This window comes from Pseudomonas sp. LBUM1668, assembly GCF_059695715.1.
Map to the genome: position 1 here is coordinate 57,672 of NZ_CP166787.1, position 55,473 is coordinate 113,144.

Genomic DNA, 55,473 nt, shown 5'->3' on the forward strand with positions numbered 1-55,473 from the left:
CCTCAGCGCCGACGCAGTTGCGGCTGTCGAGGTCGAAGATCGGTTGATAGAGCACTTGCAGTTCGCCACGGCGGATCGCTCCGTGCAGTTCGGCATCCAGTGACTGACGCTGGCGCACCAGCAAAAACATGCAGAACCCCACGACAGCGCCAAGCACCAGGCAGGCCGGGACCATCCACCACCAAATGGCGGGGATGTGCATGCCGGTGCGTGGCGTGATCAGCACCAACTGATATTCCGGGTTGTCGGTGGGCATGCGGTAGATCAAGCGACTCTGGGTCACTTGCAACGCGCCGCTGCTTTTTGGCGGCCAGGGTTCCGTTGGTGGCCATGTTTGCGCAGTGCCGAGCACCGGAATTGCGCGGGAGCCGTGATCCAGCACCACCAGCAGGCTGCTGCCGGGCGAGAGGTCGACCATGTCGGTCAAATGCCCGCGTGATGTGGCCACACGAAAATTGCCGCGGCCCAGCATCAGTGCCGCGCGGTTTTCGTCGGGCTCGGTGGTGGTGTTCAGCCAGTAGCTGTAGGTCGGGCCGATGATGTCCGGCGCGCGGAAAACCGACAGGCCTTCCTCGCGCGGACGGTTGGAGCAGATGCGCGAGGCGTCCATATAAGCCGCTTCATAGACGAAGCGATAGTTGAAGGTGACTTGCCGCAGCGTGGCGATCATTTCGTCGTCGCAACTGCGCAACGGCTGGGCTTCGAGGTCGTCGAGGCTTTCGCGTAATTGACCGAATAATTGCTCGAGCCGGGCGAGAAACCGTTCGCCCTGAGCGTTCATCACCTGGCTTTCGCTTTGTTCGACCTGGCGCATCGCCACGAACATTGCGCCGGCGAACAACAGGCTTGCACTGAGGACAGCCGCGATCATCGCCAAAAAACCTGGGCGATAAAACCAGCTACGCAGCGTCGCTCGGGTAGCAACCATCATGGAATATCCGAAGAATTACCAATGAGTTATAGCTGCTGATTGCAAGTTCGCCCTGACCGTCGGGCGGGCGTCATTATTTTGTCTGATTGAGCACCAGCAGCAGCGCCGCGGTTTGCGCGTCCGGGGTGCCGTCGAACCGCGAAGGGCGGAAGTGCATCTGGAATGCAGCGAGGACGTGGCGCGTCGCGACATCCAGCTCGCCAGTCTGCGGCGTTTCATAACCCAGATGGGCCAATTGCGACTGGAACCAGCTGATGCTCGGCAGTTCGCCGCTGGTGAACAGCGCTTGCTGCCGCGCTACGGCCTGTTCGTTCGGCCACACACCCAGACCTTCGGCGGCGAGACGCTTCCACGGAAACAGTGGCCCTGGATCGAGCTTGCGCAGCGGCGCGATGTCGCTATGACCAATGATGTGCTGCGGGCTGATGCCGTTGCGCTTGCTGATGTCTTTGAGCAGGACGATCAGCGCTTGAATTTGCGCTTCGCTGTAGGGATACCACAGGCGCCCGGTCGGGGTGTCTTTGAAGCCCGGGTTGACGATTTCGATACCGATCGAGCTGGAGTTGAGCCAGGTGCGGCCCTGCCATTGGCTCTCACCGGCGTGCCAGGCGCGCTGGTTTTCGTCCATCAGCTTGTAGACGGTGGCGCGCTGGTCGTCACCGATCAGGTAGTGGCTGCTGACTTCACCGTGGGTCAGCAACTGCAGCGAACGCTCGAGCGACGCCGAGGTGTAATGCACGACCACGAACTGGATGCGGCTGTCGTAGTTGGCAGAAGGATGGCTGGTGTCATAACGCGGACCGCTGGCACAACCGGCCAGAACGAGTAACGACGCGAGGAGGGCAAAAAATTTCATGGTAGAGGGCAATTACGCAAGACAGTAATGCAACAGTGTAACGTACTGCCTTGCGTCGAGACGGTCAGCGGGCAGATTTAAACAAAATGGAACAATTTCTCAGCCCAGCTCAACTCGATTGCGCCCGGCATTTTTCGCCCGGTACAGCGCCTGATCGGCTCTTTTAAGCACCAGATCGCTGTGTTCCCCAGGTTTGAACGATGCCAGGCCCATGGAAATCGTGATCGTCACCCGTTCACCCTTGAAGTGGAAAGGGCACGCTTCGATCGCTGCGCGCAGGGTTTCCAACAGTTTTGCACCGACCGCTGGCGGGGTGGCCGGCATCAGCAGAACGAACTCTTCGCCACCGAAACGCGCGATGAAATCAGAACCGCGCAGGCGTTTGCGCAACACCGTGGCAATGATCTTCAGGACTTTGTCACCGGCCAGGTGGCCGTAGTTGTCGTTGATTCGCTTGAAGTGATCAAGGTCGAGCATTGCCAGGCTCAGCGTGTTGCCGTGCTGCTGCCATTGCTTGATCTCATGCTCGAGACGCTCGCTCCAGGCCGCGCGGTTGGGCAGGCTGGTGAGCGGATCGATAAGGGCCTTCTGGCGTTGCTCTTCAAGGTGTTCGCGGAAACCCTGGGCTTCTTGCTCCATGTGCGCCACGCGCTCGGACAAACCTTTGAGGCGCGCCGCGACTTCCTGCTCCCGGGCATCGCGCTGCTTCTGGTGTTGATCCATGGTCCCGAGCAAGCCTTCGAGATGATTTTCCAGCACCTGCTTGAGGTCATCCAGATCGGCAGCTTCCTGTACACTGGTCTGCAAGCCGTCGACTTGCTCACGGATCTGCGTGTCCATCGCCCGCGCCGCAGAACTGTTGTCGGCATGGCCTTCACTGGCGGCTTGCAAGTTGCTCTGGAACGCTTCGAGGCGTTCGTTGAGTTGCTGCAGATACGCTTCAAATTCGTGCTGGCCGCTGTCGGTAATCGCCAGCATCAACGTCGCCAGATCGTCGAGGATCGGGATCAGTTCGTACCAGTTCAAACCGTGCTTGAGCCGCTCGCGCATGGCTTCGGCTTGTGGCCGGTGACGCTCGGGCAGGGTCAGGTCGTCGAGCAGGCCGATCAACGTGTCCTCGATGTGCTTGGCCACTGAGCTGTAGGACGGCTCCGGAGAATCCGGCAGAGCGAAGAGGATGTCGTGCTCGGACTGCTCCGGATCGATCGCCGCCAGTGCTTGAGCGATGGGCGGGGGCAGCGGCAGGGTGTCGAGGAACAGCGGCTCTTGATCGCCGGGGTGGATCAATTCGTCGGGGTTGAAGGCGACAGGTGAAAAAACTGGCGTGGGAGCAGGTGCTGGAGCGGCTTCGGGCTCGGATTCGATTGCATCTGCTTCAGGCGTAGCTTTGATTACTTCGCTGGTCACCGTTGGCGGCACGAAGGTCGTTATGTGCGGTTCCCGCTGAGGCGCAAGCGCAGATGTTTCGGATATCGCGGTTGGCGCGGCTTCCTGGGTAACGGCAGCGACCACTGCTGGTTCAGTGACTGCGACAGGCTCTGGGGCGAATTCGTGTGCTGGTGCAGCCGCCGGTTGTGCCGTCGGCGCAACTTGAGCTTGCGCCGTCGGTTCTGGCGCCTCCTCGCTATCACGGCTGCCGAACAGCCTTTGCAGCAACCCCGGCCGGCCTGGTTCGGCGGGTGTCTCCACCTGACTCAACGCCTTGCCCTGCAGGCCGCTGAGTTCACCCAGCAGCAGCGGCAGTTCCCGGGCCTGACCGACACGGCCATCCAGTTGTTTGGCAAATTTCTTCAGGGGCTGGGCGACTTCCCGTGGCAGCGGCAACGCTTGCAACTGAGTCACCAGCGCGTTCAGTGCAGTGCTGACCTGATCGATCCGGGTTTCGCGCCGCTGCTCGGAATCGAGCACGGCTTTTTCCAGGCGCGGCAGCAGCGCGGCGAGGCCGGCGTCCATATCGTCAGTACGCACCACGTCGCGCATTTCTTTCATGCATTGATCAACGACGCGGTCGGTGCCCTCAGCGGCCAGCGTGCTGCGCACCAGGCCTCGACGCAGCAGGTCGAGCCTTGCGGCCCAACGGCGTTCGAGTTTGTCCTGTTGTTCGATGCTTTTGAGGTATTTCTCTTTCCAGCGCTGGGCTTCGTCGCTCATTCAAGGGTTCCGCGAGGGGCAGGACTCAACGCGGGCAATGCATCGGCCGTGAGCGAACCCGGCAGACGAATCTCTACCGCGACCGGCAGGTGATCGGAAATAGGTTGTGCCAGCACTTCGACCTTTTCCAGGGTCAGGGTCGGGCTGAGCAAAATATGATCAAGGCAACGCTGAGGACGCCAGCTGGGGAATGTCGCTTCCACCTGCGGGGCCAGCAGGCCGAGATCGCGTAACGGCGACTGTTGTAGCAGATCGCTGGCATGGGTATTCATGTCGCCCATCAATATCTGATGTTTGTAGCCACCGATCAAATCACGAATGTAGGCCAGTTGCAGGCTGCGCGTTCGCGCGCCAAGGGCCAGATGCATCATCACCACCACCAGCGCTTCCGGGCCTTCGCCGAAGCGCAGCAGGATCGCGCCGCGACCTTTCGGGCCGGGCAGCGGATGATCTTCGATCGCCCACGGCTTGAGACGACTGAGCACGCCATTGCTGTGCTGGGCCAGTCGACCGAGGTTGCGATTGAGTTGTTGATACCAATAGGGGAAGGCGCCGAGATGGGCCAGGTGTTCGACTTGATTGACGTAGCCTGAGCGCAGGCTGCCGCCGTCGGCCTCCTGCAACGCGACCAGGTCGAAGTCGCCGAGCAGGTCGCCGATCTTCTGCAGATTGCCTGAGCGCCCGGTGTGCGGCAGCAGGTGCTGCCAGCTGCGGGTCAGGTAATGCCGATAACGCTCGGTGCTGATACCGACCTGGATATTGAAACTGAGCAAGCGCAGACGATGATCCGCTGGCAGGCCCGTGGACGCCAGGTGATGTTCGTTGACCTGCGGATCATGCAGGCCAACGATGCGTTCGGTCTTCCAGCGGCGCATGGCGGTTGCCGCGCTTAGTTGGCAGCAGCCTTGTTGGTGGCTCGCTCTTTGGCAACCAGTTGGTCAGCCAGTTTCAGCGCTTGCTCGGCACCACCGGCGGAGCCAATGTCGAAGCGGTATTTACCGTTGACGATCATGGTTGGCACGCCGGTAATCTCATACTTCTTGGCCAGTTCGCGAGCCTTGACGATCTGACCCTTGATGGCGAAAGAGTCGAAAGTGGCGAGGAACTTGTCCTTGTCCACGCCTTGAGTGGCGAGGAAGTCAGCCATGTCGTTCTTGTCGGTCAGCTTCTTGTGTTGTTTCTGGATCGCTTCAAACACGGCGCTGTGAACCTTGTGTTCGACACCCATTGCTTCCAGCGTCAGGAACATCTGGCCGTGAGCGTCCCATGGGCCGCCGAACATGGCTGGGATACGCACGAAGTTGACGTCGGATGGCAGTTTTTCAACCCACGGATTGATCACTGGCTCAAAGGAGTAGCAGTGCGGGCAGCCGTACCAGAACAGCTCTACCACTTCGATCTTGCCAGGGACGGCAACCGGCACCGGATTGCTCAGCTCTACATAAGGGGCGGCAGGGGCTTCAGCGGCCTGGGCAGTCACGCCGAACAGGCTGGCAGCGACGAGGGCGGCGCTGATGATCAGATTACGCATGCTTTACTCCTGGACAAATTGGGTCGCCTCGCGCGACCTGTTTTCAGACAGGCCTTGGCGGGCATGAGTTCTGTAGTGTAACGGCAGCGGCCACAAAAAAGGGCGGCCAAAGCCACCCTTTTTATACTTGCTGCGACGGATTAATCGAGCGTTAACGTTGCGCGAGATGTCCGTTGCAGTCAGGGCTCTTAATGCAGGCCCTGAATGTAGCTGGAGACCGCGGCGATGTCTTCATCGCTCAGGCGTTTGGCAATGGTCTGCATGGTCATCGTGTCACCATCGTTGGTGCGGCCGCCTTCTTCCTTGCGGAAATCGGTCAGCTGTTTGGCGATGTAGGAAGCGTGCTGGCCACCCAGGTGCGGGAAGCCGGCAGCGGCGTTGCCGGTGCCATTGGGCGAGTGGCAACCGGTGCAGGCTGGCAGGCCCTTGCTCAGGTTGCCACCACGAAACAGGGCTTCACCACGATCGACAAGCTTGGGATCGGCGGCGCCGACGCTGCCTTTCTGGCTGGCGAAGTAGGCAGCCATGTCGGCCATATCCTGATCGCTGAGGTTGGTCAGCAGACCAGTCATTTCCAGAACTACGCGCTTGCCCGACTTGATGTCGTGCAGTTGCTTGGTCAGGTAGCGTTCACCTTGACCGGCCAGCTTTGGAAAGTTTGGCGCCATGCTGTTCCCGTCCGGGCCATGGCAGGCTCCGCATACTGCGGCTTTCGCCTGACCTGCTGCGGCATCACCGGCAGCATGGGCGAAGCCTGAGATTCCCACGGTCAACAGCAGACTCACGATCAATTTGTTCATCAGCTAATCCAACTACGGCTAAGGGTTAAGAGTTATGGACCGGGCTTACTCGCTCATCCAAAGGATGATGGCTTGGTAATCCTCGGCACTGCAGTCCATGCACAAACCACGCGGCGGCATCGCCTTGAAACCCTGGGTCACGTGTTGCACCAGCGTCTCCATACCTTTCGCCAACCTCGGCGTCCAAGCTGCCTGATCGCCTCTTTTGGGCGCCATGGGTAGTTGGCCGGAATGACAGGCACTACAAACACGGTTGTACACGGCTTCCGGATCCTGTGTAGCCTGTGCGCTGTAAAGCGGCATCAAGACTCCGGCAGCCAGCAGCCATTTAAACGACCTTTTCAGGGTTGAGAGCGTTTTGCGTTCTAATGCGCAATCAAGGTCTGTCGCTCCCGTGAACTTCATCCTTCGCTGGGACAAAGCACACACAAAATCTGCGGCATTATATACTGGCGTCACTGAAACGGAAGCGACACCGCGTTCCGCGCCCATTCCCGGCGCCGCCCACATCGGAAATCCCATGCAGCTCAAAAATCCCATCCTCGGCCTGTGCCAACAGTCCACGTTCATGCTCAGTGCCGCCAAAGTCGATCAGTGCCCCGACGACGAAGGCTTTGAAGTGGCTTTCGCCGGTCGTTCCAACGCCGGTAAATCCAGCGCGCTGAACACCCTGACCCACGCCAGCCTGGCGCGTACCTCGAAAACTCCGGGTCGCACACAGCTGTTGAACTTCTTCAAGCTAGACGAAGATCGTCGTCTGGTCGACCTGCCGGGCTACGGTTATGCAAAAGTACCGATCCCGCTGAAGATGCACTGGCAGCGTCACCTTGAGGCTTACCTGGGTGGCCGCGAGAGTTTGAAGGGTCTGATTCTGATGATGGACATCCGTCATCCAATGACCGACTTCGACCTGCTGATGCTCGACTGGGCCGTTGCGGCCGGCATGCCGATGCACATTCTGCTGACCAAAGCCGACAAGCTGACCTACGGCGCTGCGAAGAACACGCTGCTCAAGGTGCAGGCGGAGATCCGTAAGGGTTGGGGTGATCTGGTGACTATCCAGCTGTTCTCGGCGCCAAAACGCATGGGCCTGGAAGAAGCCTACACAGTGTTGGCGGACTGGATGGAATTGGCCGACAAGGGCGCCGAAGCGGCGTCTGAGTAAAAGAATTTCAAAATTGTCTGTGGTGTCTTGCGTAGCACCACAGCCGATTTTTAGGCAAAAAAAGCCCCGGATTTCATTGGGGAGGGAGAAATTCCGGGGTTTAAGGTCCGAACCGCTAGGGCGGGGTTCAGATATCTGCCAACACTTAACACAACATAGGAGCATTGAAGGGCTTCACCAGCCATTCAGTAACTCTGAGTGGCCCGTAGCAAGATTAGTTCAGATTTTTTTTAAAAAGCTTTGGAATAAGCCCAAGAGCAATTCGGACTAAGCACCTTCCAACGGGTTTGCCGCGGCGCGATGCCGCAGCAGAACCGGCTCCAAATGGCTTAGTGCGCCTCATCCCAGTTATTGCCCACACCCACTTCGACCAGCAGCGGCACATCCAGCTTCGCTGCTTCGCTCATGTGCTGACGAATTTCGGCGCTGACCTGATCGACCAGATCCTCGCGAACCTCCAGCACCAGTTCATCGTGCACCTGCAGGATGACTCGCGCGTCCAGCCCGGATGTGGTCAGCCAGTTATCCACCGCCACCATGGCTTTCTTGATGATGTCTGCTGCTGTGCCCTGCATCGGCGCGTTGATCGCCGTGCGTTCAGCGGCAGCGCGTTCCTGCGGCTTGTTGGAGTTGATTTCCGGCAAGTACAGGCGACGGCCGAAGAACGTTTCGACATAGCCCTGATCCGCAGCCTGTGCGCGGGTGCGATCCATGTACTCGCGAACGCCCGGATAACGCGCGAAATAGGTGTCGATGTAGGCTTTGGCCGTTTTAGTGTCGACGCCAATGTCCTTGCCGAGTTTCTGTGCGCCCATGCCATAGATCAGGCCGAAGTTGATCGCCTTGGCGCCACGGCGCTGGTCGGAGGACACTTCGTTGAGCTCGACCTTGAACACTTCCGCAGCGGTGGCGGTGTGCACGTCCAGATTGTTGCGGAAGGCGTTCATCAAGCCTCCGTCCTTGGACAGGTGCGCCATGATCCGCAGTTCGATCTGCGAATAGTCCGCCGCCAGCAGTTTGTAGCCTTTCGGCGCGACGAAGGCCTGACGGATGCGTCGGCCTTCAGCGGTACGCACCGGGATGTTCTGCAGGTTCGGATCGCTGGAGGACAGGCGCCCGGTCGATGCTACGGCCTGATGGTACGAGGTGTGGACGCGCCCGGTGCGCGGGTTGATCTGCTCCGGCAGACGATCGGTGTAGGTGCTTTTCAGCTTGCTCATGGAGCGATGCGCCATCAGCACTTTCGGCAAGCGGTGATCGTCTTCGGCGAGTTTTGCCAGCACTTCCTCGGCAGTAGACGGCTGGCCCTTGGCGGTTTTTTTCAGAACCGGCAGGCCGAGTTTCTCGTAGAGAATCACGCCAAGCTGCTTCGGCGAGCCCAGGTTGAATTCTTCCCCGGCGATCTCGAAGGCTTCGCGCTCCAGCGCGACCATCTTGTTGCCCAGTTCGATGCTCTGGATACCGAGCAGCTCGGCATCGACGAATGCGCCCTGGCGCTCAATGCGCGCCAGCACCGGTACCAATGGAATCTCGATGTCGGTCAGCACGCTGGCCAGGCTTGGAATGGCGCTGAGTTTTTCGAACAGGGTCTGGTGCAGACGCAACGTGATGTCGGCGTCTTCGGCGGCATACGGCCCCGCCTGCTCCAGCGCAATTTGATCGAAGGTCAGTTGCTTGGCGCCCTTGCCGGCGATGTCCTGGAAACTCACCGTGGTGTGGTCCAGGTACTTCTGCGCGAGGCTGTCCATGTCGTGGCGGGTGGCGGTGGAGTTGAGCACGTAGGACTCAAGCATCGTGTCGAAGGCGACGCCGCGCACGGTGATGCCTTCGTTCTGATCGCCGCCGATGGCGCAGTTGGCCAGAATGTTCATGTCGAACTTGGCGTGCTGGCCGACCTTGAGTTTGTTCGGGTCTTCCAGAATCGGCTTGAGCGCACGCAATACGGTGTCGCGATCCAGTTGGTCTGGCACGCCGATGTAGGAGTGGGTCAGCGGGATATACGCCGCTTCGTTGGCCTGCACCGCGAACGACAGACCGACAAGCTGCGCCTGCTGCGCATCGATACCGGTGGTTTCAGTGTCGAAGGCGAACAGTTTGGCGTTCTTGAGTTTTTCCAGCCAGACGTCAAAACGCACCTGATCAAGGATGGTTTCATAAGCAGCTGCAGCCGGAGCGGCCGGGGCCTCGGCCTCTGGCGCGCTGAATAGATCGCCCGCTGGCTCAGGCGCCGCAGCGCTGCTCAGCTCCAGACGTTTGGCGTCGCGATCGAGATCGTTGATCCAGCTCTTGAATTCCAGCAGCGTGTACAGCTCGTAGAGTTTGGCCGGATCTTCGGCGCGCATCTGCAAATCGTCGAGTTCGACGTCCAGCGGCACGTCGATCTTGATGGTCGCCAGTTGATAGGAGAGGAAAGCCATCTCCTTGTGTTCTTCGAGCTTGGCCGGCAGGGTCTTGGCGCCGCGAATCGGCAGGGTCGGCACGATGTCGAGCTGCGCATACAGTTCGGTCAGGCCACCGTTGACGCCGACCAGCAGGCCGGATGCGGTTTTCGGGCCGATGCCGGGAACACCAGGAATGTTGTCGGACGAATCACCCATCAGCGCCAGATAATCGATGATCTGCTCCGGAGCGACGCCGAATTTCTCCTTCACGCCCTCCACGTCCATCGAGCTACCGGACATGGTATTGACCAAGGTAATGTGGCCATCGACCAGTTGCGCCATGTCCTTGTCGCCGGTGGAGATGATCACCGGGCGATCCGCCGCCGCGCTGCTGCGGGCCAGCGTGCCGATCACGTCGTCGGCCTCGACGCCTTCCACGCACAGCAGCGGGAAGCCGAGGGCGATCACGCTCTGGTGCAGGGGCTCGATCTGTACACGCATGTCGTCGGGCATGCTCGGGCGGTTGGCCTTGTATTCGGCGTACATCTCATCGCGAAATGTGCCGCCCTTGGCGTCGAAAACCACGGCGAACGGACTGTCCGGGTACTGCTTGCGCAGACTTTTGAGCATGTTCAGCACGCCCTTGACGGCACCGGTCGGCAGACCTTTGGAGGTGGTCAAAGGAGGCAGGGCGTGGAAAGCGCGGTACAGGTAAGACGAACCGTCCACCAGGACGAGGGGGGCTTGGCTCATGAGCAGAATCAACCTTTTCGGCGGGCCCGGCGCTAGAATAGCGGGACCGTTGACGACAAAGGGACAAGGTTATCATGCGTACGTTAAATCGCTTGCTGCTGGTCGGGTTGATTGCTGCTTCACCATTGGCCGCGATGGCGGCGGATGATGCGCCGACGGGGGACCCCGAAGTAACCATTCGCACGGAAGGCGACAAGACCATTCAGGAGTATCGACAAAACGGTTTCCTGTATGCGATCAAAGTCACGCCGAAGGGCGCACCGCCGTACTTTCTTGTGCGCGCAGACGGGACGGATGCGAACTTCATTCGCTCGGATCAGCCGGATATGCTGATTCCGTCGTGGAAGATTTTCGAATGGAAGTAGTCTCTTAATTTTAATCGGCGCCGCGTTGATGGCGGCGCCCGAACTGAGCAGTTTTTAACCATGTCTGTGTTCACCCCCCTGGCTCGGCCCGAGCTGGAAACCTTTCTCGCCCCTTACGGGCTTGGCCGTCTGCTTGATTTCCAGGGGATTGCCGCCGGCAGCGAAAACACCAATTTCTTCATCAGCCTGGAGCAGGGCGAATTCGTCCTGACCCTGGTCGAGCGCGGCCCGGTGCAGGAGATGCCGTTCTTCATCGACTTGCTCGATGTGCTGCACGAAGCTGATCTGCCGGTGCCGTACGCACTGCGCACCACCGACGGCGTGGCACTGCGTGAACTCAAAGGCAAGCCGGCGTTGCTGCAACCGCGTCTGGCCGGCAAGCACATCAAGGTCGCCAACGCTCAGCATTGCGCGCAGGTCGGCGAGTTGCAGGCGCATCTGCACCTGGCGACCCAGGGTGAGCACATGATCAAGCGCAAGACCGATCGTGGCCTCGACTGGATGCTGGAGGAGGGCACCGCGTTGCTCTCGCACCTGAGCGATGCGCCGCGCGCGCTGCTGCAAAAGGCGCTGGATGAGATCATTGCGCGCAAAGACAAGATTCTCGCGCTGCCTCGGGCGAATATTCACGCCGACCTGTTTCGCGACAACGCGATGTTCGAAGGCACGCACCTGACCGGGCTGATCGACTTCTACAACGCCTGCTCGGGGCCGATGCTCTATGACGTGGCGATTGCGCTGAACGATTGGTGTTCGGACGATGATGGTCTGATCGATGGCCCGCGTGCCCGTGCTTTCCTCGGCGCCTACGCGGCGCTACGGCCGTTTACGGCGGCAGAGGCTGAGTTGTGGCCGACCATGCTGCGGGTGGCATGTGTGCGGTTCTGGCTGTCGCGGTTGATCGCGGCCGAACAGTTTGCCGGGCAGGATGTGTTGATTCACGATCCTCAGGAGTTTGAGCAGCGGTTGGCGCAGCGGCAGGTTGTGAGTATCCATCTGCCTTTCGCCCTTTAAGATCAAAAGATCGCAGCCTTCGGCAGCTCCTACAGTGGGCACTGTGTAGGAGTTGCCGAAGGCTGCGATCTTTTTTATGGGTTTACAACGACTCCAGGCACCCGGCCAAATCGTTGCCCAACTTCTCCAGCACCTGCTCATAGCCCTGAGCCGTCGCCGGGGTGTAACCGCCCAGCGCATCCAGCTCCGCCAGTTTCACCGGCAAACCAGCGACCAGCGTTTCCGCCAGACGCGGGCGCAATGGCGGCTCGCTGAACACGCAGGTCTTGCCCACTTCCTGCAAACGCTTGCGCATCGCAGCGACGTGCTGGGCACCCGGTTGCACCTCGGCCGCCACGCTGAACACGCCGGTATGCTTCAAGCCATAAGCGTCTTCGAAGTAGTCGAACGCTTCGTGAAAGACGAAGTACGGTTTGCCTTCAACACTGGCCAGACGCTTCTTCAAACGCAGATCCAACGCATCAAGACGCTCGTCGAAAGCCTTGGCGTTACTTTGATAGCGCTCGGCATTCGCCGGATCGGCTGCACTCAAGTCAGCGGCCATTTTGTCGGCAATCACCCGCGCGTTCACCGGCGATAACCACAAATGCGCATCGATCGTGCCCGGACGGTGATCGTGGTCATGATCGTCGGCTTCTTCGGCGTGGGAGTGACTGTCTTCAGCGAAATGGCGCAGTTTCATTCCTGGCAGATCCTGCACTGCGACGCTCGGCAGCGTACGACCGTTCAGCACGCGCGGCAGGAATCCTTCCATGCTCGGGCCGATCCAGTAGAGCAGATCCACCGATTGCACCTTCCGTACGTCGGATGGGCGCAGCGCATAGTTGTGCGGCGAGGCACCCGGCGGCAGCAGTACTTCGGGAATCGCCACGCCGTCCTGCACAGCTGCGGCAATCAGCTGCAACGGCTTGATGCTGGTGAGAACTTTTACTTCGGCCTGAGCTGATCCGATCAGAAGAAAACCGGTGACGAATGCGACAAAAACAGAAAAAAGTCGGGACACGATGACCACTCAAGTAGGCGAGAACGGGTAACATAATAACGTCTCTATCAAAACTCGTCGCCGCCCATGCCTATTACACCGATCGCCAGCCGTCCCCACGACCACTCTCATTGCGTGCACAGCGCTTTGTCCGAGGCCGATACTTTGTGTGCACAGAAAGGCTTGCGCCTGACTGCGTTGCGCCGCCGAGTGCTGGAGCTGGTGTGGCAAAGCCATAAACCGCTGGGTGCCTACGACATTCTCGCGGTGCTGAGCGAGCAGGACGGCCGCCGCGCCGCGCCGCCGACCGTGTACCGGGCGCTGGATTTCCTTTTGGAAAACGGCCTGGTGCATCGCATCTCCTCGCTCAACGCCTTTGTCGGCTGCGTGCACCCGGAGCACGCGCATCAGGGCCAGTTCCTGATCTGCCGCGAATGCCACGCGGCCATCGAGCTTGAGCAAAAAGTGATCAGTGACGCGATCATCAACAGCGCCAAGGATGTCGGTTTTATCGTCGAAGCGCAGACCGTCGAAGTGGTCGGCCTGTGCTCCGGTTGCCAGGGGGCTTGATGAGCAATGCGCTGATCCGTCTGGAGCAGGTCGCCGTCACGTTTGGCGGGCAGACCGTGCTGGACAACATCGAGCTGAGCGTCGAGCCAGGGCAGATCGTCACCCTGATCGGCCCCAATGGCGCCGGCAAGACCACGCTGGTGCGCGCCGTGCTCGGATTGTTGAAACCGAACAGCGGCAGCGTCTGGCGCAAGCCGAAACTGCGTGTCGGCTACATGCCGCAAAAGCTCCATGTCGACCCGACCTTGCCACTCTCGGTGCTGCGTTTTCTGCGTTTGGTGCCGGGTGTTGATCGCCCGCGTGCACTGGCGGCTCTGAAAGAAGTCGGCGCCGAGCACGTCATCGACAGCCCGGTGCAGAGCGTATCCGGTGGTGAAATGCAGCGCGTACTGCTCGCCCGAGCCCTGCTGCGCGAACCGGAACTGCTGGTACTCGATGAGCCGGTACAAGGCGTAGATGTCGCTGGCCAGGCCGAGCTGTACAGCCTGATCACCCGACTGCGCGATCGCCACGGCTGCGGCGTGCTGATGGTTTCCCACGATCTGCATCTGGTGATGAGCACCACCGACCAGGTGGTCTGCCTGAACCGTCACGTCTGCTGCTCCGGGCATCCCGAGCAAGTCAGCGGCGATCCGGCGTTCGTCGAGCTGTTCGGCAAGAACGCGCCGAGCCTGGCGATTTATCACCACCATCACGACCACGCCCACGACCTGCACGGTTCAGTGGTCAAGGGCCCGGTTTCGGGCCAACCCCACGTTCATGGAGACAACTGCAAGCATGGCTGATTTTCTGTTGTATGCCCTGCTTGCAGGTCTGGCGCTGGCGATAGTCGCAGGGCCGCTCGGCTCGTTTGTGGTGTGGCGGCGCATGGCGTATTTCGGCGATACCTTGTCCCATGCCGCATTGCTCGGCGTGGCATTGGGCTTTCTGCTGGATGTCAGCCCGACGGTTGCGGTCACGGTCGGCTGCCTGCTGCTGGCGGTGTTGCTGGTCACGTTGCAACAGCGTCAGCCGCTGGCGTCCGACACGCTTTTGGGAATTCTCGCACCGAGCACGCTCTCTCTCGGGCTTGTCGTACTAAGCTTCATGCATGAAGTGCGGATCGACCTGATGGCCTATCTGTTCGGCGACTTGCTGGCGATCAGCCCGACTGATCTTGCGTGGATCCTCGGCGGCAGTGCGGCGGTGCTGGTGTTACTGGTGACGCTGTGGCGGCCGCTGTTGGCGATCACCGTGCACGAGGAACTGGCCAGGGTTGAAGGCCTGCCGGTCGCGGGTTTGCGCATGGCGCTGATGTTGTTGATCGCGGTGGTGATCGCGGTGGCAATGAAAATCGTCGGTGTGTTGCTGATCACTTCGCTGTTGATCATTCCGGCGGCTGCGGCACAGCGTCACGCTCGGTCACCGGAGCAGATGGCGCTGGGTGCGAGCCTGCTGGGCATGCTCGCCGTGTGTGGCGGGCTGGCGTTGTCATGGTTCAAGGACACCCCGGCGGGGCCGTCAATCGTTGTGACGGCGGCCGCACTGTTTCTGCTGAGTTTTGTTCTGCCCCGTCGTGGGGTGTAGACTTGGCCGCTTTTTGCGCAATTAGAGAGTCGCAGGAATGAAGCCGTTCGCCTCCCGTTATCTGCTCCTTGTCGCATTTTCAGTGCTACTGGGCGCCTGCCAAAGCACGCCGCCGGTGGCTGAAGTCCCCGATGCGCGGGCTACGGCCATCGCGCAGCTGGAACAAAGCCTGGCCAGCAGCGAACTGGCCACTGCCGAAACCCAGTTGGCCACTTTGCAGACTGAAACCCCTAACGATCAATCCCTTGAGCAATATCAGCGGCAATTGGCCGAGGCGTATCTGCGTCGCAGCCAGATCGTCTTGCAAAAGGGTGATGTAAACGCTGCGGCAACCGCTTTGAGCCGTGCACGTGTACTGATGCCCAAGGCCCCGGCGCTGACCGGTGGCGTCAACGGCGCCATTACCGAAGCACGCAAGGCTGAGCTTGAAAAAGCCGAAGCGGCGTTGCTAGCAGCCGAAGCCAAGCCGAAAGCCAAGGTGATTGATCCGACAGCCGAAAGCACCACGGTTGCGCTGAACATCACCGATAGCCACAAACTTCGCCGCCAACTGGATGCGATCGCCGCCGATGTGGTGAATTACGAGTGTGCAGTGACCATTCAGGCACCACGCACCAATGACTATCCGTGGTTGGCGAATTTGCTGACCAAGCGTGTGAAGAAATTGAATCCGGATTTTGATCTGAAGATCGAGAAGCAGATTCTGCGCACGGTGCCGGCGCAGATGGTTCTGAGTCCGCGTAAACCGTAAAAAGATCGCAGCTTCCGGCAGCTCCTACAGGGCGAATGTGAACCCATGTAGGAGCTGCCGAACGCTGCGATCTTTTGCTTTTACGCCGGAACGGCTTTCGCCTTAGGCTCCCGCGCCCAAACCCGATGTTGCCCGATCGCGGCAAAGAACGGCTTGGTCAACGCCCCGACATCCTTACCCTCCAGCAACCCGGCATCCGCCTCCAGCTTCAACACGTCCAGCAACTGCTTGGCTTCGCCGTGCAAGGCAATCGCCTTTAGGTGCTTATACGCCTCCAGCACGTAATGCAGCGCCACGCCGTCACCACTCAACGCTTTGACCGACGCCGCGCCACCCGGCACGAACACCGCATCGAAAATCACGGAAGGCATGCCTTCCATCGATGCATCCACCGGCAGGCTTTTGCCATCGGCGGTTTTTACCGGCGCCGAGGTCGGGCCGAGCAATTTAGCGTGCGCACCTTCAGCAGCCAGTGCTTTCTTCATCGCATCAATCGCCGCACCATCGACGCCGTTGGCAGCAAGAATCGCCACTTTTCGCGTCTTGATGTTTTCTGGCAACAAATTGGCCTGGCTCAGCGCCGGAGAATGATCGAAAGACGTTTTGCGTGCTTCGACCGTGCCTTTGGCGGGTGCCGGCAGACCGAGGTTCGCCGCCACGCGCTTGGCCAGTTCCAGATCGATGTTCGCCAGAATTTCGTTCACTTCCCGCGCACGGATGAACTCGCGCTCAACCTTGCCCAGCTCGAAGCTGTAAGCGGCAATGATGTGTTCCTTCTCATGCTCGCTCATGCTGTTGAAGAACAAGGTTGCCTGCGAGAAGTGATCGCTGAACGACTCGCTGCGCTGACGGATCTTGGCGGCGTCGATGCGTTCCGGATAACTCTCGAAACCGCCGTCCTGCGCGGCCGGTGGGGTTTCTTTCGGCCAGCCGCCGTCAATCGAGTTCGGCTCGTAAGAGGCGCGCCCCTTGTCAATCGTTGTGCGGTGCTGAGCATCGCGCTGACCGTTGTGGAACGGCGCCACCGGACGGTTGATCGGCAGCTCATGAAAGTTCGGCCCACCGAGTCGGCTGATTTGCGTATCGGTGTAAGAAAATAGCCGACCTTGCAGCAGCGGATCGTTGGAGAAGTCGATACCCGGAACAATGTGGCCAGGGCAGAACGCAACCTGCTCGGTCTCGGCAAAGAAGTTGTCCGGATTGCGGTTGAGGGTCATTTTGCCCAGCGGCGTGATCGGCACGATTTCTTCTGGGATCAGCTTGGTCGGATCGAGGATGTCGAAGTCGAAGTCATGCTCGTTCTCCTCCTCGATGATCTGTACGCCCAACTCCCATTCCGGGTAGTCGCCCATCTCGATGGCTTCCCAGAGATCGCGACGGTGATAGTCGGTGTCTTTACCGGCGAGCTTCTGCGCTTCGTCCCACACCAGCGAGCAAGTCCCCGCAGTCGGGCGCCAGTGGAATTTGACGAAGCGCGATTTGCCCTCGGCGTTGATCAGGCGGAAGGTGTGCACGCCAAAACCCTGCATGCTGCGCAGGCTTTTCGGGATCGCCCGGTCGGACATCGCCCAGATGACCATGTGCGCCGACTCCGGCACCAGCGACACGAAGTCCCAGAAAGTGTCGTGAGCCGAGCCGCCGGTAGGAATTTCGTTGTGCGGTTCAGGTTTTACCGCGTGGACGAAGTCAGGGAACTTGATCGCGTCCTGAATGAAAAACACCGGCATGTTGTTGCCGACCAGGTCGAAGTTGCCCTCGTCGGTGAAGAACTTCACGGCAAAACCGCGCACGTCACGCACGGTGTCGCCGGAACCGCGCGGCCCTTGCACTGTGGAAAAGCGCACGAATACCGGTGTTTTCTTCCCCGGATCCTGTAGGAATCCGGCTTTGGTCAGCGCAGCATGATTTTCATAGGCTTGAAAGAAACCATGAGCCCCGGTGCCGCGCGCATGGACGATGCGCTCCGGAATACGTTCATGGTCAAAATGCGTGATTTTTTCACGCATGATGAAATCTTCCAGCAGTGACGGCCCGCGCTCACCGACCTTGAGGGTGTTCTGGTTGTCGGCGATCTTCACGCCTTGGTTGGTGCGCAGTGCCTGGCCGGTTGCGTCGGAGCGAAAAGTCTCCAGACTGTCCAGCTTGGTATTGGTGTTGGCGCGATCCGGGGTATCGGTTCCGGCCATTTCACTCTTTGCAGGGGCAGGTTTCTTGGTACTCATCAGACGTAAACTCCTCGTTTGACCCCGGGACGTGCCGAGGACTCTTGAGTGGTTCCCGGGCACGGCACCCAGGGTTTCAAGTCGCTTACGTAGTGACCGATGACAAGGAACGGGCGTTCCTTTTTTATGACCTTTGATCTTCTTATTGCCAATTCGAAGGTTAATTGCGAAATAAATGCTAAGAACCTCTATACGGACAGGCTAAAATGCGCGCCCGGCTAACCGCTGATCCTTTTCTAACGCGCCCCACAAGGTTCGCTACGTGATCGAGTTTCAAAACGTCCACAAGACTTACCGCGTCGCCGGTAAGGACATCCCCGCCCTGCACCCGACCAGTCTCTCGATTGAGAACGGTCAGGTCTTCGGTCTGATCGGCCATTCCGGTGCGGGAAAAAGTACCCTGCTGCGTCTGATCAATCGCCTGGAAGAATCCAGTGGCGGCAAGATTTTCGTCGACGGCGAAGAAGTCACCGCGCTGGACGCCAACGGCCTGCGCCGTTTCCGCCAGCAAGTCGGGATGATCTTCCAGCACTTCAACCTGCTCGCGTCCAAGACTGTCGCCGACAACGTTGCGTTGCCGCTGACCTTGGCGGGCGAGTTGTCGAGCAGCGAAATAGACCAGCGTGTGGCTGAGTTGCTGGCGCGGGTTGGCCTTTCCGACCACGCGAAGAAATACCCGGCGCAGCTGTCCGGCGGTCAGAAGCAGCGTGTCGGCATCGCCCGCGCTCTGGCGACCAAGCCCAAGATTTTGCTGTGCGACGAAGCCACCAGCGCTCTCGACCCGCAGACCACGGCATCGGTCTTGCAACTGTTGGCCGAGATCAATCGCGAGCTGAAACTGACCATCGTGCTGATCACCCACGAGATGGACGTCATCCGCCGCGTATGCGATCAGGTTGGTGTGATGGACGCTGGCGTGATCGTCGAGCAAGGTTCGGTGGCCGATGTATTCCTGCATCCGCAGCACCCGACCACCAAGCGTTTCGTCCAGGAAAGCGAGCAGGTTGACGAAAGCGAGCAGCGCGATGACTTCGCTCACGTGCCGGGCCGTATCGTGCGTCTGACCTTCCAGGGCGAAGCGACCTACGCGCCGTTGCTCGGTACTGTCGCCCGCGAGACCGGTGTCGACTACAGCATCCTGGCCGGTCGTATCGATCGCATCAAAGACGTTCCGTACGGGCAATTGACCCTCGCCGTCACCGGTGGCGACATGGAAGCGGCGTTCGCCCGCTTCACCGCCGCTGACGTTCACATGGAGGTCCTGCGTTAATGGAAGCCTTTATGAGCTTTTTCGCCAATATCGACTGGTACGAAATCTGGCTGGCCACCGGCGACACGATGCTGATGCTCGGCGGTTCGCTGCTGTTCACCGTGCTGCTCGGCTTGCCGCTGGGTGTGCTGCTGTTCTTGTGCAGCCCGCGTCAGTTGCTGGAAAACCGCGGTGTCTACGCATTCATGTCGCTGGCGGTGAACATCCTGCGCTCACTGCCGTTCATCATTCTGCTGATCGTGATGATCCCGTTCACCGTGCTGATCACCGGCACCTCGCTGGGCGTGGCCGGAGCCATTCCGCCGCTGGTGGTGGGTGCAACGCCGTTCTTCGCGCGTCTGGTGGAAACTGCGCTGCGTGAAGTCGATCGCGGCATCATCGAGGCGACCCAGTCGATGGGCGCGACCACTCGGCAGATCATCGTCAACGCGTTGCTGCCAGAGGCCCGTCCGGGCATCTTCGCAGCGATTACCGTGACAGCGATTACACTGGTTTCCTACACGGCGATGGCCGGTGTGGTGGGTGCCGGTGGCTTGGGCGACCTGGCGATCCGTTTCGGCTACCAGCGTTTCCAGACCGACGTGATGATCGTCACCGTGGTGTTGCTGCTGATCCTGGTGCAAGTGCTGCAAATGGTAGGCGACCGACTGGTCGTGCATTTCTCGCGCAAATAACCGGTTTTTGTAATCAAGAGATGAGCCGGCCATTCGCTGGCAGGCGCCAGACGGGCGCCTCATAAGGAGTTAGCTGAATGAAAAAACTGATCGCTGCTTTCGCTGCCGTTGCGGCATTCTCGGCCCACGCCGAAACCCTGACCGTTGCCGCCAGCCCGGTGCCCCACGCTGAAATCCTCGAATTCGTGAAGCCTGCACTGGCCAAAGAAGGCGTGGATCTGAAGGTCAAGGTCTTCACCGATTACATTCAGCCGAACGTACAGGTTGCCGAAAAGCGTCTGGACGCCAACTTCTTCCAGCACCAGCCGTACCTCGATGAGTTCAACAAGGCCAAGGGCACCAGCCTGGTCGCCGTGACCGGCGTACACCTGGAACCACTGGGCGCGTACTCGAGCAAGATCAAGAAGATCGAAGAATTGCCAGGCGGCGCCAACGTGGTGATCCCGAACGACGCCACCAACGGTGGCCGTGCGTTGTTGCTGCTGGCCAAGGCTGGCGTGATCACCTTGAAGGACCCGACCAACATCCTGTCGACCATCAAAGACATCGCGCAAAACCCGAAAGACCTGAAATTCCGCGAACTGGAAGCTGCGACCATCCCGCGCGTGCTGACTCAGGTTGATCTGGCGCTGATCAACACCAACTACGCGCTGGAAGCCAAGCTCGATCCGTCCAAGGATGCGCTGGTGATCGAAGGCAACGATTCGCCTTACGTGAACATCCTCGTGTCCCGTGCGGACAACAAGGACAGCGACGCGATGAAGAAACTGGCCGCAGCCCTGCACAGCCCGGAAGTGAAGAAATTCATTACCGAGAAGTACAAGGGTGCGGTGTTGCCGGCGTTCTGATTCAGATTGCTGCAATGAAAAAGGGGCGCATTCGATGCGCCCCTTTTTTTGTCTGAAATTCAGTCCCCTGTAGGAGTGAGCCTGCTCGCGATTGCGCACTGACATTCAACATCAATGTTGGCAGGGCTGGCCCCATCGCGAGCAGGCTCACTCCTACAAGGGCGGTGGTGGGCTTACTTGCGGTTAAGCATCACCGGCAACTGCGCCACCAGTTTGGCGTTGTTCAGCGGCGCCCGAATAAACCCGCGCTGCGTGCCGTCCGGGCCAATCACCGCGAGATTGCCGCTATGGTCGACGGTGTAATTCGGTTTGCTGGTATCCGCCGGAATAAACGGAATACTCACCGCGTTCGCGACCTTCTGCAGCTCTTCAATCGAGGTCGGCGTCAGGCCAACAAACTGCGGATCAAAGTAGCCCAGATACTGCTTCAACTGCTTCGGGTTATCGCGGTTGGGGTCGACGCTGACCAGCACGATCTGCAACTTGTCCACAGCGTCCTTAGGCAGTTCGCTTTTGATCTGGCGCAGCTGTGCGAGGGTGGTCGGGCAGATGTCCGGGCAGAAGGTGTAGCCGAAAAACAGCAGGCTCCACTTGCCTTTGAGTTCATTGATCGCGACCGGTTTGCCGTCCTGATCGGTCATCGTCACGTCCGGCAGATTGCGGCTCTGCGGCAGCAGAATGATGCCGGCGTCGATCAGCGCGGTCGGATCGCCCTGGCCCTTGCCGCTCAGCACTTTGTTGACCGTAAGGCCGAGGATCAACGCGACCACGGCGACGAGGATGAAAACGGTTTTCTGGGTTCGAGTCATAGGTTCAACAGTAAGTAGTGGTCTACGAGCAGGGCGATGAACAACAGGAACAAGTAATAAATAGAGTACTTGAAGGTGTTGATCGCCGCGTGCGGCCGAGTGCCACGGTACAGCACCACGGCCCATTGCAGAAACCTCGCGCCCAGGGCGAGGGCGCAAATCAGGTAGAGCACGCCGCTCATGTGGATCACATAAGGCAGTAGGCTCACGGCCAGCAGCGCAAAGGTGTACAGCAGAATGTGCACTTTGGTGTAGTGCTCGCCGTGGGTGACCGGCAGCATCGGGATATCGGCCTTGGCGTATTCCTCTTTGCGATGAATCGCCAGCGCCCAGAAGTGCGGCGGGGTCCAGGCGAAGATGATCAGCACCAGCAGCAACGGTTCGGCGCTGACGTGGCCGGTGGCGGCGGTCCAGCCGAGCAGCGGCGGCGCGGCGCCAGCCAGACCACCGATGACGATGTTCTGCGGCGTCGCGCGTTTGAGGAAACCGGTGTAAACCACCGCGTAACCAAGCAACGAAGCGAGCGTCAGCCACGCCGTCAGCGGATTGGTGAAGGTCAGCAACAACGCCTGCCCCAGCAGCGCCAATACCAGCGCAAACGTCAGCGCGGCGGCAGGTGAGACCCGGCCCTCGGCCAACGGCCGTTTGTGGGTGCGCGCCATCAGCGCGTCGATGCGCCGATCCACCACATGATTGACCGCCGCCGCGCCGCCGGCACACAGCGCAATCCCCAGGTTGCCGAACACCAGCACCGTCCACGGCACCCCGGCGCGGGTCGCGAGAAACATGCCGACCAGCGAGGTGATGAGCATCAGCACCACCACTTTCGGTTTGGTCAGCTCCAGATAATCGCGCCACAACGCCTGCGCGGGACGTTCGCCAATCAGAATCGCCACGGCGTTTCTCCTTTTATTGTGATGGGCGCCGCCGAGTGTTTACGCGGGCTCAAGCGCCACCGCGCAATCAGCGGCTGCTTGACCCGAACCAGACTGGTGCGCGCGTGATAATTGACCAGCACCATCGACAACAACAGTGCTGCGCCGCCCGCGTTGTGGGCCACGGCGATTGGCAGCGGCAGATGGAACAGCACGTTGCTGATGCCGAGGGTGATTTGTGCGGCGAGCGCGATCAGCACCAGTGCGGCCAGTCGGGTCATGCCAACCACTTTCAGTTGCCAGGCCAGACCGAGCAGCACCAGCGTCACCAGCAGCGCACCGATGCGATGGGTCAGATGAATCGCCGTGCGTGCGTCGCTGTCGAGTTGTCCGCCCAGGTAATTCGGGCCGATGTGTTGAGTCAGATGAAAGCCATTGGCGAAATCAGCGGCCGGCAGCCATTCGCCGTGGCACGTCGGGAAGTCGATGCAGGCCACCGCCGCGTAGTTGGAGCTGACCCAGCCACCTAGCGCGATCTGACCGATCACCAGCAACAGTCCCGCCGTCGCCCAGTACTGCAAACGCTTGGGCACGGTCAGCGCCGGCAGCACGCCGGACAATCTCAGGGTCAGCAAAAACAACAGACTCAACGTCGCGAAACCACCGAGCAAATGCCCGGTGACCACTTGCGGCCAGAGCTTGAGCGTCACTGTCCACATGCCAAACGCCGCTTGTGCGATGACCACCGCCAGCAAGAACAGTGGCAGTTTCAATGGCAGGCCCGGATGACGCCGGTTGACCCAGGCACGGCCGGCCAGCACTGAGATGAGCAGGCCGAGGGCACCGGCGAAGTAGCGGTGGATCATCTCGTTCCAGCCCTTGTGTGCTTCGACCGGCGCCTCGGGGTAATGCAGTTCGGCATGGGCCAGTTGGGCTTCGCTTTTCGGCACGCTGATAAATCCGTAGCAGCCCGGCCAGTCCGGGCAACCGAGGCCGGCGTGGGTCAGGCGCGTGTAGGCGCCGAGCAGCACCACAATCAGTGCCAGCAGGGTGGCAAACAGCGCGAGGCGAAATCCAGGTTTGGCCATGACGATGCCCTTATCCGATGTTCGACAGTTTCAGCAGGTGGCGCAGGTCGTTGAGCAGATCCTTACCCTTTACGTTCGGGCCGTAGCGCAGCACGAGGTTGCCGTGTGGATCGATGATCCACAGCTGCGGCGTGGCCTTGTCGCCAGTCGTCTTGCTGAGCACTGCGGCATCCAGCGGATAGCGTTGCAGCTGCGGGTATTCGCGGGTCAGTTTGGCGTCGTAATCACTGTTCAGCGGCTGCGCGGCGGCGAGGGCATGGGTGGCACGCCCGGCCTCACGACCGAGGCCGATCTGGATCTGCCGCGCCAGATACACCAACTGCTGGCAATCCACCGAGCAGTCCTTGGGCGCGGTCACCAGCATCTGCCAGCGCTGTTCATCGGCTTGCACGCCGAGGTCGGCACGGGTCTGGCCGTTGCCGAGCAGTTCACCGTGATAGCTGCGACCTTCCGGCACCCAGAACTGCAATTTGTACATGCCGGTGGCGAGCAGCATCGGGCCGACCACGCCGAGCACGATCAACAGCAATTGAATGCGACCGCGCCGGCGACTGACCGGCGCTTTGGCTTCAGACATGCTGGGTGGATTCATGGCTGTTCCCATGGTGTTTCTCCTTAGCGTTGTGCCAGCCGAGATAGAGGTAGAGCCCGAGCAGGGCAATGCTCATGGCGAACCACTGCACGGCGTAACCGAGGTGTTTTTCCGGGCCCATCGCGACCACCGGCCAATCGGCCTGATAACTGGCCGGGCCGGGTTCGGCACGCAATTCATAGGCGTAGCCGTCGCGCCCGAGGGTTTTCCACAGCATGGCCGGCTCGACGGCGGTGATGGTTTGCGGCCAGATCTGGCTGGTCGGGTCGGCGTGCAACTGGAAAGTCGCGCCGGGGGCGACGTAGACCCAGGCGTCGATATTCAGCGATGCGGTTGGCGTGCTGAATTGCGGCGGTACGCGGCGATCCGGCCATGGCAGCCAGCCGCGATTGACCAGCAGCCATAAGCCGCTGCGCTGATCCTGAAACGGTTGCAGCAACTCGACTCCGACCTTGCCGTCGCGCTGGCGGTTGTCGAGCAGCAAGCTGTGCGAGGCATCGAACTGGCCCTGCAGATGCACGCGGCGATAGGCCGGGTCGGCGCTGGTCAGTAATTCGCTGCTGGCCATCGGCGCGGCGGCGCGGCGTTCGGTGTAAGTGGCGAGCAGGGCGGTTTTCTCCGCGCCACGGCCCATTTGCCAGAAGCCCAGCGACACCAGCAGCGGCAGCAACAACGCCACCACCACGGTCGGAATCACACCCGGGCGAAAGCGCTTCATGCTTGCGCCACAAAGTCAGTCGTCGCGATCGCTATACTCAACTGCATCGCCTGTCCCCCGGAGTCTTCCCATGCTCAAAACAGCTATCGTCCTGATGCTGATTGCCACGGTGATCAGCCTGTTCAGCGGCCTGTTTTTCCTGGTCAAGGACGACAGCAGCTCGAATCGTCTGGTCATCGCCTTGAGTGTTCGGGTGGCATTGGCCGCTGCAACCGTCGGCTTGATCACCTGGGGTTTCTACAGCGGCCAATTGGTGTCGCACGCGCCTTTTTAGCGCTGCCTCAGAGCACGTAAACGAAGATGAACAAGCCGATCCACACCACGTCGACGAAGTGCCAATACCAGCTCGCCGCTTCAAAGCCGAACTGATGCTCGTTGTCGAAGTGGCCCTTCATGATCCGCATCAGCATCACAAACAGAATGATCGTGCCGATGGTCACGTGGGCGCCGTGGAAACCGGTGAGCATGAAGAACGTCGCGCCATAGATGCCCGAACCCAGGGTCAGGCCCAGCTCCTTATAAGCGTGAATGTATTCTTCGGCCTGGAAGCCGAGGAATGCGCAGCCCAGCAGCACAGTGATCGCCAGCCAGATTTTCAGCGCGCCGCGATGGCCTTTCTTCAGCGCATGGTGGGCGATGGTGATGGTCACGCTGGAGCTGACCAGCAGAATCGTGTTGATCAGCGGCAGACCCCACGGGCTGATGACATCCTTGGCCGGCGGGAACAGTTTCGGATCCGGCGTGTTCAGCAGCGGCCAGGTGAACTGAAAATTTGGCCAAAGCATGTGCGCGACCCCTTTGGGCCCTTCACCCCCGAGTGCCGGGCCGGAAATGTGCCGCACGTAGAACAGCGCACCGAAGAAAGCGACGAAGAACATCACCTCGGAAAAGATGAACCAGCTCATGCCCCAGCGGAACGAGCGGTCCAGCTGCGCGCTGTATAGCCCCGCGCGGCTTTCCTTGATCACCGTGCCGAACCAGCCGAACAGCATGTACGCCACCAGCAGGCCACCGACGAAAAAGATCAGCGGGCCGTGGGATTCCGGGCGCGCTGCCTTCAGATCGTTGAACCAGACGGCCAGGCCGTACACGGTGACCAACATCCCGATCGTGGCGATGATCGGCCACTTGCTCTGGGCCGGAACGTAATAGTGCTCATGAGTTGCCATTTATTGTTCTCCTTATCGGGCACGCTAACCGCCAGTGTTTACAGCCACCGGTGGATGTCGGGCGGTGATATCGAACAGCGTGTAGGACAGCGTCAGGTGCTTCACTTCCTTGGGCATGTCGCGGTCAACAATGAACCGCACCGGCATCTCGATCTGTTGCCCGGGCTGCAGCACCTGCTGGGTAAAGCAAAAGCATTCGGTCTTGTGGAAATACGCCGCGGCATTACTCGGCGCGATGCTGGGTACGGCTTGCGCACTCATCGGTTTGTCGGTGGGGTTGCGGGCGATGAAGATCATCTCGTTGACCGCGCCGGGGTTGGCCGTGAGTTCGTCATGCTTGGGATAGAACTCCCACGGCATGTCGGCAGTGTTGGTCGACAGAAACTGCACGCGCACCTGGCGCGAGGTATCGACCACCTGCTCACCCTCGTACTGGCCGCCGGTCTTGCCGTTGATGCCGAAGGCTTTGCACATCACGTCATAGATCGGCACCAGGGCAAACCCGAAAATGAACATCGCGACCACCACTCCGAGCAGGCGGGTGACGAGTTTTTTCAGCGAGATCGAGTCAGCCATGGTTCATGCCCTCACCACCCAACTTTATGGGCATCGGTGATGCTTTTGTGGCGAGGGGATTTATCCCCGATCGGCTGCGCAGCAGTCGTAAACCCGGCGCATGCGGTATGCCTGATCCATCGTGGTCGCAGGTTTTGGGGCTGCTTCGCAGCCCATCGGGGATAAATCCCCTCGCCACAGGAGATCTGTGTGCGGCCTTAGGGAATCTGTGTGCTTGCACAGGTTTCTCACTGGTCTTCACAGCGGGTTGGCGTTTCATTTCACTTCCGGCGGTGTGCTGAAGGTGTGATACGGCGCCGGCGACGGCACGCTCCACTCCAGACCTTCGGCGCCATCCCACGGTTTGGCCGGTGCCGGTACGCCGCCACGGATGGTCTTGATGACGATGAAGAGGAAGAAGATCTGCGTGGCGCCGAACATGAATGCACCGATCGAGGAGACCATGTTGAAATCGGCGAATTGCAGGTTGTAGTCCGGAATCCGTCGCGGCATGCCCGCCAGCCCGACAAAGTGCATCGGGAAGAAGGTCAGGTTCATGCCGACGAACGACAGCCAGAAATGCAGCTTGCCGAGGGTTTCGTCGTACATGTGCCCGGTCCATTTCGGCAGCCAGTAATACGCCGAGGCGAAGATCCCGAAGATCGCCCCCGGCACCAGCACATAGTGGAAGTGCGCGACCACGAAATAGGTGTCCTGATACTGGAAGTCCGCCGGGGCAATGGCCAGCATCAGCCCGGAGAATCCGCCAATGGAGAACAGGATCACGAACGCCACGGCAAACAGCATCGGCGTCTCGAAGGTCATCGAGCCTTGCCACATGGTGCTGGCCCAGTTGAACACTTTCACCCCGGTCGGCACCGCGATCAGCATCGTTGCGTACATGAAGAACAGCTCGCCCACCAACGGAATGCCGACCACGAACATGTGGTGCGCCCAGACGATAAACGACAGGAACGCGATGCTCGCCGTGGCGTAGACCATCGAGGTGTAGCCGAACAGCGGTTTGCGGGCGAAGGCCGGGATGATCTGGCTGACGGCGCCGAAGGCCGGCAGGATCATGATGTACACCTCGGGATGACCGAAGAACCAGAACACATGCTGGAACAACACCGGGTCACCGCCACCGGCAGCACTGAAGAAACTGGTGCCGAAGTGGATGTCCATCAGCATCATCGTCACGCACCCGGCCAGCACCGGCATCACCGCGATCAGCAGGAACGCGGTGATCAGCCAGGTCCAGACGAACAGCGGCATTTTCATCAACGTCATGCCGGGGGCGCGCAGGTTGAGGATGGTCGCGACCACGTTGATCGCGCCCATGATCGAGCTGATGCCCATCAGGTGAATGGCGAAGATGAAGAACGTCACGCTCTCAGGTGCGTAAGTCGTCGAGAGCGGTGCGTAAAACGTCCAGCCGAAATTAGGCCCGCCACCGGGGCTGAACAGGGTCGAGACCAGCAGCAGGAACGCCGCCGGCAGCAGCCAGAAGCTGAAATTGTTCATGCGCGGCAGGGCCATGTCCGGCGCGCCGATCATCAACGGGATCATCCAGTTGGCGAGGCCGACGAACGCCGGCATCACCGCACCGAACACCATCACCAAACCGTGCATGGTGGTCATCTGGTTGAAGAACGCCGGTTCGACGATCTGCAAACCCGGCTGGAACAACTCGGCGCGGATCACCATGGCGAACGAGCCGCCGAGCAGGAACATGCAGAACGCAAACCACAGGTACAGCGTGCCGATGTCCTTGTGGTTGGTGGTCAGCACCCAGCGCATCAGGCCTTTGGCCGGGCCGTGGGCGTGGTCGGCGTGACCGTGGTCATCGATGACAGCGCTCATGGCCGGTCTCCTTCAAGCGAGTGGACGGGGCAGGCCGGGGCGCGGAGCCCTGACCGATTCACGAAGTACGCAATAGACCGGCTCATTTGCTTTCCGCCTGTTTCAGCTCCAGCACTTCTTTTGGCGTCACCATGTCGCCCTTGTTGTTGCCCCACGCGTTACGTTCGTAGGTCACGACGGCGGCGATATCGACTTCCGACAACTGCTTGCCGAACGCCGCCATGGCGGTGCCGGGTTTGCCGTGGAAGACGATGCTCAGGTGATCCTTGATCGGGCCGGTGGCGATTTTCGAGCCCTTGAGCGCCGGGAACATCGGCGGCAGGCCTTGGCCTTCAGCCTGGTGACAGGCGACGCAAGTGGTGTGATAGACCTTGTCGCCGCGCTCCTTGAGCTCGTCGAGGGTCCATTCCTTGCTGGTCAGCTCTTTAAGCTGCGCGGCTTCGGCCTTGCGCTCGGCGAGCCAGGTTTCGTAGTCGGCCTTATCCTTGACCTCGACCACGATCGGCATGAAGCCGTGATCCTTGCCGCACAGTTCGGCGCACTGGCCACGGTAGAGGCCGGGCTTGTCGACGCGGGTCCAGGCTTCGTTGACGAATCCCGGAATCGCATCGCGTTTGACCGCAAAGGCCGGCACCCACCAGGAGTGGATCACGTCAGCGGAGGTGACGAGGAAGCGCACCTTGGCGCCGGTCGGCAGCACCAATGGCTTGTCGACCTCAAGCAGGTAATGCTCGCCCTTGGCTTCCTTGTTGTGGATCTGTTCGGCGGGGGTGGCCAGGTTGCTGAAGAATTCGACGTCCTGGCCCAGATATTTGTAATGCCACTTCCACTGATACCCGGTGACCTGGATATCGATATCCGGCTCACTGCTGTCGTACATCTTGATCAGGGTGGCGGTCGCCGGCACGGCCATCGCTACCAGAATCAGCAGCGGCACGATGGTCCACATGATTTCGACGCCGGTGCTTTCGTGGAATTTTGCGGCGACCTGCCCGGTAGAACGGCGGTGCACCATCATCGACCAGAACATGGCGCCGAAGACGATGACCCCGATCACCACACAGATCCAGAAAATGGTCATGTGCAGGTCGAATACTGCGTGACTGATTTCAGTCGCTCCAGGCGCCATATTTACAGTCCAGGCCGCGTTGGCCGGGCTGAAAATCGACCACAACAGGAGGCCCATCCAGACGTGTGGATGTCGCATCATTGCGGGTTCCCCTTATCGTTCTTGTTATCCCGCCGGCTTTCGCCTGCGGCAAGGGAGCGGCTGCATCAGACTACGAACTTGAATCGCCGAGCCTTGCTGCGGGTGCAGTCGGGCGTCATCAGCTAACTCCATTCACTGGCGAGTATAGACAGCGACTGGAAATTGCAATGTGAGGACGTAAATGATCTGAAACAGCGAAGACTTGCGTTCAAGGGCAGGAATGGAGAAGGATGCAGACGAGTGGTGGCAAATCGATATAACGCAGATGCATCAAGGATGAAATAATTATGACAAATGCGTCTTAGCATTTTTCGTAAGCCAGCTAACTTATGTCTTCCCTATTTCATTGCCTTGTTCCCTGGAGTTTTCATGAACACCGCCGCATTGCGCGAGCAGATCCAAAAAGCCCAACAGCACGAGAAAGAAACCGGCCTGCTGACCCGTCAGCTGGAAAGCAAGCTGCCTCATTTACACCCGGCGATCCAATTGCCGGAAGCCGACGCCAATGGTGTGCTGACGCGTTTTGTCGCCGCCTACATTGATGAAGTACCGGACTTGCTGGATGCAGCCAATGAAGTCGCCAGGGAAGCGGGCATCGAATCGCAGATCAAACCGGTGCTGAAAATCGCCGAGCAGTACTTCCTCCAGCCGCCAGCCATCATGGCCGGGCACGTTGGTCTGGACAGCCTGCTGGACGAAGCCTACCTGGCGCACCGTTTTGTCGAAGAGGTCAACGACCTGTACATCAAGCATTTCGGCCAGCCACTGATCCCCTTGGACATGACGGTCGCCAACTTGATTGCTCACCAGTTGATCGGTGAGGAATTTGCCAACCAACTGGACGAAGCGGTGCATCACGCCATCGACGAGATGCTCAACGACGAAAGCTTTGCGCTGGAATCGGTAGAGATCTACCGCGAAAAACTCAGCAGCCCGGAGACGGGTGCGGCGTGGAAACGCTGGCCGTGCATGGGTCGCCGCCTGGGTGTGGGCCTGGAGCTGGATCAGCCCGCTGCCTGAACCTTAAAAGATCGCAGCCTCCGGCAGCTCCTACATGAGAGGGTATTTCACCCTGTAGGAGCTGCCGAAGGCTGCGATCTTTTGATCCTAAGCGGCTGAGCCAATCCCGGTGTTTGTGCGAACCCTGCCTTCAAGCCTGCGCTTCAACCCTCGCGACTCGATCACCAGCTTCGAGCCCTTCGCCGCATTCGCCCGGCCCCATTCTTCCAGCAACTCCAGACACGAATGGTCGATGTAGCTCAGGTTATTGAGCGGCACATGCACCGTCGAGCCTGCTGGAATCGTACCCAGCACCTGGGTCAGCGCCGGTACTTTGAGGAACGTCGCTGCGCCGATCAGACGTAACTCCATTTCCCCTTCCGGCGGCAGGTCGATCAAGCTGATCTTCAGTCGTGATGCCTTGAAGGCCAGTTTCACCAGCGTCAGACCAAAACCGATCAGCACACCGGTCAGCAGGTCAGTGAAGATGATCGCCAGCGCCGTCGCAGCGTAAGTGAACATCGGCATCCGGCCATAACGCCGCAGCCCACGAAACGCTTTGAGATCCACCAGTTTGAAACCGGTATACACCAACACACCCGCCAGACTCGCCACCGGAATGCTTTGCAGCACACTCGACAGCAACAGCACGAACGCCAGCAGCCACAGACCATGGAAGATCGTCGAGTAACGCGTGGTCGCACCGGCCTGGACGTTGGCCGAACTGCGCACGATCACCCCGGTCATCGGCAGTGCGCCGAGCAGACCGCAGAGCATGTTGCCGACACCTTGCGCCGACAGTTCGCGGTCGAAGTCCGAACGCACGCCATTGTGCATGCGATCTACCGCGGCGGCCGACAACAGGGTTTCCGCGCTGGCGATAAACGCCACGGCGAACGCGGCGATCAGCAGCGTCGGGTCGGCCAGACTGAGCAGGTCCGCCGGTTTCAACCAGTCGATGGCTTCCGCCAGATTCGCCGGCACCTCCACCCGTTTGACCTGCAATGCCAGCAGCAGACTGGCGCCAGTGGCCAGGCCAACACCGAGCAATGCGCCGGGGACGAATCGCAGCGAGTGCGGGCGGAATTTTTCCCACAGCCACATCACTGCAATCGTCGACAGCCCGAGCAATCCAGCCTGCCAGCCGAACGACGGCAAGGCCTGCGCCACCGCCGCTGGGAATGCCGTGAGGTTATCCAGCCCGGAAGGTTTCGGCGAAGCATCGAGCATCACATGCACCTGTGACAGCACGATCAATACGCCAATCCCGGCCAACATGCCGTAGACCACCGCTGGCGCCGTGACCCGAAACCAGCAGCCGAGCTTCAGTCGCCCGGCCACCAGTTGCAGGAAACCAGCGAGCAGCAAAATCGGCCCAAGCATCTCGATACCGTGCTGGCGCACCAGTTCGAACACCAAAACCGCCAGACCCGCCGCCGGCCCGCTGACCTGTAGCGGCGAACCCGCCAGCCAACCCACCACCAGACCACCGATGATGCCGGTGATCAGACCTTTTGCTGGCGGCAACCCTGAAGCGATTGCAATGCCCATGCACAACGGCAGGGCGACCAAAAACACAACCACGGATGCGAGCAGCTCCCGTGGCAACACAGCTTTCAATTGAGCAGCACGCATGGTGATTCTCCCGAAGTTTTCTTCAGGCGTGGCGAGGCCGGGCCGCTGAAACAGCGGCCGGCGTCAAACCACACAGATTGTCAGGAAGATTTAGAAGCGCGCTTTGGGCGTCGCCACCGGAATCGGATGGCTGCCATCGAGCGGCAGGAAACGTCCCTGATCCGCGTCGTAAGCTTTGATTTCGCTGGTTTCGATGTTGTAGACCCAGCCATGGATGAACAGCTGACCGTTCGCCATGCGTGAGGCTACCGAAGGATGGGTACGCAAGTGCTGCAATTGGGCGATGACGTTTTCCTCGGTGAGGATCGGCATGCTTTCTTTTTCGTCGGCGCAGTTACAGTTTTCATGCACCATGGTTTTCGCGACTTCGGCGTGGCGCAACCAGGCTTTGACGGTCGGCATTTTTTCCAGGCTGTCGGGGTTGAGTACCGCACGCATGGCGCCGCAATCGGAGTGGCCGCAGATGATGATGTGCTGCACGCCCAGCGCCAGTACCGCGTATTCGATGGCGGTGGAAACGCCGCCGTTCATCTGGCCGTACGGTGGCACGACATTGCCGACGTTACGGGTCACGAACAGATCGCCCGGTGAGCTGTGGGTGATCAGCTCGGGAACGATGCGCGAGTCGGCGCAGGTGATGAACATCGCCTTGGGCGCTTGGGCCGTGGCGAGTTTCTTGAAGAGTTCTTCCTGCTGCGGGAAGACCTCATGATGAAAATGCAAAAAGCCGTCTACGATCTGTCGCAGCGCTGCATCGGCGGAATCCGCTTCTGGGGTTTGCGCCGACGCAGCCAGCGGCTGTTTATCCTTGTCACTCATGATTCATCCTCTTAGGCGGATTCAGGGAGTCTTGCCCCGGTATTCCGGTATGAAGCCAGTGGCTGTTTAAAACATCCGGGTCATCCCGACCCGTCAGTCACTCGATGAACAAGGTAGCCGCCGAAACTTAACTCAAACTGAATCAAACGCTCTAGAACGTGTGTTCCAGGTCACAAAAAACGTGACTGAGGATTTCGACGGAAGGATTCCAACCCCTCAACCATAAGCCAATTGTCGCTAAATCAGCGACATCTGGCGACCCGGCGGACAGAAGGCAGTGCAATCGAGGTTATAGCCCTCGCGATGGTTGAGACCCAGACGCTTGATCGCCTTGGCAAAACGCTGGGCGAGCAGATCGGCGAACGGGCCTTCACCGCGCATGCGAGCGCCGAAACGGCTGTCGTAGAGCTCGCCGCCACGGCTTTGGCGGATCAGGCTCAGCACATGCGCCGCCCTTTGTGGATAGTGCGCTTGCAGCCATTCCTCAAACAACGGCGCCACCTCCAGCGGCAGGCGCAACATCATGTACGCAGCGCTTTGCGCACCGGCGGCGTGGGCCTCGGTGAGCAGGCTTTCGATCTCGCTGTCGTTGATCATCGGAATCATCGGTGAACACAGCACCCCGACCGGAATGCCCGCTTCGCGCATCACCCGGATCGCCCGCAACCGCGCCTTGGGCGCTGCGGCGCGCGGTTCGAGGATGCGTTTGAGTTCGTCGTCCAGCGTCGTGAGGCTGATCATCACGGCCACCAGCCGTTGCTGCGCCAATTCGGTCAACAGATCGAGATCGCGCAGGATCAGTGAGCCCTTGGTGACGATGGTTACCGGATGCCGATAACGCAAAAGCACTTCGAGGATCTGACGGGTGATCTTGTGTTCGCGTTCGATGGGCTGATAAGGATCAGTGTTGGAGCCCAGATTGATTGGCGCGCATTCATAGCCACGGTTGCTCAGTTGCTCTTCCAGCACTTGCGCAGCGTTGGTCTTGGCGATCAGCTTCGTTTCAAAGTCCAGCCCGGGCGACATGTCCCAATAGGCGTGGCTGGGCCGTGCGTAGCAATAGATGCAGCCATGCTCGCAGCCGCGATAGGGATTGATCGAGCGATCAAACGGCAGGTCAGGCGAGGTGTTGCGGGTGATGATGGTTTTTGCGGTTTCGATCATCACCTCGGTGTTTTGCGTCTCAGGCACTTCCTGATACCAGCCGTCGTCCTCGGCCACCGAGCTGTTCGGTGCGAAGCGGTTGTGCGGGTTGGTCGCGGTACCGCGACCGCGTGGGGGGAGAGGGCTGGTCATCGCGCGAATCTCATGTCTGTATATGCATACAGTATATGAGCAGGGCCTGGACGATCCAGTACCGTTCGGCTCTGGAGCTCATTCGCGGCTTGCTCCTGCTATTCGCTTTGTAATTTATATAAATAGCTGTAACTAGAGACAATCCGAGAAACATATGTGCCGTTGTGAAGGAAAGTTATCAAATATAGTCTTCGAAACTTGCAGGCATTGAAGCCTGTGTATTTATTTAAAGGATCTAATTTATGTCGTTTCTCAATCAGCGTGGTGTTTTTCTACAAATGATGCCGCCGAGCCAATCTGAGCCCAACACTATTGTTTCGTTGCAACTGGCCCGCAAGGAACTGGGCTGGAATGCCGAGGAAGAATTATCGACCGAGGCATTGGTCGATTCGATTTATGTTATCGCCGTATCAAGCGATCGCGGCAAGACCTTCACCATCCGCACAGACAAGAAAGATGTGGACGGCGATGGTGATGTTGATAGTGATGACAAGGCCAAGTTAGTAGCGCTGGCCAAGGCTTATGTGAGTATCGTCAATCCTTGAATGGCTTCTTGCAACATTGGTCATTACGACAACTTTCAACAAAAACCCTGCATGAATGATTCATGCAGGGTTTTAAATTTTTAGTTGTGGCTAGTTACCTGGCCAAGATCATCACCAGACGTTGTTTTCATATCGTCGGTGCGTAGTCCTGCGACGTCTTTGGCCGAGACCGGTGCGCCTTTATTACCCCAACTACCCCGAATAAAGCTCACCACATCCGCGACTTCCTGATCCGATAACCGCCAGGCAAAACCAGGCATGGTAAAAGTTGAAGGCGCGGTGTGCGTCGCCGGCAATGTACCGCCCTTGAGCACGATGTGGATCAGCGAGGTCGGGTCTTCCGATTGCAGCACCGGATTGCCCGCCAGCGCCGGGAACACGCGGGTGTAGCCGTGGCCGTCGGTACGATGGCACGCCGCGCAGTTGTCGATGTACACCGACGCACCGCGCTGGCTGTCGTCGCCGTTCCACAGGGCTTTGGTGGCTGTCGCGTCGTATTGGTGTGGCTGATCGTTCGGATCATTGGCCGGCAACGATTTGAGGTAGCGCGCAATCGCGGTCAGGTCGGCGTCGGTCATGTATTGCATGCTGTGGGTGACCACGTCGCTCATGCCGCCGAACACGGCGCTGCGATCACTGCGGCCGGTCTTGAGGAATTGCACCAGTTGCTCCTCGCTCCAGCTGCCGAGACCATCCTTGTGATCGCCACGCAAACTCTTGGCGATCCAGCCTTCCAGCGGCGCACTGCCAGCCAGAAATTGGCTGCCATCGGCCGCACTCAGGGATTTTTCCTGCATGGTCAGGGCACGTGGCGTATGGCAGGCGCCGCAATGTCCTAGGCCTTCGACCAGATACGCCCCACGGTCGATGACCGGATCGTCCGACAAGGCTTTGTAGTCCTCGACCTTCGGCGCAAACATCCAGCGCCAGCCCATCAGCGGCCAACGCATGCTCAACGGCCATGGAATGTCGCTGGCCTTGTTCTCTTGCGCGACGGGTTCCACGCCGTGCATGAAGTACGCGTACAACGCTTTCATGTCGGTTTCGCTGACACGGGCGTAGGACGGATACGGCATCGCCGGGTACAACGTACTACCGTTTTTGGCGACGCCATGACGCACAGCCTGATCAAAGTCCTCGAAGCTGTAATCACCCACGCCGGTTTTATCCGGGGTGATATTGGTCGAGTAGATCGTGCCGATCGGCGTTTCCATTGGCAGGCCCCCGGCGAACGGCTTGCCGTTTTTCGCGGTGTGGCATGCCACGCAGTCACCGGCGCGGGACAGATATTCACCCTGTTTGATCAAGGATTGATCGACTTCAGCCGCTTGCAAAGCAGCACTGCCGAGCAGGGCCAGGGTCGCGATAACAAAATTCTTCATGGTCATCGCTCCTTAAGCCTGAACCAGCGGGCCGGGGTTTTTCAGGTATTGCTCGCGGATCGCCTTCGCCGACCAATAGGTCAACGCAGCGACCAGGCCGGTCGGGTTGTAGCCCAGTCCTTGCGGGAATGCCGAGGCGCCCGGCACGAAGACGTTGTGCACATCCCAGCTCTGCAGGTAACGGTTCAACGCGCTCTTCTTCGGATCGGTGCCCATGATCGCGCCACCGTTGAGGTGGGTGGTCTGGTACGACGCGGTGTTGAAGTGGTCGCCGACTTTCTTGCCGATCACCGCAATGGCTTTCGGGCCCATAGCTTCGGCGACCTTGCCCATTTTCTCGACCATGAAGCGGTTCATCTTGATGTCGTTTTCCTGCCAGTCGAAGGTCATGCGCAGCAGCGGCAAGCCGTAGGCATCGCGGTACACCGGATCGAGATCGAGGTAGTTACCTCTGTAGGATTGATGCGCGCCGTGGGCGTCCATCGACACCTGGTGGGTGTAGTAATCGGCGGTCGCGCGTTTCCAGGCGCTGCCCCAGGCTGGCGTGCCCGGCGGGTTCGAGGTGCCCGCAATCGGTCGGCTACCGGCCTGGTTGACCCACATCGGCGAGCCGCCGACGAAGCCGTGCGGGCCGTGGTCGAAGTTGTCGGCGTTGAAATCATCCAGCGCCACACCGTTGCCGCCGGCCCCGATGAAGTTGTTGGTGTGCGTGTCCTTGTCGAAGAACGCCTTGATCGTCGCCATGTTCTGGTAAGCGAAGTTGCGCCCGACCACGCCTTCGCCGCTGATCGGGTCGTACGGCTTGCCTATACCGGAGAGCAGCATCAGTCGCACGTTGTGCAACTGGAACGCGCCGAGTATCACCAGATCCGCCGGTTGCTCGATCTCCCGGCCTTGCGCGTCGATGTAGGTGACGCCAGTGGCTTTGGTTTTGCTGCTGTCGAGATTGACCCGCAGCACATGGGCGTTGGCCCGCAGCTCGAAATTCGGCAACGGTTTGAGCGCCGGCAGAATGTTCACGTTCGGCGAGGCTTTGGAATACATGTAGCAAACGTAACCGCTGCAAAATCCGCAGAAGTTGCACGGACCCATCTGCGCGCCGTAGGGATTGGTGTAAGGCCCTGAAGTATTTGCCGAAGGCAGGTTGTAGGGTTTGTAACCGACTTCTGTAGCCGCTTTGCCGAACAGCTGTGCGGAAACCGTGTTCTTCTGCGCTTCCAGCGGGAAGTGGTTCGAACGATCCGGTGCGTAGGGGTTGCCACCCTTGCCCTGTCCGACCAGTTGACCTTTCACCGTCCAGGCCTGGCCCGAGGTACCGAAGACTTTTTCGGCGTAATCGAAAAACGGCTCCAGCTCTTCATAGCTGACGCCGAAGTCCTGGATGGTCATGTCTTTGGGGATGAAGCTTTTGCCGTAGCGTTCTTCGTAGTGGCTGCGCATACGCAGCTCGATCGGATCGACGCGAAAGTGCACGCCCGACCAGTGCAGCCCGGCGCCACCAACGCCATTGCCCGGCAGGAACGCACCCAACTGGCGGTTCGGCAGGGCGATGTCGTTGACGCTGTGGCGAATGGTGACGGTCTCTTTGGAGATGTCCTGAAAGAGTTTTTTCCGAACGCTGTAGGTGAGTTCGTCGATCACCTGCGGATAGTTGCCGTCGGGGTAAGTGTCCTGCATCGGCCCGCGCTCCAGCGCCAGCACATTCAGACCCGCTTCGGTCAGTTCCTTGGCCATGATTGCACCGGTCCAGCCAAAACCGACGATCACTGCGTCGACCTTCTTCATTACGGTTGCCATGCTTACGCCCTCTCGCCGCGAATCGAAACTGCCGGGAAGGGGTATTGCTCGTTGCGTTCCACCCAATCCATGAAATCGGCGCGGGCGCCGGGGAAGCCGATCATGGTCCAGCCGACCATGCCTTTGTTGCCGCCGTGGATCGGGTCGCAGAAGAACCCTTCCTTGGTGTTTTGCAGCAGCAGATTGAAGAAAATCTTCGCCGGAACGCTATCGAACTGCGGTTTTCCGGCTTCCAGTTGCTTGAGCAAATCGTCTCGGGTAGCGCTGTCTTGATCGGCAAATGTTTTACCGTTGAGGGCTTTTGTCCACTGATCCGTGGCGGCGATGCCAAGGCGATAGATCTCTTTTGGGACCAATTTGCTCTGCCAGCCCATCTCCGGCGCCGCTTCAGCGTTGAACGGACCCTGCATGTACCAAAGGGCTCCGGCAGCGTAGGGCGTGTTCATCTGACGATCGATGTATTCCGGCACACCGGCTTCGATCGCGCCTGGGCCTTGGGCATCGGCGGGAATCAATTGCGCCACGGCGGCATTGATGAACGCCCATTCTTCAGCGGTGAAATAGCTCGGCTGATAAACGCCAGCGTCAGCGCGCGCCGGTTGCGCCGCGGCTGTTGCCGGTGCGGCTTCAGGCGCGGCTTGCAGGACACTGCTGCCCAGACCGGTGCCGGCCAGGGTGACCACCGGAATCAGGGTCAGGGATTTGCGTAAAAACTCACGCCGCGGGTTGTCTCGATTCTCATCAGACATTGGGGTGCACCTCATCAGGCATCAAGATTGGGCAGCCGTTTCTGCGAACGGCTTGAGGATTTGCTGTCGCGACGCGGCCGGTTTGACCCGTAAAAGGGGGACGCGTCTGCAACAAGATGTGACAAATGGTAGCAGGCTAAGCATCTGGATGAATCGATAAAGCGCAAAAAAGACCGGAATTGCGCGGTGGGATTTAAAGAAAAACCCCGATTCACGCTTCTTTGACAACCGGCTCACGGGGCTTTGACCGGCAAATCGTGAAGCTGTGGCTCCCGTTACTGAACAATCCCGATACGGTTAATCCAGCATGTCCCGAGTGCGCTTTTTTCCTGCTTTGTGTGTATCCCTGGTAGCTCTGTTGCACTGGGTCCCGGCCAAGGCGGGTGACACCGCAACTGCCCGCCCCACCGAGTGGGCGCAACCGGTTGAAGTGCAATACAACCTGTTCCAGATGTCGCCAACGCTGTATCGCAGCGCATTGCCCGACGACGGCGCGGTGCCATTGCTGAAGAATCTCAAGGTGGCCACGGTGATCAACTTCTTGCCCGAGGCCGATGGCAACTGGCTGACCGACCCCGGCATCACTCAAGTGCAACTGCCGTATCGCACCAACCACGTCGACGACAGCGATGTGCTCAAGACCCTGCGTGCCATACAGACCGCCGAGGCCAGCGGCCCGGTGCTGATGCATTGCAAACACGGCTCTGATCGCAGCGGGTTGATGGCGGCGATGTACCGCGTAGTGGTGCAGGGGTGGAGCAAAGAGGACGCCCTGAGCGAGATGACCCAGGGCGGATTTGGCGAAAGCGGGCACTATCGCGACAGCGTCCGCTATGTGATGCAGGCCGATGTCGACAAGTTGCGTACCGCGCTGGCCAATGGCGATTGCAGCACCAGCGCGTTCGCCACCTGCTCGATGAAGAGCTGGTTTCAGACGGTCAATCTGAAGTGAGTGGCGCCCTGACTGGTTGTGGGTGCAGGAATTGCTCATCGACCGGCTGGCCGAGGAAGCTCTCAAGCGCGATCAGTAACGAGCGTGAGTCTCCGGGGGCAAAGAATGTTTCGCGAAAATCCCGGCCGGTCTGTGGGTCGAATACCCCCGCGCGTTCAAACCGCTTGAACACTTCGGTGGCCATTGCGCCGGACCATTTGTAGGCATAGACCGATGCCTCGTAACCGGTTACCAGATAATCAAAACCGTAGGCAAAACGGTGCAGACCCGACATGCGCAATTGAGGCATCTCACGCTGCACGTCCTCAAACACCTGCTCAATGCCGCGGCCATCGCCGTAACAACGATGTAATTGCAGATCGAGCATCGCCGACATCAGCAGCATGGCCGTTGTCCGGCTGGTGTAGGCAGTCAGGGCTGTGAGCGCGCGGTTCACTTGAGCGTGCGTCAAGCGTTCGCCCGTTTCGTAATGCGCTGCCAGCCACACCAGAAACTCCGGCGACATGCACCAATGTTCGAATAACTCCCCGGCGAATTCGGCGCTATCACGTCCCAGTTGGGAAATCCCCGACAAGTTATGGTTGGGCGAGCGCGTCAGAACATGGTGCAAACAATGGCCGAACTCATGAACCAGTACTCGCAGATTTATATGAGAAAGCAGGCACGGATGTTCGGGGGTGGCAGTCGGGAAGTTGCTGTACAGGATGATTATTGGCAGCGCAGGCCTTCCCTCGGCATTGATCCGGCGCACGCGCAGCACCGAAGTCCAGGCGAAATCGTCGGTGCCTTGGCGGCGGTAAGGATCCACGTAGATATGGCCGATAACCTGCCCATGCTCGCTGATTTCCAGGAGTTGTACGTCCTCATGCCAATGGCTGATCGTGGTCTGTTCGACGATGGTGATCCCGAACAGGTGTTCGCAGAATCGACACAGCCGCCGCAGCGTTTCATCAAGTGCGAAGTACCGACGCAAGCCCTTGGTCGCCCCGTCCGATTGCTGGACGCGTAGTTGTTCGGCGAGAAACTCTTCATCCCACGCCTGAATGTCCGTGATCCCCAGTGTGCGGGCGAATGCTTTCAGAGCGTGTGCATCACGTTCCAGGGCTGGCGTATTCGACGCGATCTGTTGCCGCAAGAAAGCATCGACTTGCTCCGCGGAAGTGGCAATGCGGGTTTCGAGGCAAAGCTGGACGAAGTTCTCGAAGCCTGACAATTCGGCTTTTTTGTGACGGTGGGCGAGCAAATCTTTCAGTACCGGACCGTTGTCGAGTTTGTCAGCTTGTGGGTCCAGATCGGACGCGCGGTTGTTCCAGGCAGTGAAATATTCTTCGCGCAGTGCACGGTCTTGCGCATGGCGCATGATTTGCCCGCAGGTATTGAGATCCAGCGTGAGTAGCCAACCGTGGTGTCCCGCCTGCCTGGCATTGCGGGCCAGGCGTGCCTGCATCTCGTCAGGCAGTCCCCGGAGTTGCGTGACGTCGTCGATGCGCTTGCTCCAGGCAGCATTGGCGCGTTCCAGATTGCTCAGAAACCGTTGTTCCAGAGCTTTTATCTCGCGATTAATACGGGCAAGTTCATGCTGTTGTGCGGGCGGAAGGTCGAGGCCGGACAAGCGAAATGCGCGCAAAATCTTCGCCAGCGAGGCTTTGCGCTGATCATCGAAACTGGCGGCAACCGAACTCTGCGCCAGGCGTTGATAGGTTCGGTACAACTCGAGATTGGCGGTCTTGTCGGCTATGTACTGGCCTGCAGCGAGGCTGCACAACGCGCTTTCCCTGAGCCAGTCGGCGTCGTCGGATTTGACCTTCGAGAGCGTTTCGATAACGCCTAGCGCTTCACCCAGCCGCGCATCTGCCTCGTCGATGGCCACCACCAGATCGTCCCAATTCGGCTGTTCGGTCTGGCTGGCAATCACTTGGGCAATAATCTGGCGATTCTCGGCAACGATCGTATTGATCGCCGGCACCAGATGTTCGGCACGTATTGCCGACCACGGCGGCAGTGTCCAGTGTTGCAAAAGCGGATTGGTGTCGGGCATGACGTCTTCCTTGAGGGTTGGCTTAAAGGGCCAGCCTAAGCAGGAAGCGCAGGAGAAGGGCGGTACATAGTTACCACCTTCCACCGCTGATCGGTGGAAGGTGGTACTGACTCAATGTTGCTCGTCAGGCTTTTTCGCAAGTTTCGGATTAGGGAAAAACTGCACTGCCTGGACTTTCTTGTCCGCTGGCGGTTTCAGCGCGCTGGTGTTGACCCGCGTGCCCAGCTCCTTTGGAACCGACAGCCCTTGCTCGTTCAGCGTGTCGGAGTAACCGCAGGCCACGCATTCGCGGTGTGGCACGGTGTCTTCGTTCCACATCATCAGTTTGTCCGGCTCGCTGCACGCCGGGCAGACGGCCCCGGCAATAAAGCGTTTTTTGGTGATCACAGGACCCTCACTCATGCTGCCGCGTCCTCACTCAGGCCGCTGTGACGCAACAGTGCGTCAATCGATGGCTCACGACCACGGAAGTCGACGAACAGCACCATCGGCGCTTGAGAGCCGCCGCGTGCCAGAATCGCTTCGCGAAAGGCTCGACCGGTTTCAGCGTTGAGCACACCGTCTTCTTCAAACTTCGAGAACGCATCGGCCGACAGCACCTCAGCCCACTTGTAGCTGTAGTAACCCGCCGCGTAACCGCCGGCGAAGATGTGCGCGAAGCTGTTGGGGAAGCGGTTGTAGGCCGGAGGACGCATCACCGACACCTCGTCACGTACGCCTTCAAGCACTTGCAGCGGGCTGCGGCCGTCGCCGTGAGTGGCATGCAGTTCGAAGTCGAACAGCGAGAATTCCAGCTGACGGACCATCATCAGGCCGGACTGAAAGTTTTTCGCCGCGAGCATTTTTTCCAGCAGATCCTGTGGCAGCGCCTCGCCGGTTTCGTAGTGTCCGGAAATCAGCGCGAGACCTTCCGGCTCCCAGCACCAGTTTTCCATGAACTGGCTCGGCAGCTCGACTGCGTCCCACGCCACACCGTTGATGCCCGACACGCCGGCATGCTCGACGCGGGTCAGCAGGTGATGCAGGCCGTGGCCGAATTCGTGGAACAGCGTGGTCACTTCATCGTGGGTCAGCAGAGCAGGCTTGCCGCTGTCGGCCGGGGTGAAGTTGCACACCAGATTGGCGACTGGGCTTTGCAGCACGCCGTCGACAGTGCGGCGACGATCGCGGGCGCCGTCCATCCAGGCACCGCCACGCTTGTTGGCGCGGGCATACAGATCGAAGAAGAAGCGGCCGACGTGCTGGCCGTTTTCCTTGATTTCGAACAGGCGAACATCCGGGTGCCAGGTGTCGAAGCCTTTCTGCTCGGCGATCTCGATGCCGTACAGACGCTGGACGATGGCGAACAGACCGCCGAGCACCTTGTCGATCGGGAAGTAGGCGCGCAGGGTTTCCTGGGCGACGCTGTAGCGTTGTTCGCGAAGTTTTTCGCCGTAGAAACCCACGTCCCAGCTTTGCAGATCAGCGCAACCTTGCTCGGCGGCGTAGGCGCGCAACTGTTGCAGATCCTGGGCGGCGAACGGCTTGCTGCGTTTGGCCAGATCGCGCAGGAAGCTCAGCACCTGATCGCTGGACTCGGCCATTTTGGTCGCCAGGCTCAGTTCGGAGAAACTGGCGAAGCCCAAGAGTTTTGCCAGCTCCTGACGCAGGTCGAGAATTTCTTCCATCACCGGACCGTTGTCGTTCTGACCGGCGTTTGGGCCTTGATCCGAGGCGCGGGTGCAGTAGGCGGCGTAGACTTCTTCGCGCAGCGCACGGTCCTGGGCGTAAGTCATCACCGCGTAGTAGCTCGGGAATTCCAGGGTGATCAGCCAGCCATCAAGGTCTTTGGCCTGGGCGGCGGCAGCCATTTGCGCCTTGGCCGAATCGGTCAGTCCGGCGAGGGTGGCTTCGTCGCTGACGTGTTTGGTCCACGCTTGGGTGGCGTCGAGCAATTGGTTGGAGAAGCGGCTGCCCAGCTCGGACAGCTTGCTCTGCACTTCGGCGTAGCGCTTCTGTTCAGCTTCCGGAAGGTCGATACCCGACAGACGGAAGTCACGCAGGGCATGTTCCAGGATGGTTTTCTGCGCGACGTCGAAACCGGCGGCTTCCGGGCTGTTGGCCAGCGCTTCAAAAGCCTGGAACAGTTCGCGGTTCTGGCCCATCTCGGTGGAGTAGGCGCTCAATGCTGGCAGGCACGACTCGTACGCTTCACGCAGTTCGGCGCTGTTGCACACGGCGTTGAGGTGACTGACCGGGCTCCAGGCAGCGCCAAGACGATCATTGAGTTCGTCCATCGCCAACACCAGGCCGGCCCAGGTAGGGTTCTGGCCTTGGGTTTTGAGGATCTCGGCGATGGCTGCGCGGTTGTCGGCCAGAATGGTTTCGATGGCTGGCAGGACGTGTTCGGCACGGATCGTGGAGAACGGCGGCAGGTCGTAGGACTGCAGAAGAGGGTTGTTCACGCTCACGGTTGGCACCTTGGCTGGAAGAAACATGCGCCCATCTTAATTACAATCGACACTCACCGCAGCTATCGGCGACAGAGAGAGAACTAATCGTGTCCCTTCGCAAGTATCAGAATCACACCCCGCGCTTGAGCAAAGGCGCATTTGTCGACAGCTCTGCGGTAGTGATCGGCGACGTCGAAATCGGCGAAGACAGCTCCGTCTGGCCACTGACCGTGATCCGCGGCGACATGCACCGCATCCGTATAGGTGCGCGCACCAGCGTGCAGGATGGCTGCGTGCTGCACATTACCCACGCCGGCCCGTTCAACCCGGACGGCTTCCCGTTGTTGATTGGCGACGACGTGACCATCGCCCACAAAGTCATGCTGCATGGCTGCACCGTCGGCAGCCGCGTGTTGATCGGCATGGGCAGCATCGTCATGGACGGCGCGGTGGTCGAAGACGACGTGATCATCGGCGCTGGCAGCCTGGTACCGCCGGGCAAGCGTCTGCAGAGCGGCTTTCTCTATGTGGGTAGCCCGGTGAAACAGGTCCGGGCGCTCACCGACAAGGAAAAAGCCTTCTTCACCTACAGCGCAGCGAACTACGTGAAGCTCAAGGATCTGCATCTGGCCGAAGGCTACGACCAGATCTGATTCGTCTTACACCTGCTCAGGATTTCTCATGAATTACCAGACCGTACTGTTCGACCTCGATGGCACCCTGACCGACCCGCGTGAGGGCATCACCCGTTCCATCCAGTTCGCTCTCGCCAAGCTCGGCATCGACGAGCCGGATCTGAGCAAACTCGAACACTTCATCGGCCCGCCGCTGTTGCAGGCGTTCATGCAGTTTTATGACTTTGATGAAGCCAAGGCGTGGGAAGCGGTGAATTTTTATCGTGAGCGCTTCAAGGTTACCGGGCTCTACGAAAACCGCGTGTTCGAGGGCGTTACGCCGCTGCTGGAAACCCTCAGTGGCCAAGGGCGGCAGCTGTATATCGCGACGTCCAAACCTTGGGTGTTTGCCCGGGAAATTGCCCGGCACTTCGACTTCGCGCGGCACTTCAAGGTGATTTACGGCAGTGAACTGGATGGCACGCGGACCAACAAGGTTGAGCTGATTGCGCATTTGGTCGCCGAAGAAGGACTGGACCCGACGAACACCTTGATGATCGGCGATCGCAAGCACGATCTGATTGGCGCGCGCAGCAATGGGATCGACGCGGTGGCGGTGGGTTATGGGTTTGGCAGTTTCGAAGAGTTGAATGCCGAGGCGCCGGCTTATCACTTTGAAACGCTGGCCGAGTTGCATCAGGCATTTTTGCAGCGCTGATGAGTCAGCTATCGCGAGCAGGCTCACTCCTACATGTTGACCGAGCTCCGTCAGATGAATGCGCTGAACTTGTAGGAGTGAGCCTGCTCGCGATGAGGCCTGTCGGCCACCCAAGATCTATGAGTCTGCCAAAGCTTTCAGCGCCGCTTTGCGCTCCCCGACAGGCAAACCCCCTAACTGCTCGACCTCAGCATAAAACCTCAGCCAATCCCCCCCAACCTGCCGGAACAACGCCGCAAACGCCGGCACCCATTGGTCATACAGCCCGAATGGCAGCAGCCGCGCATTGTTCAGCGGCGTATTCACCCAGGCGTCATAACGCTTGTCGCCGGCCCACTGAATGTCGCGCATCACCCGATAATCCCGACGAAACTGCTCGAACTCCGCCGCTTTGCGCTCGCGCATCTGCTCAATCGGCAATGGCTGGGCATAGAGCTTTTCCAACCGCGAACGCGTATCAAGTACCAACGCGATGAACTGATCACGCTGCTTGAGTCTTGAGTGGGTATCCGCCGGCAAACCCCGAAACGCCCGCCACTGCCGGGTGCCTTCTTGCTCGACAAACGTGGCAAACGACTCGTTGAACTCAGTGTCGTCCTTTACATAGAACTGCTGATGCGCCAGTTCATGGAAGATCAGCGTGGCCAGACGTTCGTCGCCCCAGCCCATCATCGAATTGAGGATCGGGTCGTTGAACCAGCCCAGCGTCGAATAAGCCTCAACACCGCCAATCGACACGTCCATGCCCTGCAGCCGCTGAATTGCCGCTTCGCCCCGCGCCGCGCTCTGGCTGTAATAACCGCGATAGGCCACGCACCCGGCAATCGGGAAGCAGTGGTTTTGCGGGGTCAGGGAAAACTCTGTGGTGGCGAACACATTCCACACCACGAAAGGCCGGCCGATGTCGGCGTACAGGCGATAACTCTGGTTGTCCGGCAGGTGCAGCTGTTCGCTGGCGAACGCTCGGGCCTGCTGCGATTGGGCCAGGTGCGTGCGCAGTTTCGCATCGCGGCTCGGGTCGGCGATCACCTGCGCTACCGGTTCACGGGCCCGCAGCAATTGCAGCTGACCGCTGGCCAGTTGGCTGTAATAGCTGACGCTTGCACAACCGTTGAGCAACAAAAGCATCACACCCGGAAACAAAATCCGAAAAACGCGATCAAGTAACCGATGGCTTGGAAGCGGCCTGATCAAAATAAGAAACCCCCTGGAAAGTCTGCCCGCAAGACTATCCCGCCCATTGGAGCTTCGCTATGCGCATGTTGATGCTGACAGGAGGCCTGCTGACGCTGGCCGGTTGTGCCGGATTCGGAATGCCCGATCCTGACCCTTCGCAAGCCTGGATCGATCTCGATGCCCGGCAGCAGGACACGGCGCTACAGGCGCTGCAAGTCGATAGCACGGTTACCGTCGACAAACGTTACTTCGAGGTGCAGCCCGGCAGTCATGAACTGAAGGTGCGTTATCAATTCCCGGTCGAGGCGACCAATATCGGCCCGAACGCCGAGCCGCTCTGGCGTGATTGCCAGTTGAGCGTGAAATTCAAAGACTTCAACGCCGGTCAGCGTTATCAGTTGCAGGCCGGCAGCATCGGTTTCCGCCCGTGGGCGAAACTCTATGACGAGCAGCGCAAAGTCGTCGGGCAGGGTACGCCGGCGGGCTGTCAGAAGACCTGATCGGCGCTATGCTGGCGGTTCTATCCAATGGACATTGATCATGCGCAGGTTGACGCTGTTGCTTGCTGCAAGTGTGGTTGCCGGCTGCCAGAGCCCGATGCCGGCGGCCGATCCGACCAAGGCCTGGGTCGACTTTGCCATGCCCACCCCCGGCGGCAAGGTGTTGATGGCCGAACGGCTGGACAAGCAAAGGATGACCGACGGACGATTTTTCCAGGTCACGCCGGGCAGCCACGAGCTGACGGTGCGCTTTGATTTCGAGATATTCGGTGGCGGTCAGGGCATGGACACCGATCCGCAGGAGCGGCTGTGTTACATGACCATTCGTTACGATCATTTCGAAGCCGGGCAACGCTATCGGCTGGAGGCTCGGTCGCTGGCCTTCACGCCAAGCGCCCGGTTGATCAATCGCCAGGGGCAGATCGTTGCTGAAGAACGGCAGGTCAACTGCGTACCTTGAGCGATCTCAGTCGCCGTTCTTTTGATAGACGATTGCTTTCGTGCCGTTTTCACATGAACCCACGACCATGGCGATGTCATGCTTCGCGGCCTCTTCTTTGGTGACGATTTCCAGCGTGTAGGACGGCACGGCTTTAGCCTGAATCTTGACCTCAATCTCTTTCCTGAGCTCTTCGCAGTCTTTAGGTGCGGCAAAAGCGGAGGTGGCCAGTGCACTGCAGAGAATCGCCAAGCCAATACGTTTCATCAGTGAAGCTCCTTGAGGCAGCGCGCACGGGCGTGCGCTGAAGCTGCTGTCACGTATACGACCACATTTTTGAAACGCGAGTTCTGACTTTGCTCACAACTTGTATTTTCGTTTCAAGATTTTTGGTGAAGCTCAATTGGCTCACGCGAGCAGGCTCACTCCTACAGGGGATCTCCGTTGTTCACAATTGTTGTGTCCGCTGGAGATCAAATGTAGGAGTGAGCCTGCTCGCGATGGCGTCAGCCCGGTAAACGCTTACTCAACTGACCAGCGAAGCCTCAAGTGTGATCTTCGCATTCAACACCTTGGACACCGGGCATCCTTCCTTGGCCTTGTTGCTCAGTTCTTCAAACTGCTCTTGGGTCGCGCCCGGAATTTTCGCCTTGAGAATCAGCTTCACCGCAGAGATCGCGAAACCGCCCTCAACCTGATCGAGCGTGACTTCAGCCTGGGTGTCGATGCTGTCGGCTTTGAGGCCGGCATCGCCGAGAATCATCGAAAATGCCATGGAGAAACAGCCGGCATGCGCTGCGCCGATCAGTTCTTCCGGGTTGGTGCCTTTGCCGCCCTCGAAGCGCGCCTTGAAGCCGTAGGGTGCTTCTCTGAGGACGCCGGTTTCGGTGGAAATCGAGCCGATGCCGGTTTTCAGATCACCTTCCCAATGTGCGGATGCTTTCTTCACGATAGCCATGTCTGCCTCCTCAAGATCTGGCGCGGGACGCCGCGCCTTCGTGGTTTTTACTTGCAAGGCTTCTGAGGATAGACGTCGGGACAAAGTTCAGCCTGTCTGAATCGTTGACTTTTTTAGTAGGATTTTTCGTTCTGCTATTGAATCTCGGGTATATGCCCTCATTGCATAAAACACGCTTATGGATTCGGCAGGTTTTCGTTTGCAAGAAGAACCTGCCTCCTCACTCGGAGACGCAGGTTTATGAAGCAACTGTCCGACGTAAAATTTTCCACCCTCGATCTGGTGCCAGTTCGCGAGAACGGCAGCCCGGCGCAGTCGCTGCGCAATTCGCTGGACCTGGCGCAGCACGCCGAGAAATTCGGTTACACGCGGTTCTGGGTGGCTGAACACCACAACATGGACGGCATCGCCAGTTCCGCCACCTCGGTGCTGCTCGGTTATCTGGCCGGCGGTACCTCGACCATCCGCGTCGGATCTGGCGGGGTCATGCTGCCCAACCATGCGCCGCTGGTGATCGCCGAACAGTTCGGCACGCTGGAAAGTCTGTATCCCGGACGTATCGACCTCGGACTGGGCCGGGCGCCGGGTTCCGATCAAATGACCGCCCGCGCACTGCGTCGTGAGCGTTCCGGCAGTGCTGACGACTTCCCGGAAGATGTTGCCGAGCTGGCGCGTTATCTCGGCCCGCGCACCCCGGATCAACGGGTAATCGCCATGCCCGGCACCGGCACCAATGTGCCGATCTGGCTGCTCGGTTCCAGCCTGTTCAGCGCGCAATTGGCCGGTGAGCGCGGTTTGCCCTACGCCTTCGCCTCGCATTTCGCCCCGCGCTTCATGCACGAGGCCATCCGCGTCTACCGCAATCACTTCAAGCCGTCGGCGGTGCTCGACAAGCCGTACGTCATGCTCGGTGTGCCGCTGGTAGCGGCGGACACTGATGAACAAGCCGATTACCTGGCGACTTCGGTGTACCAGCGAATCCTCGCGCTGATGCGTGGACAAAGCCTGGTGCAGCGCCCACCGGTGGATACCATGGACGGCCTGTGGCTGCCCCATGAACGTGAAGCGGTGGGGGATTTCCTCGGTCTGGCGATGGTTGGCGGTCCGGCGAAAATCCGCGCGAAACTGGAGGTGCTGATTGAGCAAACCCAGGCGGATGAGCTGATCTTTACCTCTGACTTGTATGAACATGCCGATCGCGTGCGTTCGTACGAGTTGCTGGCGCAGGTGATGAAGGGCTAACTGAATCTCGCCCCGCTCAAAACGTGTAGGAGCTGGGGCACGCTGCGATCTTTTGATCTGGATCTTAAAAACAGGATCAAAAGATCGCAGCGTGCCGCAGCTACTACATTGAAAAATGGTTGCCCACAAAAAAGCCGACGCATTCGCGTCGGCTTTTGCATTTCAGGCGCGATCAACCGCGTTTGTAGACGATTTCCTTGGTGCCACCTTCACAGCTGCCGACGACATCGCCGCCAGCCGCGGCACCCTTCTCGACGATCTCCAGCGAATACCCGGAAACGCCCTTGGCATCCAGCTTCGCCGCAATTTCGGCCTTCAGATCTTCACAAGGCTTGCCGGCAGCAAACGCACCACCCGCAAGGCTCAACAAACCTACTGCCAACATGAACTTCTTCATCGGTCGCACTCCCTGGTCGGATTAAAAGAGGCGGGCATCGGGTCATCCACCCGATGCGCCCACCCTGTAGCGCTTTGCCATTCCTATGGCACTCGGCCAGCGCGCAAGTTCAGAAGCGTAGACCAAACTCAGCTGCTGGCGATGCGGAACCCGACTTTCAGTGTCACCTGAAAGTGCGCAGCTTTACCGTCCTTGATGTGGCCGCGGGTCTCGGTCACTTCAAACCACTCCAGATGCTTGATGCTCTTGTTGGCTTCGGCCAACGCATTATTGATGGCGTCTTCGATGCTGGTTGGGGACGAGCCGACCAGCTCGACTTTCTTGTACGTGTGATGGTCAGTCATGGTGATCTCCTTGGGATGTGGAATTGAGACTAGCAGTGAATTTGCACTGTTGATTTCGGCGGCTTTGCGCAAGCGAAGTTCAGAATTTCTGCACTTTCTCAATCCTCTGAAGTCCCAACCAACACACGCCACTCATCACCAATGCAGGAGAGCCACCATGGCCAACACCTCTTTACGTAAAGCCTCATTGCAAAGCATGGAAGCGGAGATCGAGAGTCTGCTCAAGTCGTTGGAAGGCCTGAAGGACGACGCTTCCGACGAGTCGCGCAAAACCCTCAAGGCGCTGAAAAGCAATGCCGAAAGTGCGCTGAAACATTCGCGTCACCTGCTCAGCGATGCCTACGAAGAAGTCAAAGTGAAAACCCGCGAGACCGGGATCGCCACCCGTGATTACGCACAGGAACATCCATGGACCACCGCCGGTGTTGCGGTGGGTGCCTTGGGTCTACTGGCCGCTTACTTGCTGTTCAAGCGCGGCGAGTGATCCGGCTGGCGCAGCTCTTGTTTGAGCCATTGCGCCAGTTGCCGGGCGCGCCCGTCCGCGGCGCGCTTGGGTAGCCACAACGCCAGTTGCGCCGGGGTTTCACAGAAGCCCCACGGCGCAACCAGGCGCCCGGCCTTCAAGTCTTCAGTAACCAGCGGCTCCGGCGCGATAGCCACCCCAAGGCCCGCCACTGCGGCTTCCAGCAAATAATACAAATGCTCAAAACCTTGCCCGAGCTTCAACGCGTTGGCGTCGAGGTGATTCTGCTGTGCCCAGCTCGGCCAGGCTTGCGGCCGCGATGTCGTGTGCAGCAAGGGCTCGTCGAGCAGCGCTGAGGCGGGCGCTGTTTGCAGGCGTTGATACCCGTTGAACAGCGGGCTCATGACGGGGCCAATGCGTTCTGCAGTCAGCTCGTAAACCTGCATGTCTGCGGGCCAGGGTGGTTCTGCGAACAGCAGCAACGCGTCCAGCCCCGGTCGCCTGGGATCGAGATCGCCTTCACCCGCCGACAAATGCAGGCGCAAATCCGGCAGATCGGCATTGAGCCTTCCCAATCGCGGGATGAACCAGCGAGCCAGCAGACTTCCCGAGCAGCCGAGCACGAACGGCGCATCGGCTGTACTTTGCGTCAGCTCGGCACAAACACTGCGCAAGCGATCAAACGCCTCGCCGCTGGCATCGCGTAAACGCACACCGGCATCTGTGAGTTTCAAGCCGCGCCCATCCTTGACGAACAGGCTGAGGCCAAGGTGTTCTTCAAGCACCTTGAGCTGGCGGCTGACCGCGCCATGGGTAACGTGCAGTTGTTCGGCGGCCTGGCTGACGCTGTTCAGCCGGGCAGTGGCTTCGAAGGCGCGCAAGGCGTTGAGCGGGGGAAGGTCATGGCTCATGGTATCTGTGAGTTTTCCTGACAGGTTGCAGCGATCTTATCGGTTTTCAGCATAGAAGGTCAGGGGTAGAGTGGGCGTCATTGTCTTCTCACGTAATTCCCGATTCTGCTGGAGCAAACCATGACCCAGACTTCGAACACTTCCGATCTGCGTAACGGCCCTGACGCCAACGGCCTGTTTGGCTCGTTCGGTGGCCGCTACGTGGCTGAAACCCTGATGCCGTTGATCCTCGATCTGGCCCGCGAATACGAAACGGCGAAGGAAGATCCTGCATTTAAAGAAGAATTGGCCTACTTCCAGCGCGACTACGTCGGACGTCCGAGTCCGCTGTATTACGCCGAGCGTCTGACCGAGTTCTGCGGTGGCGCCAAGATCTACCTCAAGCGCGAAGAGCTGAACCACACCGGCGCGCACAAGATCAACAACTGCATCGGCCAGATTCTGCTGGCGCGGCGCATGGGCAAAAAACGCATCATCGCCGAGACCGGCGCTGGCATGCACGGCGTGGCGACTGCCACCGTGGCCGCGCGTTTCGGTCTGGATTGCGTGATCTACATGGGCACCACCGACATCGAACGCCAACAGGCGAACGTGTTTCGCATGAAGTTGCTAGGCGCCGAGGTGATCCCGGTAGTGGCCGGCACTGGCACCCTGAAAGATGCGATGAACGAAGCGCTGCGTGACTGGGTGACCAACGTCGACAGCACCTTCTACCTGATCGGCACCGTGGCTGGCCCGCACCCGTATCCAGCGATGGTTCGCGACTTCCAGGCCGTGATCGGCAAGGAAACCCGAGACCAGTTGCAAGCCCAGGAAGGGCGTCTGCCGGACAGTCTGGTGGCGTGTATCGGCGGCGGTTCCAACGCCATGGGCCTGTTCCACCCGTTCCTTGATGACAAGAGCGTTGAGATTATCGGTGTTGAAGCGGCCGGTTACGGCATCGAAACCGGCAAGCACGCGGCCAGCCTGAATGGCGGCGTACCAGGTGTGTTGCACGGCAATCGTACTTTCCTGTTGCAGGACGACGATGGCCAGATCATCGACGCTCACTCGATTTCCGCCGGCCTCGATTACCCGGGTATCGGCCCGGAACACGCATGGTTGCATGACATCGGCCGCGTCCAGTACACCTCGGTGACCGACGACGAAGCCCTTGATGCGTTCCACAAATGCTGCCGCCTGGAAGGGATCATTCCTGCTCTGGAAAGCGCCCACGCGCTGGCCGAAGTATTCAAACGCGCACCGACCCTGCCGAAGGATCACCTGATGGTGGTCAACCTTTCGGGCCGTGGCGACAAAGACATGCAGACCGTGATGCACCACATGGAACAGTCCAAGCAGGAGAAACACTGATGAGCCGCCTGCAAACCCGTTTTGCCGAACTCAAGCAACAGAATCGCGCCGCGCTGGTGACCTTCGTCACCGCCGGTGATCCGGATTACGACACTTCGCTGGCGATTCTCAAAGGTTTGCCGAAAGCCGGCGCCGACGTGATTGAATTGGGCATGCCGTTCACCGATCCGATGGCCGACGGCCCGGCGATTCAACTGGCGAATATCCGTGCGTTGGGCGCCAAGCAGAATCTGCTGAAAACCCTGCAAATGGTCCGCGAGTTCCGCGAAGACAACAGCGATACACCGCTGGTGCTGATGGGCTACTACAACCCGATCCACAAGTTTGGTGTCGAGCGTTTCATTGCTGAGGCCAAAGAGGCTGGCGTCGACGGCCTGATCGTTGTCGACATGCCGCCGGAGCACAACGAAGAATTGTGCGACCCGGCGCAGGCTGCCGGTCTGGACTTCATCCGTCTGACCACGCCGACCACCGACGACGCGCGTTTGCCGAAGGTTCTCAACGGCAGTTCCGGTTTTGTTTACTACGTGTCGGTTGCCGGTGTCACCGGTGCCGGTGCGGCGACGCTGGAGCACGTCGAAGAGGCGGTCACTCGTCTGCGCCGCCACACCGATCTGCCGATCAGCATTGGTTTCGGTATCCGTACGCCGGAGCAGGCCGCTGCGATTGCGCGTCTGGCTGACGGTGTTGTGGTGGGCTCGGCACTGATTGATCACATCGCCAATGCCGCGACACCTGATCAGGCCATCGATGGCGTGTTGAGCTTGTGCTCGGCGCTGGCAGAAGGCGTGCGTAAGGCTCGCGTAAGCTGAGGGTAAAGTTCCTGATACAGAGGAATTAGCGCCTCGCGGCACAGACTAATTCAGCAAGATCGAGGGCTTCAGGACTACGTTCTGAAGCCCTTTTTGCTGTCAGTGCAGTGAGGAAAGACCCGATGAAAATGCCGAAACGTCTGATAGCCGGATTGGGCGTGCTGATGATCAGCGCGACGCCGCTGCTGGCCAGCGCCGATCAACGTAATGATCACGACCGTGGCGGTCCGCAGCAGGGCCAACACGACAATCGCGGTGACGATCACCGTGGTCCGCAGAACGACCACCGTGGCGGTCCGCCGCCGCGTGACTTCGGCCCGGTGCGCCAGACCATCCGCGACAATCATGGCTACTTCGTGCGCGGTGCGCCGCCACCGCCGGGTATTCATCTGGAACGCGGCCGGCCGTTGCCGCATGGCTATTACGGCGAGAGGCTGGATAACCGCGCGTTGGGACATCTGCCGTATTACCAAGGCTACGAATGGCGCCGGGCCGGTGGCGATATTGTGCTGATCGCGGTGGGTACCGGGATCATTTATGAAATTCTGGATGGAGTTTTGTATTGAGCTGATATGAAATTCTGGATGGGGTTTTGTATTGAGCTGACACGACCCCTGTGGCGAGGGGATTTGTCCCCGATGGGCTGCGCAGCAGCCCCAAACCCGGAAAACGCGATTATGCAGACATAACGTGCTTGCTGGAGTTGCGGCTGCTGCGCAGCCGATCGGGGATAAATCCCCTCGCCACAATGGTGTAGAACCGGGCCTTATATCAAGGCAACTCCAACCCGCCCGAAGCCTTGTGCAATTTGCGCAAATGCTCGCCGATCTGTTTCACGTTGGCCTCGCTGGCAGCAATTTCGGCGGCGCGCTTGGGCTCCAGCAACTTACGCACTTCCTTGTCCAGATCACCGCTGAGTAACAGCAGCTTCTTCTGCCGCTGGCTGCTTTCCGCTTCGAGTCGGCTGAACTCGCTGGGTTGCGGCAAACCGTAGCCTTTCGAATCCAGCAGTTCCGCCGGACGACTGAGGAACCCACTGTTGGCGAGGATTTCCTGCAAGGTCGCATTGGCCTTGTCCATTCCGCCATTCTCCAGTTCCCGCGCACCCAGATACCGCTGTTTGACCTCGTCCTGCGCGAGCAACAACTGGCGACGGAAACTCGCCTGCTCCAGCAGCAACAGCGCGGCGCTGG

At 59.5% G+C, this 55,473-nt stretch carries 58 protein-coding genes (2 of these 58 running past the window's edge); 23 read left to right on the forward strand and 35 right to left on the reverse strand.

Translation table 11 applies throughout. The features are described 5' to 3' along the window. The 7 genes from ACA061_RS00260 to ACA061_RS00290 form a co-directional block, all read right to left on the reverse strand. A protein-coding gene (locus ACA061_RS00260) for an EAL domain-containing protein (RefSeq protein WP_411959654.1) crosses the window boundary here: on the reverse strand, positions 1–928 show its 5' portion. 686 nt of this gene lie to the left of the window's left edge; the window shows 928 of its 1,614 coding nt (coding positions 1–928); it begins with the start codon at positions 926–928; its stop codon lies beyond the left edge, outside the window. Positions 929–1,004: 76 nt separating this feature from the next. Further along, positions 1,005–1,787 (reverse strand): N-acetylmuramoyl-L-alanine amidase, encoded by a 783-nt coding sequence (locus ACA061_RS00265; RefSeq protein WP_210700763.1) that lies wholly within the window; start codon positions 1,785–1,787, stop codon positions 1,005–1,007. A gap of 99 nt (positions 1,788–1,886) precedes the next feature. Next, a complete protein-coding gene (locus ACA061_RS00270; RefSeq protein WP_497300362.1) occupies positions 1,887–3,938 on the reverse strand; it encodes a GGDEF domain-containing protein in 2,052 nt (683 codons plus the stop codon). Continuing rightward, a complete protein-coding gene (locus tag ACA061_RS00275) occupies positions 3,935–4,813 on the reverse strand; it encodes an endonuclease/exonuclease/phosphatase family protein (RefSeq protein ID WP_497300363.1) in 879 nt (292 codons plus the stop codon). The genes ACA061_RS00270 and ACA061_RS00275 overlap by 4 nt, the downstream gene beginning before the upstream one ends. A gap of 14 nt (positions 4,814–4,827) precedes the next feature. Continuing rightward, a complete protein-coding gene (gene dsbA, locus ACA061_RS00280) occupies positions 4,828–5,469 on the reverse strand; it encodes a thiol:disulfide interchange protein DsbA (RefSeq protein WP_150605075.1) in 642 nt (213 codons plus the stop codon). A gap of 188 nt (positions 5,470–5,657) precedes the next feature. Further along, entirely contained in the window at positions 5,658–6,269 is a 612-nt protein-coding gene (locus tag ACA061_RS00285; protein WP_150605076.1) for a c-type cytochrome, read from the reverse strand. 45 nt (positions 6,270–6,314) lie between these two features. Next, positions 6,315–6,572 carry a c-type cytochrome gene (locus tag ACA061_RS00290; protein ID WP_210553562.1) on the reverse strand — a complete coding sequence of 86 codons (258 nt, stop codon included), beginning with the start codon at positions 6,570–6,572 and terminating at the stop codon, positions 6,315–6,317. 217 nt (positions 6,573–6,789) lie between these two features. On the opposite strand from ACA061_RS00290, the gene yihA reads away from it, so the two are divergent. After that, positions 6,790–7,434, forward strand: a complete 645-nt coding sequence (gene yihA, locus ACA061_RS00295; RefSeq protein WP_150617002.1) for a ribosome biogenesis GTP-binding protein YihA/YsxC — start codon at positions 6,790–6,792, stop codon at positions 7,432–7,434. Between the two features lie 329 nt (positions 7,435–7,763). On the opposite strand, the gene polA is transcribed toward yihA, so the two are convergent. Further along, entirely contained in the window at positions 7,764–10,568 is a 2,805-nt protein-coding gene (polA, locus tag ACA061_RS00300) for a DNA polymerase I (protein WP_497300364.1), read from the reverse strand. Positions 10,569–10,642: 74 nt separating this feature from the next. Between polA and ACA061_RS00305 the strand changes: the two genes are divergently transcribed. Together ACA061_RS00305 and ACA061_RS00310 are read left to right on the forward strand one after the other, a co-directional pair. Next, the gene (locus ACA061_RS00305) at positions 10,643–10,933 is read left to right on the forward strand and encodes a DUF2782 domain-containing protein (RefSeq protein ID WP_042556955.1); all 291 of its coding nucleotides are present in this window, start codon (positions 10,643–10,645) and stop codon (positions 10,931–10,933) included. Between the two features lie 60 nt (positions 10,934–10,993). Next, the gene (locus tag ACA061_RS00310; protein ID WP_210553237.1) at positions 10,994–11,947 is read left to right on the forward strand and encodes a homoserine kinase; all 954 of its coding nucleotides are present in this window, start codon (positions 10,994–10,996) and stop codon (positions 11,945–11,947) included. An 82-nt stretch (positions 11,948–12,029) separates the two neighbouring features. On the opposite strand, the gene ACA061_RS00315 is transcribed toward ACA061_RS00310, so the two are convergent. After that, a complete protein-coding gene (locus tag ACA061_RS00315; RefSeq protein WP_210553236.1) occupies positions 12,030–12,950 on the reverse strand; it encodes a zinc ABC transporter substrate-binding protein in 921 nt (306 codons plus the stop codon). A gap of 66 nt (positions 12,951–13,016) precedes the next feature. Between ACA061_RS00315 and ACA061_RS00320 the strand changes: the two genes are divergently transcribed. The 4 genes from ACA061_RS00320 to ACA061_RS00335 are packed head-to-tail and all read left to right on the forward strand — an operon-like array spanning position 13,017 to position 15,816. Continuing rightward, the gene (locus ACA061_RS00320; protein WP_053125415.1) at positions 13,017–13,499 is read left to right on the forward strand and encodes a Fur family transcriptional regulator; all 483 of its coding nucleotides are present in this window, start codon (positions 13,017–13,019) and stop codon (positions 13,497–13,499) included. Then, positions 13,499–14,284: a zinc ABC transporter ATP-binding protein ZnuC gene (znuC, locus tag ACA061_RS00325; RefSeq protein ID WP_042556959.1), complete on the forward strand. Its 786-nt coding sequence runs from the start codon at positions 13,499–13,501 to the stop codon at positions 14,282–14,284. The genes ACA061_RS00320 and znuC overlap by 1 nt, the downstream gene beginning before the upstream one ends. Further along, positions 14,277–15,065: a zinc ABC transporter permease subunit ZnuB gene (gene znuB, locus ACA061_RS00330; protein ID WP_150595857.1), complete on the forward strand. Its 789-nt coding sequence runs from the start codon at positions 14,277–14,279 to the stop codon at positions 15,063–15,065. The genes znuC and znuB overlap by 8 nt, the downstream gene beginning before the upstream one ends. 37 nt (positions 15,066–15,102) lie before the next feature. Next, a complete protein-coding gene (locus tag ACA061_RS00335; RefSeq protein ID WP_210553234.1) occupies positions 15,103–15,816 on the forward strand; it encodes a PA5502 family lipoprotein in 714 nt (237 codons plus the stop codon). Between the two features lie 80 nt (positions 15,817–15,896). Here ACA061_RS00335 and katE read toward each other — a convergent pair whose 3' ends face one another. Further along, a complete protein-coding gene (katE, locus tag ACA061_RS00340) occupies positions 15,897–18,038 on the reverse strand; it encodes a catalase HPII (RefSeq protein ID WP_210700768.1) in 2,142 nt (713 codons plus the stop codon). A 262-nt stretch (positions 18,039–18,300) separates the two neighbouring features. Here katE and ACA061_RS00345 point away from each other — a divergent pair, with 262 nt between their 5' ends. The 3 genes from ACA061_RS00345 to ACA061_RS00355 all read left to right on the forward strand — a co-directional run bounded on the left by ACA061_RS00345 (position 18,301) and on the right by ACA061_RS00355 (position 20,830). Further along, positions 18,301–19,308: a methionine ABC transporter ATP-binding protein gene (locus ACA061_RS00345; protein WP_150605083.1), complete on the forward strand. Its 1,008-nt coding sequence runs from the start codon at positions 18,301–18,303 to the stop codon at positions 19,306–19,308. Next, positions 19,308–19,982, forward strand: a complete 675-nt coding sequence (locus tag ACA061_RS00350; RefSeq protein ID WP_042556964.1) for a methionine ABC transporter permease — start codon at positions 19,308–19,310, stop codon at positions 19,980–19,982. The genes ACA061_RS00345 and ACA061_RS00350 overlap by 1 nt, the downstream gene beginning before the upstream one ends. 77 nt (positions 19,983–20,059) lie before the next feature. Further along, positions 20,060–20,830 carry a MetQ/NlpA family ABC transporter substrate-binding protein gene (locus ACA061_RS00355; protein WP_150605084.1) on the forward strand — a complete coding sequence of 257 codons (771 nt, stop codon included), beginning with the start codon at positions 20,060–20,062 and terminating at the stop codon, positions 20,828–20,830. A gap of 173 nt (positions 20,831–21,003) precedes the next feature. Here the strand turns inward: ACA061_RS00355 and ACA061_RS00360 are convergent, their stop codons facing one another. From ACA061_RS00360 to ACA061_RS00380, 5 genes are read right to left on the reverse strand one after another with little or no spacing between them, the layout of a single operon-like run. Next, on the reverse strand, positions 21,004–21,639 hold the full coding sequence (locus ACA061_RS00360; protein ID WP_115147883.1) for an SCO family protein: 636 nt from the start codon (positions 21,637–21,639) through the stop codon (positions 21,004–21,006). Beyond that, complete coding sequence (gene cyoE, locus ACA061_RS00365; protein ID WP_150605085.1) at positions 21,636–22,535, reverse strand: heme o synthase; 900 nt, start codon at positions 22,533–22,535, stop codon at positions 21,636–21,638. Before cyoE ends, ACA061_RS00360 begins: the two co-directional genes overlap by 4 nt. After that, positions 22,523–23,602, reverse strand: a complete 1,080-nt coding sequence (locus ACA061_RS00370) for a COX15/CtaA family protein (RefSeq protein WP_210553230.1) — start codon at positions 23,600–23,602, stop codon at positions 22,523–22,525. Before ACA061_RS00370 ends, cyoE begins: the two co-directional genes overlap by 13 nt. 10 nt (positions 23,603–23,612) lie before the next feature. Next, positions 23,613–24,206 (reverse strand): PA_0111/PP_0108 family redox-active disulfide protein, encoded by a 594-nt coding sequence (locus ACA061_RS00375; protein ID WP_497300365.1) that lies wholly within the window; start codon positions 24,204–24,206, stop codon positions 23,613–23,615. Beyond that, entirely contained in the window at positions 24,172–24,912 is a 741-nt protein-coding gene (locus ACA061_RS00380) for an SURF1 family protein (protein WP_497300366.1), read from the reverse strand. The genes ACA061_RS00375 and ACA061_RS00380 overlap by 35 nt, the downstream gene beginning before the upstream one ends. Before the next feature lie 70 nt (positions 24,913–24,982). Here ACA061_RS00380 and ACA061_RS00385 point away from each other — a divergent pair, with 70 nt between their 5' ends. Then, positions 24,983–25,186, forward strand: a complete 204-nt coding sequence (locus ACA061_RS00385) for a twin transmembrane helix small protein (protein WP_150617013.1) — start codon at positions 24,983–24,985, stop codon at positions 25,184–25,186. 7 nt (positions 25,187–25,193) lie between these two features. Here the strand turns inward: ACA061_RS00385 and ACA061_RS00390 are convergent, their stop codons facing one another. The 4 genes from ACA061_RS00390 to coxB all read right to left on the reverse strand — a co-directional run bounded on the left by ACA061_RS00390 (position 25,194) and on the right by coxB (position 29,709). Further along, entirely contained in the window at positions 25,194–26,081 is an 888-nt protein-coding gene (locus ACA061_RS00390) for a cytochrome c oxidase subunit 3 (protein ID WP_042556972.1), read from the reverse strand. A 24-nt stretch (positions 26,082–26,105) separates the two neighbouring features. Then, entirely contained in the window at positions 26,106–26,657 is a 552-nt protein-coding gene (locus tag ACA061_RS00395) for a cytochrome c oxidase assembly protein (RefSeq protein WP_150605091.1), read from the reverse strand. A gap of 255 nt (positions 26,658–26,912) precedes the next feature. After that, positions 26,913–28,499, reverse strand: a complete 1,587-nt coding sequence (gene ctaD / locus ACA061_RS00400; RefSeq protein ID WP_150605092.1) for a cytochrome c oxidase subunit I — start codon at positions 28,497–28,499, stop codon at positions 26,913–26,915. A gap of 82 nt (positions 28,500–28,581) precedes the next feature. After that, positions 28,582–29,709: a cytochrome c oxidase subunit II gene (gene coxB / locus ACA061_RS00405; protein WP_497300367.1), complete on the reverse strand. Its 1,128-nt coding sequence runs from the start codon at positions 29,707–29,709 to the stop codon at positions 28,582–28,584. A gap of 369 nt (positions 29,710–30,078) precedes the next feature. Between coxB and ACA061_RS00410 the strand changes: the two genes are divergently transcribed. Beyond that, complete coding sequence (locus ACA061_RS00410) at positions 30,079–30,729, forward strand: hypothetical protein (RefSeq protein ID WP_150605094.1); 651 nt, start codon at positions 30,079–30,081, stop codon at positions 30,727–30,729. Positions 30,730–30,816: 87 nt separating this feature from the next. Here the strand turns inward: ACA061_RS00410 and ACA061_RS00415 are convergent, their stop codons facing one another. The 3 genes from ACA061_RS00415 to ACA061_RS00425 form a co-directional block, all read right to left on the reverse strand. Next, positions 30,817–32,343, reverse strand: coding sequence for a SulP family inorganic anion transporter (locus tag ACA061_RS00415; RefSeq protein ID WP_497300368.1), 1,527 nt, complete (start codon positions 32,341–32,343; stop codon positions 30,817–30,819). A gap of 90 nt (positions 32,344–32,433) precedes the next feature. Continuing rightward, positions 32,434–33,162: a carbonic anhydrase gene (locus ACA061_RS00420; protein ID WP_150605096.1), complete on the reverse strand. Its 729-nt coding sequence runs from the start codon at positions 33,160–33,162 to the stop codon at positions 32,434–32,436. A gap of 237 nt (positions 33,163–33,399) precedes the next feature. After that, positions 33,400–34,458 carry a PA0069 family radical SAM protein gene (locus tag ACA061_RS00425; protein ID WP_497300369.1) on the reverse strand — a complete coding sequence of 353 codons (1,059 nt, stop codon included), beginning with the start codon at positions 34,456–34,458 and terminating at the stop codon, positions 33,400–33,402. Positions 34,459–34,700: 242 nt separating this feature from the next. Here ACA061_RS00425 and ACA061_RS00430 point away from each other — a divergent pair, with 242 nt between their 5' ends. Continuing rightward, positions 34,701–35,003, forward strand: coding sequence for a hypothetical protein (locus tag ACA061_RS00430; protein WP_210700774.1), 303 nt, complete (start codon positions 34,701–34,703; stop codon positions 35,001–35,003). Positions 35,004–35,083: 80 nt separating this feature from the next. On the opposite strand, the gene ACA061_RS00435 is transcribed toward ACA061_RS00430, so the two are convergent. Genes ACA061_RS00435 through ACA061_RS00445 form a run of 3 tightly spaced genes read right to left on the reverse strand, consistent with a single transcriptional unit; the run spans position 35,084 to position 38,931 of the window. Beyond that, positions 35,084–36,385, reverse strand: coding sequence for a c-type cytochrome (locus ACA061_RS00435; protein WP_497300370.1), 1,302 nt, complete (start codon positions 36,383–36,385; stop codon positions 35,084–35,086). A gap of 12 nt (positions 36,386–36,397) precedes the next feature. Beyond that, a complete protein-coding gene (locus ACA061_RS00440; RefSeq protein WP_150605103.1) occupies positions 36,398–38,182 on the reverse strand; it encodes a GMC family oxidoreductase in 1,785 nt (594 codons plus the stop codon). Positions 38,183–38,184: 2 nt separating this feature from the next. Continuing rightward, positions 38,185–38,931: a gluconate 2-dehydrogenase subunit 3 family protein gene (locus tag ACA061_RS00445; RefSeq protein ID WP_497300371.1), complete on the reverse strand. Its 747-nt coding sequence runs from the start codon at positions 38,929–38,931 to the stop codon at positions 38,185–38,187. 307 nt (positions 38,932–39,238) lie between these two features. On the opposite strand from ACA061_RS00445, the gene ACA061_RS00450 reads away from it, so the two are divergent. Continuing rightward, positions 39,239–39,883, forward strand: a complete 645-nt coding sequence (locus ACA061_RS00450; RefSeq protein ID WP_497300372.1) for a phosphatase domain-containing protein — start codon at positions 39,239–39,241, stop codon at positions 39,881–39,883. On the opposite strand, the gene ACA061_RS00455 is transcribed toward ACA061_RS00450, so the two are convergent. From ACA061_RS00455 to prlC, 3 genes are all read right to left on the reverse strand, one after another. After that, positions 39,870–41,921: a M3 family metallopeptidase gene (locus ACA061_RS00455; RefSeq protein WP_497300373.1), complete on the reverse strand. Its 2,052-nt coding sequence runs from the start codon at positions 41,919–41,921 to the stop codon at positions 39,870–39,872. The genes ACA061_RS00450 and ACA061_RS00455 overlap by 14 nt on opposite strands. Positions 41,922–42,032: 111 nt before the next feature. Next, the gene (locus ACA061_RS00460) at positions 42,033–42,323 is read right to left on the reverse strand and encodes a YheV family putative zinc ribbon protein (RefSeq protein WP_115147877.1); all 291 of its coding nucleotides are present in this window, start codon (positions 42,321–42,323) and stop codon (positions 42,033–42,035) included. Then, positions 42,320–44,371 (reverse strand): oligopeptidase A, encoded by a 2,052-nt coding sequence (prlC, locus tag ACA061_RS00465; RefSeq protein WP_150617021.1) that lies wholly within the window; start codon positions 44,369–44,371, stop codon positions 42,320–42,322. The genes ACA061_RS00460 and prlC overlap by 4 nt, the downstream gene beginning before the upstream one ends. An 89-nt stretch (positions 44,372–44,460) precedes the next feature. Here prlC and ACA061_RS00470 point away from each other — a divergent pair, with 89 nt between their 5' ends. Together ACA061_RS00470 and ACA061_RS00475 are read left to right on the forward strand one after the other, a co-directional pair. Beyond that, positions 44,461–45,006, forward strand: coding sequence for a gamma carbonic anhydrase family protein (locus ACA061_RS00470; RefSeq protein WP_497300374.1), 546 nt, complete (start codon positions 44,461–44,463; stop codon positions 45,004–45,006). A 28-nt stretch (positions 45,007–45,034) separates the two neighbouring features. After that, on the forward strand, positions 45,035–45,685 hold the full coding sequence (locus ACA061_RS00475) for an HAD family hydrolase (RefSeq protein WP_497300375.1): 651 nt from the start codon (positions 45,035–45,037) through the stop codon (positions 45,683–45,685). A 117-nt stretch (positions 45,686–45,802) separates the two neighbouring features. On the opposite strand, the gene ACA061_RS00480 is transcribed toward ACA061_RS00475, so the two are convergent. Beyond that, on the reverse strand, positions 45,803–46,879 hold the full coding sequence (locus ACA061_RS00480) for an aminopeptidase (protein ID WP_210553219.1): 1,077 nt from the start codon (positions 46,877–46,879) through the stop codon (positions 45,803–45,805). A gap of 59 nt (positions 46,880–46,938) precedes the next feature. Here ACA061_RS00480 and ACA061_RS00485 point away from each other — a divergent pair, with 59 nt between their 5' ends. Beyond that, entirely contained in the window at positions 46,939–47,361 is a 423-nt protein-coding gene (locus ACA061_RS00485) for a PA0061/PA0062 family lipoprotein (RefSeq protein ID WP_210553218.1), read from the forward strand. 40 nt (positions 47,362–47,401) lie between these two features. Then, entirely contained in the window at positions 47,402–47,821 is a 420-nt protein-coding gene (locus ACA061_RS00490; RefSeq protein WP_150617025.1) for a PA0061/PA0062 family lipoprotein, read from the forward strand. Between the two features lie 6 nt (positions 47,822–47,827). Here the strand turns inward: ACA061_RS00490 and ACA061_RS00495 are convergent, their stop codons facing one another. Together ACA061_RS00495 and ACA061_RS00500 are read right to left on the reverse strand one after the other, a co-directional pair. Then, positions 47,828–48,067, reverse strand: a complete 240-nt coding sequence (locus ACA061_RS00495; RefSeq protein WP_497300376.1) for a DUF1161 domain-containing protein — start codon at positions 48,065–48,067, stop codon at positions 47,828–47,830. Between the two features lie 259 nt (positions 48,068–48,326). Beyond that, positions 48,327–48,758: an OsmC family protein gene (locus ACA061_RS00500; RefSeq protein WP_042556994.1), complete on the reverse strand. Its 432-nt coding sequence runs from the start codon at positions 48,756–48,758 to the stop codon at positions 48,327–48,329. Positions 48,759–48,998: 240 nt separating this feature from the next. Here ACA061_RS00500 and ACA061_RS00505 point away from each other — a divergent pair, with 240 nt between their 5' ends. Next, entirely contained in the window at positions 48,999–50,000 is a 1,002-nt protein-coding gene (locus tag ACA061_RS00505) for an LLM class flavin-dependent oxidoreductase (RefSeq protein WP_150617027.1), read from the forward strand. 172 nt (positions 50,001–50,172) lie between these two features. Here ACA061_RS00505 and ACA061_RS00510 read toward each other — a convergent pair whose 3' ends face one another. After that, positions 50,173–50,397, reverse strand: coding sequence for a DUF1161 domain-containing protein (locus ACA061_RS00510; protein WP_150605115.1), 225 nt, complete (start codon positions 50,395–50,397; stop codon positions 50,173–50,175). Positions 50,398–50,525: 128 nt separating this feature from the next. Then, entirely contained in the window at positions 50,526–50,741 is a 216-nt protein-coding gene (locus ACA061_RS00515; protein WP_042556997.1) for a dodecin, read from the reverse strand. Between the two features lie 157 nt (positions 50,742–50,898). Between ACA061_RS00515 and ACA061_RS00520 the strand changes: the two genes are divergently transcribed. Then, a complete protein-coding gene (locus ACA061_RS00520; protein ID WP_042556998.1) occupies positions 50,899–51,225 on the forward strand; it encodes an ElaB/YgaM/YqjD family protein in 327 nt (108 codons plus the stop codon). Here ACA061_RS00520 and ACA061_RS00525 read toward each other — a convergent pair. Then, a complete protein-coding gene (locus tag ACA061_RS00525; protein WP_497300377.1) occupies positions 51,198–52,115 on the reverse strand; it encodes a LysR family transcriptional regulator in 918 nt (305 codons plus the stop codon). The two genes, ACA061_RS00520 and ACA061_RS00525, sit on opposite strands and share 28 nt — an antisense overlap. 120 nt (positions 52,116–52,235) lie before the next feature. Between ACA061_RS00525 and trpB the strand changes: the two genes are divergently transcribed. From trpB to ACA061_RS00540, 3 genes are all read left to right on the forward strand, one after another. Then, positions 52,236–53,468 (forward strand): tryptophan synthase subunit beta, encoded by a 1,233-nt coding sequence (gene trpB / locus ACA061_RS00530; RefSeq protein ID WP_150617029.1) that lies wholly within the window; start codon positions 52,236–52,238, stop codon positions 53,466–53,468. Next, the gene (trpA, locus tag ACA061_RS00535) at positions 53,468–54,280 is read left to right on the forward strand and encodes a tryptophan synthase subunit alpha (protein WP_150605119.1); all 813 of its coding nucleotides are present in this window, start codon (positions 53,468–53,470) and stop codon (positions 54,278–54,280) included. Before trpB ends, trpA begins: the two co-directional genes overlap by 1 nt. A 122-nt stretch (positions 54,281–54,402) precedes the next feature. Further along, positions 54,403–54,846 carry an anti-virulence regulator CigR family protein gene (locus ACA061_RS00540; protein WP_150605120.1) on the forward strand — a complete coding sequence of 148 codons (444 nt, stop codon included), beginning with the start codon at positions 54,403–54,405 and terminating at the stop codon, positions 54,844–54,846. A gap of 205 nt (positions 54,847–55,051) precedes the next feature. Here ACA061_RS00540 and ACA061_RS00545 read toward each other — a convergent pair whose 3' ends face one another. Further along, positions 55,052–55,473, reverse strand: partial view of a DUF7844 domain-containing protein gene (locus tag ACA061_RS00545; protein WP_497300378.1) — the 3' portion only. It continues 1,540 nt past the right edge of the window; only the last 422 of its 1,962 coding nucleotides appear in the window; its start codon lies beyond the right edge, outside the window — the gene reads right to left on this strand; it ends in the stop codon at positions 55,052–55,054.

Bases quoted from the DNA above. Each gene is read 5' to 3' on its own strand.
- ACA061_RS00265 (WP_210700763.1), bottom strand. From the start codon at position 1,787: ATGAAATTTTTTGCCCTCCTCGCGTCGTTACTCGTTCTGGCCGGTTGT.
- ACA061_RS00270 (WP_497300362.1), bottom strand. From the start codon at position 3,938: ATGAGCGACGAAGCCCAGCGCTGGAAAGAGAAATACCTCAAAAGCATC.
- ACA061_RS00275 (WP_497300363.1), bottom strand. From the start codon at position 4,813: ATGCGCCGCTGGAAGACCGAACGCATCGTTGGCCTGCATGATCCGCAG.
- dsbA (WP_150605075.1), bottom strand. From the start codon at position 5,469: ATGCGTAATCTGATCATCAGCGCCGCCCTCGTCGCTGCCAGCCTGTTC.
- ACA061_RS00285 (WP_150605076.1), bottom strand. From the start codon at position 6,269: ATGAACAAATTGATCGTGAGTCTGCTGTTGACCGTGGGAATCTCAGGC.
- ACA061_RS00290 (WP_210553562.1), bottom strand. From the start codon at position 6,572: ATGCCGCTTTACAGCGCACAGGCTACACAGGATCCGGAAGCCGTGTAC.
- yihA (WP_150617002.1), top strand. From the start codon at position 6,790: ATGCAGCTCAAAAATCCCATCCTCGGCCTGTGCCAACAGTCCACGTTC.
- polA (WP_497300364.1), bottom strand. From the start codon at position 10,568: ATGAGCCAAGCCCCCCTCGTCCTGGTGGACGGTTCGTCTTACCTGTAC.
- ACA061_RS00305 (WP_042556955.1), top strand. From the start codon at position 10,643: ATGCGTACGTTAAATCGCTTGCTGCTGGTCGGGTTGATTGCTGCTTCA.
- ACA061_RS00310 (WP_210553237.1), top strand. From the start codon at position 10,994: ATGTCTGTGTTCACCCCCCTGGCTCGGCCCGAGCTGGAAACCTTTCTC.
- ACA061_RS00320 (WP_053125415.1), top strand. From the start codon at position 13,017: ATGCCTATTACACCGATCGCCAGCCGTCCCCACGACCACTCTCATTGC.
- znuC (WP_042556959.1), top strand. From the start codon at position 13,499: ATGAGCAATGCGCTGATCCGTCTGGAGCAGGTCGCCGTCACGTTTGGC.
- znuB (WP_150595857.1), top strand. From the start codon at position 14,277: ATGGCTGATTTTCTGTTGTATGCCCTGCTTGCAGGTCTGGCGCTGGCG.
- ACA061_RS00335 (WP_210553234.1), top strand. From the start codon at position 15,103: ATGAAGCCGTTCGCCTCCCGTTATCTGCTCCTTGTCGCATTTTCAGTG.
- katE (WP_210700768.1), bottom strand. From the start codon at position 18,038: ATGAGTACCAAGAAACCTGCCCCTGCAAAGAGTGAAATGGCCGGAACC.
- ACA061_RS00350 (WP_042556964.1), top strand. From the start codon at position 19,308: ATGGAAGCCTTTATGAGCTTTTTCGCCAATATCGACTGGTACGAAATC.
- ACA061_RS00355 (WP_150605084.1), top strand. From the start codon at position 20,060: ATGAAAAAACTGATCGCTGCTTTCGCTGCCGTTGCGGCATTCTCGGCC.
- ACA061_RS00360 (WP_115147883.1), bottom strand. From the start codon at position 21,639: ATGACTCGAACCCAGAAAACCGTTTTCATCCTCGTCGCCGTGGTCGCG.
- ACA061_RS00370 (WP_210553230.1), bottom strand. From the start codon at position 23,602: ATGGCCAAACCTGGATTTCGCCTCGCGCTGTTTGCCACCCTGCTGGCA.
- ACA061_RS00375 (WP_497300365.1), bottom strand. From the start codon at position 24,206: ATGGGAACAGCCATGAATCCACCCAGCATGTCTGAAGCCAAAGCGCCG.
- ACA061_RS00380 (WP_497300366.1), bottom strand. From the start codon at position 24,912: ATGAAGCGCTTTCGCCCGGGTGTGATTCCGACCGTGGTGGTGGCGTTG.
- ACA061_RS00385 (WP_150617013.1), top strand. From the start codon at position 24,983: ATGCTCAAAACAGCTATCGTCCTGATGCTGATTGCCACGGTGATCAGC.
- ACA061_RS00390 (WP_042556972.1), bottom strand. From the start codon at position 26,081: ATGGCAACTCATGAGCACTATTACGTTCCGGCCCAGAGCAAGTGGCCG.
- ACA061_RS00395 (WP_150605091.1), bottom strand. From the start codon at position 26,657: ATGGCTGACTCGATCTCGCTGAAAAAACTCGTCACCCGCCTGCTCGGA.
- ctaD (WP_150605092.1), bottom strand. From the start codon at position 28,499: ATGAGCGCTGTCATCGATGACCACGGTCACGCCGACCACGCCCACGGC.
- coxB (WP_497300367.1), bottom strand. From the start codon at position 29,709: ATGATGCGACATCCACACGTCTGGATGGGCCTCCTGTTGTGGTCGATT.
- ACA061_RS00410 (WP_150605094.1), top strand. From the start codon at position 30,079: ATGAACACCGCCGCATTGCGCGAGCAGATCCAAAAAGCCCAACAGCAC.
- ACA061_RS00415 (WP_497300368.1), bottom strand. From the start codon at position 32,343: ATGCGTGCTGCTCAATTGAAAGCTGTGTTGCCACGGGAGCTGCTCGCA.
- ACA061_RS00420 (WP_150605096.1), bottom strand. From the start codon at position 33,162: ATGAGTGACAAGGATAAACAGCCGCTGGCTGCGTCGGCGCAAACCCCA.
- ACA061_RS00425 (WP_497300369.1), bottom strand. From the start codon at position 34,458: ATGACCAGCCCTCTCCCCCCACGCGGTCGCGGTACCGCGACCAACCCG.
- ACA061_RS00430 (WP_210700774.1), top strand. From the start codon at position 34,701: ATGTCGTTTCTCAATCAGCGTGGTGTTTTTCTACAAATGATGCCGCCG.
- ACA061_RS00435 (WP_497300370.1), bottom strand. From the start codon at position 36,385: ATGAAGAATTTTGTTATCGCGACCCTGGCCCTGCTCGGCAGTGCTGCT.
- ACA061_RS00440 (WP_150605103.1), bottom strand. From the start codon at position 38,182: ATGGCAACCGTAATGAAGAAGGTCGACGCAGTGATCGTCGGTTTTGGC.
- ACA061_RS00445 (WP_497300371.1), bottom strand. From the start codon at position 38,931: ATGTCTGATGAGAATCGAGACAACCCGCGGCGTGAGTTTTTACGCAAA.
- ACA061_RS00450 (WP_497300372.1), top strand. From the start codon at position 39,239: ATGTCCCGAGTGCGCTTTTTTCCTGCTTTGTGTGTATCCCTGGTAGCT.
- ACA061_RS00455 (WP_497300373.1), bottom strand. From the start codon at position 41,921: ATGCCCGACACCAATCCGCTTTTGCAACACTGGACACTGCCGCCGTGG.
- ACA061_RS00460 (WP_115147877.1), bottom strand. From the start codon at position 42,323: ATGAGTGAGGGTCCTGTGATCACCAAAAAACGCTTTATTGCCGGGGCC.
- ACA061_RS00475 (WP_497300375.1), top strand. From the start codon at position 45,035: ATGAATTACCAGACCGTACTGTTCGACCTCGATGGCACCCTGACCGAC.
- ACA061_RS00485 (WP_210553218.1), top strand. From the start codon at position 46,939: ATGCGCATGTTGATGCTGACAGGAGGCCTGCTGACGCTGGCCGGTTGT.
- ACA061_RS00490 (WP_150617025.1), top strand. From the start codon at position 47,402: ATGCGCAGGTTGACGCTGTTGCTTGCTGCAAGTGTGGTTGCCGGCTGC.
- ACA061_RS00495 (WP_497300376.1), bottom strand. From the start codon at position 48,067: ATGAAACGTATTGGCTTGGCGATTCTCTGCAGTGCACTGGCCACCTCC.
- ACA061_RS00500 (WP_042556994.1), bottom strand. From the start codon at position 48,758: ATGGCTATCGTGAAGAAAGCATCCGCACATTGGGAAGGTGATCTGAAA.
- ACA061_RS00505 (WP_150617027.1), top strand. From the start codon at position 48,999: ATGAAGCAACTGTCCGACGTAAAATTTTCCACCCTCGATCTGGTGCCA.
- ACA061_RS00510 (WP_150605115.1), bottom strand. From the start codon at position 50,397: ATGAAGAAGTTCATGTTGGCAGTAGGTTTGTTGAGCCTTGCGGGTGGT.
- ACA061_RS00515 (WP_042556997.1), bottom strand. From the start codon at position 50,741: ATGACTGACCATCACACGTACAAGAAAGTCGAGCTGGTCGGCTCGTCC.
- ACA061_RS00520 (WP_042556998.1), top strand. From the start codon at position 50,899: ATGGCCAACACCTCTTTACGTAAAGCCTCATTGCAAAGCATGGAAGCG.
- ACA061_RS00525 (WP_497300377.1), bottom strand. From the start codon at position 52,115: ATGAGCCATGACCTTCCCCCGCTCAACGCCTTGCGCGCCTTCGAAGCC.
- trpB (WP_150617029.1), top strand. From the start codon at position 52,236: ATGACCCAGACTTCGAACACTTCCGATCTGCGTAACGGCCCTGACGCC.
- trpA (WP_150605119.1), top strand. From the start codon at position 53,468: ATGAGCCGCCTGCAAACCCGTTTTGCCGAACTCAAGCAACAGAATCGC.
- ACA061_RS00540 (WP_150605120.1), top strand. From the start codon at position 54,403: ATGAAAATGCCGAAACGTCTGATAGCCGGATTGGGCGTGCTGATGATC.